Source organism: Streptomyces sp. NPDC048389 (assembly GCF_040706335.1).
Lineage (GTDB): Bacteria > Actinomycetota > Actinomycetes > Streptomycetales > Streptomycetaceae > Streptomyces.
Window position 1 is genome coordinate 1 of the sequence record NZ_JBEZKP010000014.1, and the last position, 56,078, is coordinate 56,078.

Annotated in this window: 52 protein-coding genes and 1 pseudogene; 28 read left to right on the top strand and 25 right to left on the bottom strand. The window is 72.5% G+C overall.

Translation table 11 applies throughout. The features are described 5' to 3' along the window. Positions 1–200: 200 nt before the first annotated feature. The 6 genes from AB0903_RS13005 (at position 201) to AB0903_RS13030 (ending at position 2,875) form a co-directional block, all read left to right on the top strand. The gene (locus AB0903_RS13005; protein WP_366702007.1) at positions 201–329 is read left to right on the top strand and encodes a hypothetical protein; all 129 of its coding nucleotides are present in this window, start codon (positions 201–203) and stop codon (positions 327–329) included. 259 nt (positions 330–588) lie between these two features. Next, the gene (locus tag AB0903_RS13010) at positions 589–759 is read left to right on the top strand and encodes a hypothetical protein (RefSeq protein WP_366702008.1); all 171 of its coding nucleotides are present in this window, start codon (positions 589–591) and stop codon (positions 757–759) included. Further along, entirely contained in the window at positions 752–952 is a 201-nt protein-coding gene (locus tag AB0903_RS13015) for a transposase (RefSeq protein WP_366702223.1), read from the top strand. Before AB0903_RS13010 ends, AB0903_RS13015 begins: the two co-directional genes overlap by 8 nt. Positions 953–1,057: 105 nt before the next feature. Beyond that, positions 1,058–1,948, top strand: a complete 891-nt coding sequence (locus AB0903_RS13020) for a hypothetical protein (protein ID WP_366702009.1) — start codon at positions 1,058–1,060, stop codon at positions 1,946–1,948. A gap of 357 nt (positions 1,949–2,305) precedes the next feature. After that, on the top strand, positions 2,306–2,485 hold the full coding sequence (locus AB0903_RS13025; protein ID WP_366702011.1) for a hypothetical protein: 180 nt from the start codon (positions 2,306–2,308) through the stop codon (positions 2,483–2,485). A 45-nt stretch (positions 2,486–2,530) separates the two neighbouring features. After that, positions 2,531–2,875: a hypothetical protein gene (locus tag AB0903_RS13030; RefSeq protein ID WP_366702013.1), complete on the top strand. Its 345-nt coding sequence runs from the start codon at positions 2,531–2,533 to the stop codon at positions 2,873–2,875. A 189-nt stretch (positions 2,876–3,064) separates the two neighbouring features. On the opposite strand, the gene AB0903_RS13035 is transcribed toward AB0903_RS13030, so the two are convergent. Both AB0903_RS13035 and AB0903_RS13040 read right to left on the bottom strand, forming a co-directional pair. Continuing rightward, positions 3,065–3,979: an SDR family oxidoreductase gene (locus AB0903_RS13035; protein WP_366702015.1), complete on the bottom strand. Its 915-nt coding sequence runs from the start codon at positions 3,977–3,979 to the stop codon at positions 3,065–3,067. A gap of 109 nt (positions 3,980–4,088) precedes the next feature. Then, positions 4,089–4,865, bottom strand: coding sequence for an SDR family oxidoreductase (locus tag AB0903_RS13040; protein ID WP_366702017.1), 777 nt, complete (start codon positions 4,863–4,865; stop codon positions 4,089–4,091). A 77-nt stretch (positions 4,866–4,942) separates the two neighbouring features. Between AB0903_RS13040 and AB0903_RS13045 the strand changes: the two genes are divergently transcribed. The 4 genes from AB0903_RS13045 to AB0903_RS13060 are packed head-to-tail and all read left to right on the top strand — an operon-like array spanning position 4,943 to position 8,392. Continuing rightward, the gene (locus AB0903_RS13045) at positions 4,943–5,698 is read left to right on the top strand and encodes an enoyl-CoA hydratase family protein (protein WP_366702019.1); all 756 of its coding nucleotides are present in this window, start codon (positions 4,943–4,945) and stop codon (positions 5,696–5,698) included. Further along, positions 5,695–6,558 (top strand): CoA-transferase, encoded by an 864-nt coding sequence (locus tag AB0903_RS13050; protein ID WP_366702021.1) that lies wholly within the window; start codon positions 5,695–5,697, stop codon positions 6,556–6,558. The genes AB0903_RS13045 and AB0903_RS13050 overlap by 4 nt, the downstream gene beginning before the upstream one ends. Then, entirely contained in the window at positions 6,555–7,331 is a 777-nt protein-coding gene (locus AB0903_RS13055; RefSeq protein WP_366702023.1) for a CoA-transferase, read from the top strand. The genes AB0903_RS13050 and AB0903_RS13055 overlap by 4 nt, the downstream gene beginning before the upstream one ends. An 11-nt stretch (positions 7,332–7,342) precedes the next feature. Further along, positions 7,343–8,392 carry a nitronate monooxygenase gene (locus AB0903_RS13060; protein WP_366702225.1) on the top strand — a complete coding sequence of 350 codons (1,050 nt, stop codon included), beginning with the start codon at positions 7,343–7,345 and terminating at the stop codon, positions 8,390–8,392. 320 nt (positions 8,393–8,712) lie between these two features. Here AB0903_RS13060 and AB0903_RS13065 read toward each other — a convergent pair whose 3' ends face one another. The 3 genes from AB0903_RS13065 to AB0903_RS13075 all read right to left on the bottom strand — a co-directional run bounded on the left by AB0903_RS13065 (position 8,713) and on the right by AB0903_RS13075 (position 12,307). Then, a complete protein-coding gene (locus AB0903_RS13065) occupies positions 8,713–9,870 on the bottom strand; it encodes an acetyl-CoA C-acetyltransferase (RefSeq protein ID WP_366702025.1) in 1,158 nt (385 codons plus the stop codon). A gap of 458 nt (positions 9,871–10,328) precedes the next feature. After that, complete coding sequence (locus AB0903_RS13070; RefSeq protein ID WP_366702027.1) at positions 10,329–11,117, bottom strand: SDR family oxidoreductase; 789 nt, start codon at positions 11,115–11,117, stop codon at positions 10,329–10,331. Then, entirely contained in the window at positions 11,114–12,307 is a 1,194-nt protein-coding gene (locus AB0903_RS13075) for an acyl-CoA dehydrogenase family protein (protein WP_366702029.1), read from the bottom strand. Before AB0903_RS13075 ends, AB0903_RS13070 begins: the two co-directional genes overlap by 4 nt. A gap of 99 nt (positions 12,308–12,406) precedes the next feature. Between AB0903_RS13075 and AB0903_RS13080 the strand changes: the two genes are divergently transcribed. From AB0903_RS13080 to AB0903_RS13100, 5 genes are all read left to right on the top strand, one after another. Continuing rightward, positions 12,407–13,264, top strand: coding sequence for an enoyl-CoA hydratase (locus AB0903_RS13080; RefSeq protein WP_366702031.1), 858 nt, complete (start codon positions 12,407–12,409; stop codon positions 13,262–13,264). After that, positions 13,264–14,442, top strand: a complete 1,179-nt coding sequence (locus AB0903_RS13085) for an acyl-CoA dehydrogenase family protein (RefSeq protein WP_366702033.1) — start codon at positions 13,264–13,266, stop codon at positions 14,440–14,442. The genes AB0903_RS13080 and AB0903_RS13085 overlap by 1 nt, the downstream gene beginning before the upstream one ends. Further along, positions 14,442–15,482 carry an acyl-CoA dehydrogenase family protein gene (locus AB0903_RS13090; RefSeq protein ID WP_366702035.1) on the top strand — a complete coding sequence of 347 codons (1,041 nt, stop codon included), beginning with the start codon at positions 14,442–14,444 and terminating at the stop codon, positions 15,480–15,482. Before AB0903_RS13085 ends, AB0903_RS13090 begins: the two co-directional genes overlap by 1 nt. Positions 15,483–15,774: 292 nt before the next feature. Then, positions 15,775–16,884 carry an acyl-CoA dehydrogenase family protein gene (locus AB0903_RS13095; RefSeq protein WP_366702037.1) on the top strand — a complete coding sequence of 370 codons (1,110 nt, stop codon included), beginning with the start codon at positions 15,775–15,777 and terminating at the stop codon, positions 16,882–16,884. A gap of 88 nt (positions 16,885–16,972) precedes the next feature. Next, entirely contained in the window at positions 16,973–17,194 is a 222-nt protein-coding gene (locus tag AB0903_RS13100; protein WP_366702039.1) for a hypothetical protein, read from the top strand. Here the strand turns inward: AB0903_RS13100 and AB0903_RS13105 are convergent. The 6 genes from AB0903_RS13105 to AB0903_RS13130 all read right to left on the bottom strand — a co-directional run bounded on the left by AB0903_RS13105 (position 17,169) and on the right by AB0903_RS13130 (position 22,769). Continuing rightward, on the bottom strand, positions 17,169–17,555 hold the full coding sequence (locus AB0903_RS13105; RefSeq protein WP_366702041.1) for a VOC family protein: 387 nt from the start codon (positions 17,553–17,555) through the stop codon (positions 17,169–17,171). The genes AB0903_RS13100 and AB0903_RS13105 overlap by 26 nt on opposite strands. Beyond that, positions 17,552–17,845, bottom strand: a complete 294-nt coding sequence (locus AB0903_RS13110) for a metalloregulator ArsR/SmtB family transcription factor (RefSeq protein ID WP_366702043.1) — start codon at positions 17,843–17,845, stop codon at positions 17,552–17,554. The genes AB0903_RS13105 and AB0903_RS13110 overlap by 4 nt, the downstream gene beginning before the upstream one ends. 76 nt (positions 17,846–17,921) lie before the next feature. Further along, on the bottom strand, positions 17,922–19,322 hold the full coding sequence (gene lpdA, locus AB0903_RS13115; RefSeq protein ID WP_366702045.1) for a dihydrolipoyl dehydrogenase: 1,401 nt from the start codon (positions 19,320–19,322) through the stop codon (positions 17,922–17,924). 123 nt (positions 19,323–19,445) lie between these two features. Continuing rightward, positions 19,446–21,050, bottom strand: a complete 1,605-nt coding sequence (locus AB0903_RS13120; protein WP_366702046.1) for a cellulase family glycosylhydrolase — start codon at positions 21,048–21,050, stop codon at positions 19,446–19,448. A 401-nt stretch (positions 21,051–21,451) separates the two neighbouring features. Continuing rightward, on the bottom strand, positions 21,452–21,664 hold the full coding sequence (locus tag AB0903_RS13125; RefSeq protein ID WP_366702048.1) for a hypothetical protein: 213 nt from the start codon (positions 21,662–21,664) through the stop codon (positions 21,452–21,454). Then, positions 21,633–22,769: an MFS transporter gene (locus AB0903_RS13130; RefSeq protein ID WP_366702050.1), complete on the bottom strand. Its 1,137-nt coding sequence runs from the start codon at positions 22,767–22,769 to the stop codon at positions 21,633–21,635. Before AB0903_RS13130 ends, AB0903_RS13125 begins: the two co-directional genes overlap by 32 nt. 425 nt (positions 22,770–23,194) lie before the next feature. On the opposite strand from AB0903_RS13130, the gene AB0903_RS13135 reads away from it, so the two are divergent. The 8 genes from AB0903_RS13135 (at position 23,195) to AB0903_RS13170 (ending at position 37,560) form a co-directional block, all read left to right on the top strand. Beyond that, positions 23,195–23,383 (top strand): hypothetical protein, encoded by a 189-nt coding sequence (locus tag AB0903_RS13135; protein ID WP_366702052.1) that lies wholly within the window; start codon positions 23,195–23,197, stop codon positions 23,381–23,383. Positions 23,384–23,667: 284 nt separating this feature from the next. Beyond that, a complete protein-coding gene (locus AB0903_RS13140) occupies positions 23,668–24,078 on the top strand; it encodes a VOC family protein (RefSeq protein ID WP_366702054.1) in 411 nt (136 codons plus the stop codon). A 202-nt stretch (positions 24,079–24,280) separates the two neighbouring features. Then, positions 24,281–24,694, top strand: a complete 414-nt coding sequence (locus AB0903_RS13145; protein WP_366702056.1) for a helix-turn-helix transcriptional regulator — start codon at positions 24,281–24,283, stop codon at positions 24,692–24,694. 331 nt (positions 24,695–25,025) lie between these two features. Then, entirely contained in the window at positions 25,026–25,880 is an 855-nt protein-coding gene (locus AB0903_RS13150; protein WP_366702058.1) for a DUF4132 domain-containing protein, read from the top strand. Beyond that, positions 25,877–30,949, top strand: coding sequence for a hypothetical protein (locus AB0903_RS13155; RefSeq protein ID WP_366702060.1), 5,073 nt, complete (start codon positions 25,877–25,879; stop codon positions 30,947–30,949). The genes AB0903_RS13150 and AB0903_RS13155 overlap by 4 nt, the downstream gene beginning before the upstream one ends. A 35-nt stretch (positions 30,950–30,984) precedes the next feature. Next, positions 30,985–32,166, top strand: coding sequence for an AAA family ATPase (locus AB0903_RS13160; protein ID WP_366702062.1), 1,182 nt, complete (start codon positions 30,985–30,987; stop codon positions 32,164–32,166). A gap of 4 nt (positions 32,167–32,170) precedes the next feature. Further along, positions 32,171–35,824, top strand: coding sequence for a DUF5682 family protein (locus AB0903_RS13165; protein ID WP_366702064.1), 3,654 nt, complete (start codon positions 32,171–32,173; stop codon positions 35,822–35,824). After that, positions 35,821–37,560 (top strand): hypothetical protein, encoded by a 1,740-nt coding sequence (locus tag AB0903_RS13170; RefSeq protein ID WP_366702066.1) that lies wholly within the window; start codon positions 35,821–35,823, stop codon positions 37,558–37,560. The genes AB0903_RS13165 and AB0903_RS13170 overlap by 4 nt, the downstream gene beginning before the upstream one ends. Positions 37,561–37,657: 97 nt before the next feature. On the opposite strand, the gene AB0903_RS13175 is transcribed toward AB0903_RS13170, so the two are convergent. The 3 genes from AB0903_RS13175 to AB0903_RS13185 form a co-directional block, all read right to left on the bottom strand. Next, positions 37,658–38,995 (bottom strand): SPFH domain-containing protein, encoded by a 1,338-nt coding sequence (locus AB0903_RS13175; protein WP_366702068.1) that lies wholly within the window; start codon positions 38,993–38,995, stop codon positions 37,658–37,660. Further along, positions 38,992–40,728 (bottom strand): SPFH domain-containing protein, encoded by a 1,737-nt coding sequence (locus AB0903_RS13180; RefSeq protein WP_366702070.1) that lies wholly within the window; start codon positions 40,726–40,728, stop codon positions 38,992–38,994. The genes AB0903_RS13175 and AB0903_RS13180 overlap by 4 nt, the downstream gene beginning before the upstream one ends. A gap of 355 nt (positions 40,729–41,083) precedes the next feature. After that, positions 41,084–41,620 carry a GNAT family protein gene (locus AB0903_RS13185; protein ID WP_366702072.1) on the bottom strand — a complete coding sequence of 179 codons (537 nt, stop codon included), beginning with the start codon at positions 41,618–41,620 and terminating at the stop codon, positions 41,084–41,086. A gap of 50 nt (positions 41,621–41,670) precedes the next feature. On the opposite strand from AB0903_RS13185, the gene AB0903_RS13190 reads away from it, so the two are divergent. Further along, complete coding sequence (locus AB0903_RS13190) at positions 41,671–42,333, top strand: TetR/AcrR family transcriptional regulator (RefSeq protein ID WP_366702074.1); 663 nt, start codon at positions 41,671–41,673, stop codon at positions 42,331–42,333. A gap of 316 nt (positions 42,334–42,649) precedes the next feature. Here the strand turns inward: AB0903_RS13190 and AB0903_RS13195 are convergent, their stop codons facing one another. Both AB0903_RS13195 and AB0903_RS13200 read right to left on the bottom strand, forming a co-directional pair. Next, complete coding sequence (locus AB0903_RS13195; RefSeq protein WP_366702076.1) at positions 42,650–42,979, bottom strand: STAS domain-containing protein; 330 nt, start codon at positions 42,977–42,979, stop codon at positions 42,650–42,652. Between the two features lie 160 nt (positions 42,980–43,139). After that, positions 43,140–43,491, bottom strand: a pseudogene (locus AB0903_RS13200) (hypothetical protein); the annotation flags it as partial. On the opposite strand from AB0903_RS13200, the gene AB0903_RS13205 reads away from it, so the two are divergent. Beyond that, positions 43,426–43,731, top strand: coding sequence for a WYL domain-containing protein (locus AB0903_RS13205; protein WP_366702227.1), 306 nt, complete (start codon positions 43,426–43,428; stop codon positions 43,729–43,731). The pseudogene AB0903_RS13200 and the gene AB0903_RS13205 overlap by 66 nt on opposite strands. 202 nt (positions 43,732–43,933) lie before the next feature. Continuing rightward, positions 43,934–45,346 (top strand): DEAD/DEAH box helicase, encoded by a 1,413-nt coding sequence (locus tag AB0903_RS13210; protein WP_366702078.1) that lies wholly within the window; start codon positions 43,934–43,936, stop codon positions 45,344–45,346. A gap of 151 nt (positions 45,347–45,497) precedes the next feature. Here AB0903_RS13210 and AB0903_RS13215 read toward each other — a convergent pair whose 3' ends face one another. Then, positions 45,498–46,550, bottom strand: a complete 1,053-nt coding sequence (locus AB0903_RS13215) for an alcohol dehydrogenase catalytic domain-containing protein (RefSeq protein WP_366702080.1) — start codon at positions 46,548–46,550, stop codon at positions 45,498–45,500. Between the two features lie 180 nt (positions 46,551–46,730). Between AB0903_RS13215 and AB0903_RS13220 the strand changes: the two genes are divergently transcribed. Next, positions 46,731–47,441 (top strand): hypothetical protein, encoded by a 711-nt coding sequence (locus tag AB0903_RS13220; protein ID WP_366702082.1) that lies wholly within the window; start codon positions 46,731–46,733, stop codon positions 47,439–47,441. 374 nt (positions 47,442–47,815) lie between these two features. Here the strand turns inward: AB0903_RS13220 and AB0903_RS13225 are convergent, their stop codons facing one another. From AB0903_RS13225 to AB0903_RS13235, 3 genes are all read right to left on the bottom strand, one after another. After that, the gene (locus AB0903_RS13225; RefSeq protein ID WP_366702084.1) at positions 47,816–48,847 is read right to left on the bottom strand and encodes an NAD(P)/FAD-dependent oxidoreductase; all 1,032 of its coding nucleotides are present in this window, start codon (positions 48,845–48,847) and stop codon (positions 47,816–47,818) included. Between the two features lie 75 nt (positions 48,848–48,922). Next, positions 48,923–49,438, bottom strand: coding sequence for an isoprenylcysteine carboxylmethyltransferase family protein (locus AB0903_RS13230; protein WP_366702086.1), 516 nt, complete (start codon positions 49,436–49,438; stop codon positions 48,923–48,925). 9 nt (positions 49,439–49,447) lie between these two features. Continuing rightward, on the bottom strand, positions 49,448–50,581 hold the full coding sequence (locus AB0903_RS13235) for a 3-oxoacyl-[acyl-carrier-protein] synthase III C-terminal domain-containing protein (protein ID WP_366702088.1): 1,134 nt from the start codon (positions 50,579–50,581) through the stop codon (positions 49,448–49,450). A gap of 46 nt (positions 50,582–50,627) precedes the next feature. Between AB0903_RS13235 and AB0903_RS13240 the strand changes: the two genes are divergently transcribed. Next, positions 50,628–51,488, top strand: a complete 861-nt coding sequence (locus tag AB0903_RS13240; RefSeq protein WP_366702090.1) for a UbiA family prenyltransferase — start codon at positions 50,628–50,630, stop codon at positions 51,486–51,488. A gap of 300 nt (positions 51,489–51,788) precedes the next feature. Here the strand turns inward: AB0903_RS13240 and AB0903_RS13245 are convergent, their stop codons facing one another. The 5 genes from AB0903_RS13245 to AB0903_RS13265 form a co-directional block, all read right to left on the bottom strand. Beyond that, on the bottom strand, positions 51,789–52,172 hold the full coding sequence (locus AB0903_RS13245) for a DUF3618 domain-containing protein (RefSeq protein ID WP_366702092.1): 384 nt from the start codon (positions 52,170–52,172) through the stop codon (positions 51,789–51,791). Beyond that, on the bottom strand, positions 52,169–52,585 hold the full coding sequence (locus AB0903_RS13250) for a phage holin family protein (RefSeq protein WP_366702094.1): 417 nt from the start codon (positions 52,583–52,585) through the stop codon (positions 52,169–52,171). The genes AB0903_RS13245 and AB0903_RS13250 overlap by 4 nt, the downstream gene beginning before the upstream one ends. A gap of 61 nt (positions 52,586–52,646) precedes the next feature. Continuing rightward, positions 52,647–53,606: a YihY/virulence factor BrkB family protein gene (locus AB0903_RS13255; RefSeq protein WP_366702096.1), complete on the bottom strand. Its 960-nt coding sequence runs from the start codon at positions 53,604–53,606 to the stop codon at positions 52,647–52,649. Positions 53,607–54,073: 467 nt separating this feature from the next. Then, complete coding sequence (locus tag AB0903_RS13260; protein ID WP_366702098.1) at positions 54,074–54,868, bottom strand: SDR family NAD(P)-dependent oxidoreductase; 795 nt, start codon at positions 54,866–54,868, stop codon at positions 54,074–54,076. Then, positions 54,865–55,872 carry an NADP-dependent oxidoreductase gene (locus AB0903_RS13265; RefSeq protein ID WP_366702100.1) on the bottom strand — a complete coding sequence of 336 codons (1,008 nt, stop codon included), beginning with the start codon at positions 55,870–55,872 and terminating at the stop codon, positions 54,865–54,867. The genes AB0903_RS13260 and AB0903_RS13265 overlap by 4 nt, the downstream gene beginning before the upstream one ends. Positions 55,873–56,078 lie beyond the last annotated feature (206 nt).

A 56,078-nucleotide genomic window follows, 5' to 3' on the forward strand; every position in this document is an offset into this window, starting at 1 on the left:
CTTCAGTACCGGCCGGACACCCTCGACGGCTTCATAGCCGGAACCGGCCTGGCCCTCGACGATCCAGCGTCACCCTAACGAGCCGAAGTCAGTAAACGCCCTCTGACAGCGGCTGGAGAGCGGCTCCGGCAGCGTCGGCTCAAGCGTCTGGGGATTTGGGCCGGTTCTTGAGAGGTCGAGGATCGAATCTCTGGGCCGCAGTGCTGGACGCGCCCATCTACGGCGGGCCCCGCGCCCAGACCACCCTGGAACGCTGGCACCAGGTGCACGGCCTGCTCGAAAGGGTGTGGGCCTGCTCGAATGCGCCCGCCGCCTGCAACTCGCCCTGAACACCGTCAAACGCTATGCCCGAGCCGACCGGCCCGAGCGCATGCTCCGCGTCCCCAATACCGCGCGAGCCTCGTCGACCCCTACCGCGAGCACCTGCGCAGACGTCGGGCCGATGACCCCGCCGTCCCCGTCCAGCACCTCTTCGAGGAGATCAAGGCTCTCGGCTTCACCGGCTGCCTCAACCTCCTGCACAAGTACATCAATCAAGGCCGAGCGGACGCCGACCGCAGCCACATCTCCCCGCGCAGACTCGCCCGGATGTTGCTGACCAAGCCCGACAGCCTCAAGGCCGAGAATCACGAACTCCTGGACAAACTCGCCGGCGCCTGCACCGAGATGGCCCAACTAGCCTCAGGCATCCGCGACTTCGCCCCGCTTCTCTCACCTCACGCCGACAACGCCGACGCGCTGGGCCACCCGGATCCGTAACGCCGACCTGTCCCACCTGCATGCCTTCGCCCGAAGCCTGGAACGAGACCGCGAGGCCGTGGACGCAGCTCTCACGCTTCCGTACAGCAACGGCCCCACGGAGGGTGTCAACACCAAAACCAAGCGCATCGCGCGCCTGATGCATGGACGCGCAGGCTTCACCCTCCTTCGCCACCGCATCCTCCTCGGATAAACAACACGCTCCGTCACCACCGAATGCGAGACAGGGCCGTTCGCTACACAGCCCCCGCCGGACCCCACACCGGATGCCCCAGCCCCGCTCCCCTATGCTCGGCGTGTGGACCCCATTGGCCTCGCCGGCGTCGTGCTGCCCATCACAGCGGTGCTGTATGGGCTGTTCGGCCTGCGCCGCCGACGCCACCGGGCCGCGGCCGAGCGCTACGCCGCGCTCGATGTCGATCCCTACCACGCCGCCGCCAGCCGCCCATGGCCCGAGGACGACGCCCAGGCCGCCGCTGCCCGGCTGCTGCTCGACGGACTGATCACCGTCAACCATCGCGGCAACCTGAGCCTGACCGCGGCCGGCGCAGATCCCACGCGCACCGCAGGGCACCCGCTGCCGGATGCCCTGCTCACCGCGGTGCGCCGTCGCACCGCGCCCGCCCTTTGGGGCCGCATCGCGCTCTTCGACACCGCCTTCGGCGCCGCCCGGGAGGACTTCCACGCGGACTGCCGGACCCGACTGCCGTCCCCGTCGTGGGCCCCCTCGGACGGCCTGGTCGTCGCCGGAGTGTTGCTGCTCATGGGGGAGATGCTGTTCTCCTGGGCCGCGCTGGTGGACGCCCGCCCCCGGGGGCCGGCCCAGTGGGCGACGGCCGCCGCCACCGGCCTGGCGCTGCTCGCACAGATCGCCTGGCTCAGCCGGTACGGCCGGTCGCGCGACACGGCACGGCGCGACCCCCTTGCCGATCGGCTGGCCCGGACGGACCTGCACCCGGCGCTCGCCGAACTGGCCGCGCGGGACCCGGAGAGCGCGGCCCGGCTGCGGGCCGGCCGGAGGCGCACCCGCCACCAACGCAACCGGGGGCGCCGGGGCCGACCGTACCACCGCACCGCTCCCACCGGGCCGGAAGCCTGTGAACGACAGACCGCAGCAACCATTCCCGACCACGGACCCCAGCAACCGAACCCGCACCCGGCCCCCGTAACCCCCGGAACAGAGACCTGACAGCTGCCACGGTCCGGACCCGGCACAGCCGACTACACCGGGCCACCGGCCGGCACGACGAGTCCTGAGAGGGCGTTCATGCACGGAAGTCGTCCCGGCCGGCCTCGCCCGGCTGGGATCCCGACGATGCGGCTGAGATCGGGCGGCTCAGGCCAGGGAGCGTCACCTCGCGGCCACACACGGCTCCTGGGGCACCCTCGCGGCTGCGGACGTTCCCGCGGCCCGGGACGCGCTCAAGCACCACCACGAGCAGCCGCCCGGCAGCGCCGGCTGACCGCGAGTGACGCTGGCGGTGGGGGCGTGCTGTTCGACGGTCTCGGGTCGCGGGAGGGTGTGGATGGCCGTAGACCGGAACGTATGAGTGACACCGGTGAGCAGGTCTATCATCCCGGCGAGGTCGTGCCCGAGTCGGGGATCTACGAGTGCGACTGCGGGCAGAAGCACCAGTGCAGCACCGACGTGAAGGGGCACCGCTTCCCCCCGCTGCAGGACGGTTGCAGCGGCAGCGGCTGGACACTGAAAATCCCCGCCCACTGAGCCTGCGGGGCGAGCGCGGTGGTGCTGCGCCCGCCGATGGAGCCGATGCCGGCCCAGGCCCGCACCAGCCTGCCGCCGCCCAGCGCGCTCCCCGGCCACCTGCTCTTCCAGCCGAAATGGGACGGCTACGGGGTGCTGCTGTTCACTCCCTGCCCCAGGCCGGGCCCGGTGCTGATCCAGTCGCGGCGCGGGGCGCTGATCCAGGGCCGGTTCCCCGACCTGGTCCGGGCCGCCGCCGGTCTGCCCGACGGCCTGGTACTGGACGGCGAGTTGATCGTGTGGTCGGGGATCAGCTGTCGTTCGAGGCGCTGCAGCGACGTGCGGCCTCCAGCAGCATCCCGAGGGCGTGGTCGTCGACAACCTCCGACGGATCGAACCGGTAGGGGCTGAAGCGCCCGGCAAGCAGTGGGTGTATACCGCTGGGCGGCTCCTGAGGATGGTGCATGTTCCGCTGCAACCGGCCACCGCGAGAGCGTATTCCCGCCGGTGCGAGCACAGGCACCACCCACGCCGGACGATCTACCAAACGAAGATCAACGAGAGGGAAGCCCGCCGATTGATCACGACTCGATACGCGCCCTAGCGGGCCCCGTACACCGGCTGGGGGGTCTCGGCGCCGGCCAGCAGCTTGAGGGCCGCCTCGCCCGCCTCAACCGGGGTCCAGCGGGCGCCCTTGTCCGCGGTGGGACCCGGCCGCCAGCCCTCCATGACGGTGATCCTTCCGGCCTCCGTCTCGAAGACCCGACCCGTCACGCCGGCGCAGGCGCCGGAGCCCAGCCAGACGACGAGAGGGGACACGTTCTCCGGGGCCATGGCGTCGAACGCGCCGTCCTCGGGGGCGGCCATGGTGTCGGCGAAGGTCTGCTCGGTCATCCGGGTACGGGCGGCCGGGGCGATCGCGTTGACCTGGATGCCGTAGCGCGCCATCTCCGCCGAGGCGACGAGCGTCAGGCCGACGATCCCGGCCTTGGCCGCGGCGTAGTTGCCCTGGCCGACGCTGCCGAGCAGGCCGGCCCCGGAGCTGGTGTTGATCACACGGGCCTGGGGCGTACGGCCTGCCTTCGCCTCGGCTCGCCAGTGCGCGGCGGCGTGCCTGAGCGGCAGGAAGTGCCCTTTGAGGTGGACGCGCATGACGGCGTCCCAGTCGTCCTCTTCGAGATTGACGAGCATGCGGTCGCGCAGGAATCCGGCGTTGTTGACCAGGGTGTCGAGGCGGCCGAAGATGTCCACCGCGGTGGAGATGAGCGAGGCCGCGCCGTCGGCGGTGGTGATGTCCCCGCCATGGGAGACCGCCTCCCCGCCGAGCCTGCGGATCTCGTCGGCGACCTCCTCGGCGGGGCCGGAGGTGCGTCCCGTGCCGTCGAGGCCGACGCCGAGGTCGTTGACGACGACCTTCGCTCCCTCGGCCGCGAAAGCGAGGGCGTGCGCGCGGCCCAGCCCGCGACCGGCCCCGGTGACGACGACGACGCGTCCGGTGCAGATTTTCGTGGTCATGGCTGTTTCCTTTCGGTGAGCGGATGCCGGCCGGCGGCCGCCCGGGACGGCTGCCGAGGGCTCGACGACGGTTGCGGGCGCGGGCGCGCGCCGCTCCCCTGCCGGGCGGTCAGTCGTTGACGTTTGCGGCGTCGAGGAAGGCGGGGCGCTCCCCTCCGCCGTGGACGTGCAGGGCGGCACCGCTGATGTACGCGGCGCGGGCGGAGGCGAGGAAGACGCAGGCGTCGCCGATGTCGGCAGGGTCGGCGAGCCGGCCGAGCGGCACGGTCCGGCCGACGGCGGCGATGCCGTCCTCGTCTCCGTAGTGCAGGTGGGACAGTTCGGTACGGACCATGCCGAGGACGAGCGTGTTGACCCGTACCCGGGGCGCCCATTCCACGGCCATGGTGCGGGCGAGGTTCTCCAGGCCCGCCTTGGCGGCTCCGTACGCCGCGGTCCCCGGGGACGGGCGGGTTCCGCTGACGCTGCCGACCATCACGATCGATCCGCCTCGGCTCTGATGGCGCATCACCTCGTACGCGGCGAGTGAGGCGGTCAGCGGCGCGACGAGGTTCAGCTCGACGACCCGGGCGTGGCGTTCGGCCCCGCACTCGTCGAGCATCCGGAAGGGCGTCCCGCCGGCGTTGTTGACCAGGGTGTCGAGCCGCCCGTGGTCGCTCCGCACCCGTTGGAACAGTCCACCGACCGCTGCCGGGTCGCGGAGGTCGGCCGGAAGGAAGCGGGCCGTGCGCCCGGCCGCCTCGACGGGTTGCTCCGGAGCCCGTCGCGCGCAGATGACGACCTGTGCACCGGCTTCGAGCAGGGCGCGGGCGATCCCCGCGCCGATGCCTCTGGTTCCGCCGGTGACGACGGCGACGGAACCGGAGAGATCGGTGATCGCTGCCAACTGACACCTCCCGCAGCGGGGGATCCACTGCTACCTTCACCTAACAAACGTTTGGTGGAAAGGTAGCTGATCCGCTGATGGGTGTCTCCACCTCCGCCCCGCAAGAGGGCCTCGCCGTCGTCACCGTGGACTTCCCGCCGGTCAACGCCCTGCCCGTACAGGGGTGGTACGACCTGGCCGCCGCGGTACGCGCCGCCGGGGCCGACCCGAACGTGCGCTGCGTGGTGCTCACCGCCGCGGGCCGCGGTTTCAACGCCGGTGTGGACATCAAGGAAATACAGCGCACGACCGGGCACCACGCCCTGATCGGTGCCAACCGCGGCTGCTACGAGGCGTTCGCCGCGGTCTACGACTGCGAGGTGCCGGTCGTCGCCGCCGTCCACGGCTTCTGCCTGGGCGGAGGCATCGGCCTCGTCGGCAACGCCGACGCCATCGTCGCCGCCGACGACGCGACCTTCGGACTGCCCGAGCTGGACCGGGGGGCGCTCGGCGCGGCAACCCACCTCGCCCGACTGGTTCCCCAACATCTGATGCGGGCCCTGTACTACACCTCGCGCACCGCCACGGCCCGGGAGCTGCACCGGCACGGCTCGGTGTGGCGGGTCGTCCCCCGCGAGCACCTCCACGACGCCGCGCTGGAGCTGGCGCGGGAGATCGCCGCCAAGGACGGCTGTCTGATCCGCCTCGCCAAGGCCGCGATCAACGGTATCGACCCGGTGGACGTCCGCCGCAGCTACCGCTTCGAGCAGGGCTTCACCTTCGAGGCCGGCCTCAGCGGCGTCGCCGACAAGCACCGCGACGCGTTCGTGTCGTCCAAGGAGGAGCGGCGGTGAGCAACAAGACGATGACCGCCGCGGCGGTGGTCGACCGCCTCGAGAGCGGGATGACGATCGGCATCGGTGGCTGGGGCTCGCGGCGCAAGCCGATGGCGCTGGTACGCGCACTGCTGCGCTCGGACCTCACCGATCTGACGGTCGTCTCGTACGGCGGCCCCGATGTCGGCCTGCTCGCCGCCGCCGGGAGGATCCGCAAGCTGGTCGCGGCGTTCGCCACACTCGACTCCGTCCCCCTCGAGCCGAACTTCGGGGCGGCCCGGCAGCGCGCCGCGTTCGAGATGGTGGAGCTGGACGAGGCCATGGTCATGTGGGGCCTGACGGCCGCCGCCCAACGGCTGCCGTTCATGCCGGTCCGGGCCGGTCTGGGCTCGGACGTGATGAGCGTCAACCCGTCGCTGCGCACGGTCACTTCCCCGTACGAGGACGCCGAGGAGCTGGTCGCGGTCCCCGCCCTGCGCCTGGACGCCGCGCTCGTCCACCTCAACCGGGCCGACGCGCAGGGCAACGCCCAGTACCTGGGCCCGGACCCGTACTTCGACGACCTGTTCTGCGAGGCCGCCGACGCGGCGTACGTCTCGTGCGAGCGGATCGTGGAGACGGCCGACCTGCTGAAGGACTGCGGACCGCAGTCCCTGCTGGTCAAGCGCGCGTTCGTGAACGGCGTCGTCGAGGCACCGAACGGCGCGCACTTCACGTCCTGCGTCCCCGACCACGACCGCGACGAGGCGTTCCAGCGCGCCTACGCCCGGGCGGCTCGCGATCCGGATGCCTGGCGGGCCTTCGGGGAGCGGTTCCTGTCGGGCGACGAGGACGCCTACCAGGCCGCGGTGGCGGCGTTCCACGAGGAGGAGACATGAGCGGCGGTACGAGGGAGGCCACGGCGACGCGGGCCGAGTACTGCGTGGTGGCGTGCTCCGAGGCATGGCGTGGCGCGGGCGAGGTGCTGGCCAGTCCGATGGGCACCGTCCCCATGATCGGCGCCCGGCTGGCGAAGCTCACCTTCTCCCCCGACCTGTTGCTGACTGACGGCGAAGCGCTGCTCATCGGCGACGTGCCGGCGGTGGGCGCCAGTGCGCGGGTGGTGGAGGGCTGGCTGCCGTACCGGCAGCACCTTGCCCTGGTCGCCACCGGGCGGCGCCACGTGATGATGGGCGCGAGCCAGCTCGACCGGCACGGCAACCAGAACATCTCCTGCATCGGCGGGTGGGCCCGGCCCGAGCGGCAGTTGCTGGGCGTGCGCGGTGCCCCCGCCAACACCCTCAACAACCCCACGAGTTACTGGGTTCCCAAGCACTCGCCGCGGGTCTTCGTCGAACGGGTCGACATGGTGTCCGGGGTCGGCTACGACCGTGCCGCCGCGGCCGGGCCCTCCGCCACCCGCTACCACCACATCCCGGACGTCATCACCGACCTGGGCGTGTTCGACTTCCAGACCCCGGACGGGACGATGCGGCTGCGCTCGCTGCATCCCGGCGTCACGGTCGAGCAGGTCCTGGGCGCCACCGGCTTCGCTCTCACCGTCCCCGACGACGTCCCGCACACCCGCGTGCCCGAAATCGAGGAGCTGAGACTGATCCGGGAGGTCATCGACCCGAAGGCGCTGCGCGACCGCGAGGTGCCGGCCGTATGAGCGGAGGCACGATCAACACCGCGCTCACCGAGCTGGTCGGTGTCCGGCACCCCATCGTGCAGACCGGCATGGGCTGGGTGGCCGGCCCGCGCCTGGTCTCGGCGGCCGCCCGTGCCGGTGCGCTCGGGATACTCGCCTCCGCCACCATGACCACGGACCAGCTCCACTCGGCCGTGCGTGAGGTCAGGTCCCGTACGGACGCGCCGTTCGGGGTCAATCTGCGGGCGGACGCCGGGGACGCGGCCGAGCGTGTACGGATCATCGTCGACGAGGGCGTGAAGGTCGCCTCGTTCGCGCTCGCACCCTCCCGGGAGCTGGTCGCCCGCCTGAAGGACGCCGGGGTCGTCGTCATCCCGTCCATCGGTGCCAGGCGGCACGCGGAGAAGGTCGCCGCGTGGGGCGCCGACGCGGTGGTGGTGCAGGGGGGCGAGGGCGGGGGGCACACCGGCGACGTCGCCACCACCGTTCTGCTCTCCCAGGTCGTGGACGCCGTCGACATCCCGGTCATCGCGGCGGGCGGCTTCCACGACGGGCGCGGTCTGGTCGCCGCGCTCGCCTACGGCGCCGCCGGAATCGCCATGGGCACCCGCTTTCTTCTCACCTCCGACAGCACCGTCCCCGACGCGGTCAAGGCCGCATACCTGTCTGCGGCGGTCAAGGACGTCACCGTCACCACCAGGGTGGACGGTCTGCCTCACCGGATGCTCCGCACCGAGCTGGTCGACGCGCTGGAACGCTCGGGCCGGGCCGCCCAACTGCTCCGGGCGGTCCGCCACGCCGCCGCCCTCCGTCGCGAGAGCGGCATGAGCTGGGCCGGGATGGTCCGGGACGGGCTGGCGATGAAGCACGGCAAGGAACTGACCTGGAGCCAGGTACTGCTGGCCGCAAACACTCCGATGCTGCTGAAGGCCGCGATGGTCGAGGGCCGCACCGACCTCGGTGTGATGGCCGCCGGCCAGGTCGCGGGACTGATCGACGATCTGCCGTCCTGCGCCGAACTCGTCGACCGGGTGATGGCCGAGGCGCACGCCACCCTTCGCTCGCTGGCCCTCGCGGGCTGAAGGGCTGCGTTCCGCTCCACTGCGGGGAAGGTCCGCACGTGGTCGGCGTCGATCCCCTGCGTGCCGTTCACGTCTGCCGTGCGACGGGAAGGGCGCCTTCCGCCGTCGTCCTCGGCCGGTCTCCCCTCCCCTGTGTGCCGCGGCCTACGCCACGGTGCAGGCCGCCGCCCGCCGCCACGGCCTCGTCGATGGAGACGAGACCGGCGGGATGCACGGCCACCGAGCGCACGGGGACGCACGGCCGCCGTGCGCAGGGTGACGTACCGCCACCGCGCGCACGGAGACGTACGGCCACCGCGCGCATGGCGGTGTCCGTCCGGCTACAGCCGCTCGATGATCGTGACGTTCGCCTGGCCGCCGCCCTCGCACATCGTCTGGAGTCCGTAGCGGCCGCCCGTGCGCTCCAGTTCGTGCAGCAGGGTCGTCATCAGCTTGGTGCCGGTGGCACCGAGCGGGTGGCCCAGGGCGATGGCTCCGCCGTTGACGTTGACCCTCGAAGGGTCCGCCCCGGTCTCCTTCAGCCACGCCAGCACCACGGATGCGAACGCCTCGTTGATCTCGACCAGGTCGATGTCGTCGAGCGTCATCCCGGCCCTCTTCAGTGCGTACGCCGTGGCCGGGATCGGCGCGGACAGCATACGGATCGGGTCCTCGCCGCGCACCGAGAGGTGGTGGATGCGGGCACGCGGCGTCAGCCCGTGCTCCCGTACGGCACGCTCGCTCGCGAGCAGCATCGCGGAGGCACCGTCGGACACCTGCGAGGAGACTGCGGCGGTCAGCCGGCCGCCGTCGACCAGCGGTTTCAGGCCCGCCATCTTCTCCAGGGTGGTGTCGCGGCGCGGGCCCTCGTCGAGGGTGACATCGCCGTAGGCGACCAGCTCGCGGGCGAAACGGCCCTCGTCGGCGGCGCGGATCGCCCGCTGGTGCGAGCGCAGCGCGAACTCCTCCATCTCCCGGCGGGAGATGTCCCACTTCCGCGCGATCAGCTCGGCGCCGTGGAACTGGTCGACCGGCCGGCCGCCGTAGCGGGCCCGCCAGCCCTCCGAGCCGGCGTACGGGCCCTCTGTCAGGCCGAGCGGCTCGGCGGCCCGGCGGCTCGCGAAGGCGATCGGCACCTGCGACATGTTCTGGGTGCCGCCCGCGACCACGAGGTCGCCGGTGCCGGACAGCACCGCCTGCGCGGCGAAGTGCACGGCCTGCTGGGAGGAGCCGCACTGTCGGTCCACTGTCACACCGGGTACTTCCTCCGGCAGTCCGGCGGCCAGCCAGCAGGTGCGGGCTATGTCACCGGCCTGGGGGCCGACGGTGTCCAGGCAGCCGAAGACGACGTCCTCGACGGCCGCCGGGTCGGCGCCCGAGCGCGCCATCAGCTCCTTGAGCACGTGTGCCCCGAGGTCGGCCGGGTGGACGCCGGAGAGCGCGCCGTTCCGCCTCCCTGCGGGGGTACGGACCGCTTCCACGATGTATGCCTCAGCCATGGCCACTCCTTCTCCGATGTCAGTGTCACGCGCGCAGGGCGATCCCTTCCAGCGCCGACGGGTACTGGCGAGTGACCCCCTGCGAGCCGGGCCGCTCCTTCGGCCGGTACCAGGACGCGGCACCCCGTGCGGCGTCGCGCACGCAGCGGTGGGTGAGCCGGTGTCGGGGCCGGCGCGGAAGGCCCCGGCGGCCACTTGCCCGTCCGAGGCCCCGAGCCACGCCGTCTCGCCCCTCTGCTGTGAGCCGGCGAGATGGCCTGCCCGCGCGGCCGGGTCCGGACGTGTTCTGGCTCCTTCTGCGCGCGTCCCCGCCGCATCCGCGATCGCGCGGACGGTGGTGCGCGTCGTACCCGTGGCGTCGAACACCTCGGCCGCTGTGGCGACGAGTCCCGGCGCCGCTCGGGCGACGCCCTTGTCGCGGTCGTCCTGCTGCTGCTCACCGCACTGCCGTTCTCGCCTCACGCGTGCTGGCTGCTGACGGACAGGATCTCCCCGGTCAGGTACGAGGAGTAGCCACTGGCCAGAAACACGATGACATTGGCGACCTCCCACGGCTCGGCGTAGCGGCCGAACGCCTCGCGGGAGGTCAGCTCCTCCAACAGCGCGGGGGTGGTGACCTTCACCAGGTGCGGATGCATGGCGAGGCTGGGCGAGACGGCGTTGACGCGGACGCCGTACGCGGCGGCCTCCAGCGCGGCGCAGCGCGTGAGCGCCATGACACCGGCCTTGGCGGCGGCGTAGTGCGACTGGCCCTTCTGCGCCCGCCAGCCGATCACCGAGGCGTTGTTCACGATGACGCCTCCGCCGCCGGCGGCCTTCATGCGGCGCAGAGCGGCGCGGGTGCAGCGGAAGGTGCCGGTCAAGGTGACGTCGAGGACCTTGTCCCACTGCTCGTCGGGCATGTCGACGACATCGGCCGTCCCGCCGAGTCCGGCGTTGTTGACCACGATGTCGAGGTGTCCGTGCCGCTGCTCCGCCAGGTCGAAGAGTGCCGTGACCTGGGTCTCGTCGGTCACGTCGCAGGGCAGCGACGTCACGCGGTCCGCACCGAACTCGGCGGCGAGTTCCGCCTCTGACTGCTTCAGTCTGCGGGCGTGCGCGTCGGAGACGACGACGCTCGCCCCCTCCTCCAGGAGTCGCCTGCTGGTCGCGCCGCCGATCCCCGCACCCGCTGCGGCGGTGACGACGGCGGTACGGCCGGCGAGCAGGCGGTGGCCGGGCACGTACGGCGGCGGGACCGAGGTCATGGGCGAACCTCTCTGGGCAGGCCGAGTACGCGCTCGGCGATGATGTTGCGCTGGATCTCGTTCGATCCGGCGTAGATGGTGTCGGAGCGGGAGAAGAGGAACAGCCGCTGGAAGTCGTCGAGGTCGTAGGGCTCGCCGGACGCGAGCATTCCGTCGGCGCCGCAGACGTCCATGGCCAGCTCGCCCAGCTCCCGGTGCCAGGTGGCCCAGAAGATCTTGCCGATGGACGCCTCGGGGCCCGGTGCGCCGGCCGCGACGCCGTCGAGCATCCGCAGCGCGTTGCCCCGGATGATCTCGAGGCCGATCCACGCCTGGGAGATCCGGTCGCGGATCAGCGGGTCCCCGGCCGCGCCGTTGCGCTTGGCCAGCTCGATGACGGCCTCCAGCTCGCGCCGGAAGCCGACCTGCTGGCCGAGGGTGGACACACCACGCTCGAATCCGAGCGTGGCCATGGCGACCCTCCAGCCCTCGCCCGGCGCTCCGACGAGGTTCGCCGCCGGGGTGCGGGCGCCGTCGAAGAAGACCTCGTTGAACTCGCAGGTGCCGGTCAGCTGCGTGATCGGCCGCACTTCCACACCGGGCTGGTCCAGCGGCACCAGCAGACAGGACAGGCTCTGGTGGCGGGCGGCGCCTCCCCCTCGCTCGCCTGGAGGGACGCCCGGCCCGGTGCGGGCGACGACGAAACACCAGTCGGACTCGTGCGCGAGTGACGTCCAGGTCTTCTGGCCGGTGACCACCCACTCATCGCCGTCGAGTTCGGCCCGTGTCCGTACGCCTGCCAGGTCCGACCCGGCGTCCGGCTCGCTGTACCCCTGGCACCACAGCTCCCGGACCGCGATGATCCGCGGGAGGAAGCGCTCGCACTGTCCGGGTGTACCGAAGGCGATCAGGGTCGGGCCGAGCAGCTGCTCCCCGATGTGGTTGACGCGGGCGGGGGCGTTCGCGAGGGCGTACTCCTCGTGGAAGGCCACCTGCTGATCGATGGTGGCGCCGCGGCCGCCGTACTCCTTCGGCCAGCCGACGCACGTCCAGCACGCGGCGGCCATGTGCCGCTCCCAGGCGAGGCGTTCGGCGAACGCCTCGTGCTCCCGGCCCGGTCCGCCGCGACCGCGCAGGGTGGCGAACTCCCCCGTGAGGTTGGCTCGCAGCCAGCCGCGGGCCTCGGCGCGGAACTCCTCGACGCTGCTCATGGGCGGCTCCGGACGGCTCGGCGAACGGGCGACTCGGCTTCTCGACGGCGCAGGACCCGTACGTTAACCTACCAAACACTTGTTAGGGAAGGAGCGCGGATGCCCGCCGGCCACGCCGCAGCCGCCGGGCCGGTCCGATACGAGCGCCACGGCACCGTCGCCGTGGTCACCATGGACCGGCCCGACTACCGAAACGCCCAGAACTCCGCGATGACCTACGCCCTGGACCGCGCCCTCTACCGCGCGGCCGACGACAACGACGTGAAGGTCGTGGTCCTCGCCGGAGCGGGGAAGCACTTCTCGGCCGGCCACGACATCGGCACGCCGGAGCGCGACGCCCATCTGCCGTTCGACCGCAAGGCGGGCCTGTGGTGGGACCACTCGGACAAGCGGGGAGCGGAGAGCCGCTACGCCCGCGAGTCGGAGGTCTACCTGGGCATGTGCCGCCGCTGGCGCGAACTGCCCAAACCGGTGATCGCCTCCGTGCAGGGCGCCTGCATCGCGGGCGGGCTGATGCTGGCCTGGATCTGCGACCTGATCGTCGCCTCAGAGGACGCCTTCTTCGCCGACCCGGTGGTACGTATGGGCATCCCCGGCGTGGAGTACTTCGCCCACCCGTGGGTGATGCCGCCGCGCATCGCCAAGGAGTTCCTCTACACCGGTGACCGGATGAGCGCGCGGCGCGCGTACGAGGTCGGGATGGTCAACCGGGTCGTGCCCCGCGCCGAACTGTCCCAGCGGACGATGGAGTTGGCGGCCCGGATCGCCGACATGCCGCGCCTGGGACTGGCACTGACCAAGCGGGCCGTCAACCAGGCCGAGGACCTTCAGGGAATGCACGCCGGAATGGACTCGGTCTTCGGGCTGCACCACCTGGCGCACGCGCACAACGCCGAGACCGCGCAGGACCCGCTCGGCGGCATGGACGTCCGCGCCATGAAGGAGGACTCCGCCTGATGGACCTCGACTTCACCGCCGAGGAGGAGGCGTTCCGCGCCGAGGCCCGGACCTGGCTCGCCGACCGTGTCCCGGCCGCGCCCCTGCCCTCCCTGGAAACCGCAGAGGGCTTCGCAGCCCACCGTGAGTGGGAGCGCACACTCTCCGCGGACCGGTGGTCGGTGGTCTCCTGGCCCGAGGAGTACGGCGGGCGGGGCGCCTCGATCATCCAGTGGCTGATCTTCGAGGAGGAGTACTACGCCGCCGGCGCACCCGGCCGTGTCGGCCAGAACGGCATCAACCTCCTGGCCCCCACCCTCTTGGAGCACGGCACGGCCGGGCAACTGGCCCGGGTCCTCCCGCCGATGGCGAGCGGCGAAGTGATCTGGGCCCAGGCATGGTCCGAGCCGGAATCCGGCTCGGACCTCGCAAGCCTGCGCTCCACGGCCGTACGGACGGACGGCGGCTGGCTCTTGAGCGGGCAGAAGACCTGGTCGTCCCGGGCGGCCTTCGCCGACCGCGCGTTCGGCCTCTTCCGGAGTGACCGCGCCGACACCAACGCGGCCAAGCCCCACCGCGGCCTGACGTACCTCATGTTCCCGCTGGACGCGGACGGGGTGACCGTGCGGCCCGTCGGCCGGCTCGACGGCAAGCCCGCCTTCGCCGAACTCTTCCTCGACAACGTCTTCGTCCCCGACCAGGACGTGATCGGCGAGCCGGGACAAGGCTGGCGGATCGCGATGAGCACGGCGGGCAACGAGCGCGGGCTGACCCTGCGCAGCCCCGGACGGTTCACCGCGGCGGCCGACCGTCTGACGGTTCTGTGGCGCTCCGGCGCCGACCCCGGTGACACCGCTCTGCGCGACAGGGTCGCCGATGCGGTCATCGGCGCCCGCGCTTACCGGCTCTACACCTACGCGGTCGCCTCCCGGATCGCCGCCGGAGGGGCGATCGGCGCCGAGTCGAGCCTCAACAAGGTCTTCTGGTCCGAGCTGGACATCGCCCTGCACGAAACCGCACTGGACCTGCTGGGCCCGTACGGCGAACTGTCGGACACGGCCGCAGAGGCGCCCGCACACGGCAGCTGGGCCGAGGGGTACACCTTCTCCCTCGCCGGCCCTCTCTACGCCGGCACCAACGAGATCCAGCGCGACATCATCGCCGAGCGGCTGCTCGGCCTGCCGAAGGGGCGCCGGTGATGCGGTTCCTCCCGGACGACGAGCAGCAGGCGTTCGCCCGCTCCCTGGACGGCATGCTCGCGGTGGCCGGTACCCCTGCCGTCGTACGGGCCTGGGCTGCCGGGGACACCGCGCCCGGCCGCGGCGTGTGGGCGAAGCTGGCCGAGGCCGGCGTCTTCGCCCTCGCCGTACCGCAGCGGTACGACGGTGTCGGCCCGCTTCCCGTCGAACTCGTCGTCGCCTTCACGGAAATGGGCCGCCACGCGGTGCCGGGCCCGCTGGTGGAGACAGTGGCCGTGGCGGCATTCCTCGACCGCCTGGGAGACGACACGGCGGCCGCCGCGTGGCTGCCGGGCATCGCGTCCGGCAAGACGGCCGCCTCACTCTGCCTGCTCTCCGGCGACAGCCCCTACGCCTTGGACGCCCACGCCGCCGACGCGGTCTTCGTCGTGGAAGGCACCGCCGTACGCCTGGCAGGGGCGGCCGGGCCCGTCCAGTCGTCCGCCGACCCGGCGCGCCGGCTGGCCCGGCCGCTCGGCGGCACCGTCCTGGCCCGGGGGCCGGAGGTGGCCGCCGCAGCCGTGCACGCCGCCGACGTCGCGGCGCTGGTGACGGCGGCCCAGGCCCTCGGTCTGGGCCGCGCCCTGCTCGCCCGGACCGTCGAATACGCCCGGCGGCGCACCCAGTTCGGGGTGGCGATCGGCTCGTTCCAGGCGGTGAAGCACCGGCTGGCCGACACGTTGATCGCCCTGGAGTTCGCCCAGCCCCTGGTCCAGGCCGCGGGCGTGGCCCTGGCCGCGCAGGATCCGGCGTCCGGCCGCGACATCGCGGCGGCGAAGGTCACGGCGTGCGAGGCGGCCTGTGCCGCTGCCCGGACCGCCCTGCAGGTCCACGGCGCCCTCGGCTACACCGATGAGCTCGACCTCTCCCTGTGGATCCGCAAGGCCCGCGCGCTGCGCTCCGCCTGGGGCACACCGGCCGCCTGCCGCACCCGCGTGCTGGCATCACGGCGCCGCCCCTGCCGGCGAACCGGGCCCGGTGCAAAGGAAGCAGCCTGGTGACGGTGTCGCCGCTGATGGGCGGCCGCCTGCGCTCCGCCGCGGACGGCTTCTCGAGCACCGCGCTCGTGACGGTCGCTGTTCTCGGTGGGCCGGTGATCCGGCGGACGACCGACACCCGCCGCCACGACCCGGCGGACGACCGATACCCGCGGCCGCGATCCGGCGGACAGCCGATACCCGCGGCCGCGATCCGGCGGACGACCCGGCGGACGACTGCGCCCCCGGGAAGAAGGCCGGATGCTCGCGAGAGCACGGCAGCCCGGACGAACGGTACAGAAGGGAGCCGGAGCAGGTGAAACCGACGCAAGAACAGAAGGAACTGCGCTCCGCCGTGCGGGCATCGCTCGCACGGCACGAAGGCGCGGCGGCCTGGCTGCCGTTGACCGACCGGATCGGCGTCGCCGGACTCTCCGTCCCCGAGGAGTACGGCGGCGCGGGCTGTGGTGCGCGCGAAGTCCACGTCGTCATGGAGGAGTTGGGCCGGAGCCTGAGCCCCGTGCCCTATCTCGGCTCCGCGGTGCTCGCGGTGCAGGCCCTGCTCTCCTCCGGGGACGCGGGGGCATGCGCGCGACTGCTGCCGGAACTCGCCGAGGGCCGTACGGTGGGGGCCCTTGCGTGGGCCGAACGCGGTTCCTGGGACCCGGCGGCTATCCGGGCGGGCGCCGCCCGTGGCCCGGGTGGCACCTGGCGGCTCACCGGGGCCAAGGAGTTCGTGCTGCACGGAGCAGCGGCCGATGTGCTGCTCGTGGCGGCCCGAGCACCGGTCGGTGTCTCCCTGTTCCAGGTGCCCGTCGACGGCGCCGGCGTGCGCCGCGTCGCGGCGGTCACCATGGACCAGACCCGGGCGCAGGCCCGCATCGTGCTCGACGGGGCCGAGGGCCGCCTCATCGGCTCGGAGGGCGACGGGGACCGTGTTCTGCGGCGCGTACTGGACCTGGCCTGCACGGCGCTCGCCGCCGAGCAGGCCGGGGCGGCCGAGCGCTGCCTTGAGCTCACGGTTGCCTACGCCAAGGAGCGCATCCAGTTCGGCCGGCCGATCGGCTCCTTCCAGGCGCTCAAGCACCGGATGGCGGACGCATACGTGCGGGTGGAGGCGGCGCGGTCGGCCGCGCTCGGCGCGGCTTTCGCAGCCGCCGCCGGCTCACCGGAGTTGACGCGATGCGCGGCAGTCGCCAAATCCGCCTGCTCGGAGGCGTTTTCGGCGGTGGCGGGCGAAACCATCCAACTGCACGGCGGCATCGGCTTCACCTGGGAGCACGATGCCCAGCGCTACTTCAAACGCGCACACGGCTCGGCCCAGCTGTTCGGCTCACCGGCGTGGCACAGGAGCCGGCTCGGCGAGGACCTCGGGCTGACCGGACCGGATCCCGGCCGTTCATCAGCACCATCACGGCGGGCGTGATGGACCGTTCACCACGTTCCCGGGAAGGACGAGCTCATCGACGCCGAAACCCCGCCGGGAAACCGGCCGCGGCCGAGAGGAGAGCGCCATGTCCGCCACGTCGCATGTCGCCATGGCGCGTACCGGCACCACCGCGCGTACCGGCACCACCGCGCGTACCGGCACCACCGCGCGTACCGGCGCCACCGCGGGTTCCGGCGCCGAGGGCGCACGCGCCGTGGTGCAGGAGTCCCTTGCCGACCGGATCCGGTGGGGCGACAGATACAACCGCAGGCCCGGAGCCGTCAGTTGGTGTGGGCGATCTGGATGAGGTTGCCGCAGGTGTCGTCCAGGACCGCGGTGGTGACCGGGCCCATGTCCACCGGCTCCTGGGTGAACCGCACGCCCAGCCCACGCGGGCGGTCGAACTCCGCGTGCACATCGTCCACGGCGAAGGACGTCACGGGGATGCCGTCCTCGGCAAGTCCTGTCTTGTACGGCCTGACGGCCGGGTGATCGTCCGGTTCGAGCACCAGCTCCGTGCCGTCGGGGTTCTCGGGCGAGGTCACGGTCAGCCAGCGGTGCTCGCCGAGCGGGACCTCTGCCTTCTTCACGAAGCCCAGTACGTCCGTGTAGAAGCGTAGGGCCTTGTCCTGGTCGTCGACGTGAATGCTGGTCAGATGGATTCTCATGGGGTGCTCTCCGGCGTGTCCGGCCTGAGCCACCGGGTGACGATGCGCTCGAGCGGTTCCGTGTTCAGGTCGTGGAACTTGTAGCGGCCCTCGCGCCGCGTCCGCACCAGACCTGCGGATTCCAGTACGGCGAGATGCTGGCTGACCGCCTGCCGCGACAGCCCCAGACCGTGTTTGCTCAGCAGCCTGGCGCAGAGTTCGAACAGGGACTGCTCGTCCCGCTCGCAGAGCTCGTCGAGGATACGTCTGCGGGTGGGATCGGCCAGCGCCTTGAAGACATCATCAGCCACAACCACACGATAGGCAAGTAGCGACTTGCCTATCAAGTCGGGGCGCCGGCGCGCCCCCGCCGGGTCACGGACACCGCTACATGTTGATCATGTGACCGGCGAGCCCGTGGATCGCTTCCTTCACCGCCTCGCCGAGTGTCGGGTGCGCGTGCACGTTGCGGGCGACCTCGTGCACCGTCAGGTCCCACTGCTGCGCCAGCGTCAGCTCCGGCAGCAGTTCGGTGACCTCCGGACCGATGAGATGGGCCCCCAGCAGCTCTCCGTGCCGGCCGTCGCTGAGGATCTTCACGAAGCCGGTGGGATCACCGAGTCCGTGGGCCTTCCCGTTGGCGGTGAAGGGGAACTTCTGCACCTGTACGTCGAAACCGCGCTCACGCGCCTGCGCCTCGGTCCAGCCGAAGCTGGCGATCTGGGGCTGGCAGTAGGTGGCGCGGGGAATCATGGTGTAGTCGAGTTCCATCGTCTCCGCGTCCGCGATGGTCTCGGCGGCGACGACACCCATGGCCTCGGCCGCGTGCGCCAGCATGAGCCGTGCGGTGACGTCGCCGATCGCGAAGATGTGAGGAACGTTGGTCCGGCAGCGCGCATCGACGTCGACCGCTCCGCGGTCGGTCAGCCGTACACCGGTGGCCTCCAAACCGTAGCCGGTCACCCGCGGCTGGAAGCCGATGGCCTGCAGCACCTTGTCGGCTTCGAGGACCTGGCGCTGCCCGCCCGTCGTCACATGGACACTCACCTGCGGGCCCGAGTCGTTGATCGCCTCGACCCGCGTGGACGTCAGCACGTTGATGCCCAGTTTGCGGTAGCGGCGGGCCAGTTCGGCGGAGACGTCCTCGTCCTCCAGCGGAACGACCCGGTCCATGAACTCGACCAGAGTCACCTGCACGCCGTAGTTGTGCAGCACGTACGCGAACTCGACGCCGATGGCGCCCGCACCGGCGATGACGATGCTCTCCGGCAGCCGGTCGCTGAGGATCTGCTCCTCGTACGTCACGACCCGCTCGCTCAGGCTCGTGCCCGGCAGCAGCCGCGTGGTGGCTCCGGTGGCCAGGATGCAGTGGTCGAAATCGATGCTCTGCTCCGAGCCGTCGGAGGCCCGGACCCGCATGGTGTGGGCATCGGTGAAGACACCCGTTCCTTCGATCTCGGTGATGCCGTTCTTCTTCATGAGGTAGTGCACGCCACGGACGCGCCCGTCGGCCACCTTCCGGCTGCGCAGGAACGCTTCCCCGTAGTCGAAAGAGACCTGGCCCTCCACGCGGATCCCGAAGGTCTTCGCCTCATGGGTGAACAGATCGGCCAACTCGGCGTTGCGCAGCAGCGCCTTCGAGGGAATGCACCCCACATTGAGGCACACCCCGCCCCAGTACCGCTCCTCCACCACCGCGACGGACATGCCGAGTTGGGCGCAGCGGACCGCCGCCGTGTAGCCACCAGGTCCCGCCCCGAGAACCACCACATCGAAGTGTGCACTCATACCAACAGAGTAGAGGGGCCAGCCTCGCGAGCGGCGGAGGCTGAGCGACCCGGCCCGGTCGGAACGGGTCGTTCAGCTCTGCAGCCGAGGGCGTGCGGGCCCTGCGGTGGGCGTACCGCCAGGTCACGCGGTGGGGCAAGCGGTCCCGTCGAGCGTGAAGGCGGTCGGCGCGGAGTTGGCGCCGCCCTTGGTGGCGGTGAAGCCGAGGGTCACCGAACCGCCCGCGGCGATGACGGAGGTGTACGAGGCGGGGGTGACGCTCACCGCGCCGCCGTCCTGCGCCGGGGTTCCGCCCCACATGTTGGCGATGCTCTGGCCGTCGGCGAAGCGGAAGACCAGTGTCCAGTCGTTGATGGCGGCAGCGCCGGTGTTGCGCACGGCGATCTCGCCCTGGAAGCCGCCCGGCCAATCGTTGACGACGCGGTACCCGATGGAGCAGCCCGCGCCGGGGGTGCCGTCCTCGTCGGTGGTGACGCTCACCGTTGCCGAACGGACCGAGCGGTTCCCGGCCGCGTCGCGGGCGTAGACGGCGAAGGTGTACGCGGTGCCGGCGGTGAGGCCGGTCACCGTGGCCGTGGTGGAGGAGGACACGGCGACCTTGGTCTCCAAGCCGCCGCTGACGCTGACGACGTCGTATCCGGTGACGCCGACGTCGTCGGTGGCGGCGGGCCATGCCAGGGTGGCCGCGTCGGCGGTCACGGCGGAGGCGGTCGGGGCGCCCGGCGCGGTCGGCGCCCGGGTGTCGCCCGGATCGCCGCCGTAGACGGTGGCCTCACGGGAGGTCTCGGAGATTCCATTCGCACCGTGGAAGATGCGCTCGCCCCAGGAGCTGAGGCGGCTCGGATCGAAACCGATCGCCAGGTCCAGGACCGGGTCGGTGTTGCCACTCCAGGACCAGGCGAGGTAGCCGAGGCGGAGCTGCTCGGCGGCGGCCATCACGGTGTCCTCGTCCGGGTCGCCCCACTGGTCGGCGGGTCCGCCGAACTCACCGATGAGGATGGGCAGTCGGGCGTCGACGAACGCGGTCAGGTAGTCGGTGATCTCCTGGGCCGTGTCGAACACGCTGTACATGTGGATCGAGAAGATCAGATTCCCGGTGGGGTCGGCGTCGTACACGGTCCTGGCGTTGGCACGCATGACCCCTTGCCAGTCCTGACCCCAGTTCGGTGCGTCCACCATGATCGTGTGCTGGAAGCCTGCGTCGCGGAGCTTCTTGACCGCGGCGGTCGTGGGCTCGGTCCAGCCCGCCGGATCGGTGTTGCCCCAGGGCTCGTTGCCGATGTTGACGACGACGTAGTCCTCTTCGCCGGCGAGCACCTCGCGCAGACCGATCCAGTAGTCGGCCGCGTGGTCGAGCGTGCCGGCCGCAGGCTCTTCGCCGTAGCCGGTGGTGTCGTGCACCTCGAGTACGCAGATCAGCCGGTTGGCCTTGCAGTCCGCGACGACGGCCGCCACGTCCGCGGGGCTGTTCTCGGTCCAGCGGTGCCCGTCGGAGAGGACGACCCGTACGGTGTTGGCGCCCAGCGCCTTGATGTCGGCGAGTGATTGCGTTTCGCCCCGGTACCAGGTGTGGGCGTGGTTGACGCCGCGCATGACGAAGTCGTTGCCGTTGCCTTCGAGCAGTCGGCCGTCGCTGACGTGGAGTCCGGGGGCGGCATGGACATCGGACGGCTGCGCCTGCGCGGCGGTCGCGCCGAGGGGGCCGGGCAGGAACAGCCCGAGGACCACGGCGAGTCCGGCCAGCAGGGCGACAACGGAGGTGCTCGGTGCGGGGAGTCGTTCTGTGGTGCCTCGCGCGGTGCTTCTCGTCGTGGTTCTCGTTCCTCTCGTGCTTCTCGTTCCTGCCGTGCTTCTCGTTCCTCTCGTGCTTCTTGCTGGTCTCACTATGTCTCCAGGAGTGGGGGTGGGGAAACATGGACATCGGGCCTGGACATCGGGCTATGGGAGCGCTCCCATGAAGCCATGGCGTCAGGGGCACGTCAAGGCATCGCACACGTGGACAGACCCGATCACGGGCTCCGATCAACTGGGGAACCCGGCTTTGGGGCACGCGGGCGCGCGATGCCGCGTGGCATGGCCCGCTCGCCGCGGCGGCCGGCCCTCCTCGGACGTCCGGCCGCCGTGACCTGTCAGGCGCGGCTCGCGGTGCAGTTCGCGGGTGTGGGCCGGCCCGTCGGCCGGGCGAGGCCCACGAAGCGGATGCGGCCGGGTGCGTCCGGGACGAACTCCACCACGGACGCGCCCTTGTTGTAGGGGGTGCCGTAGCTGTCCAGGCAGATCCAGTGTCCGGCGTCGTCATGTCCGGCATCGTCATGTCCGGCCGCGGGGACCGAGCTCGGCAACGACCATCACGGCCGCCAGGGCCACGAGGCCCGCGACGGCCGCGTAGCCGTGGGCATCGGCAAGCGGGCCGCCGAGGACCGGTGCGAGCAGATAGCCCAGGATCCCGATCTGTGACCACAGGACCATCGCGGTGACGATCCGCTCGGCCGGTACCGCCTCGAGCAGCACGCCGATCGACCCGGTGTTTGCCATGCCGATACCGGCTCCCACCAGGACCAGCGCCCCGATCCACACCGGCACCGCCGAGCCGGCTCCGGCCGCGGTGAAACCGACGACCATCAGGACCGTGGACCCCAGCAGCGCCCTCCGAGGACGCAGCCGGGCGGCAAGAACAGCGACCGTGGCGACGACGACCGAGGTCGCCGCGTACAGCAGTGCGATCTGGGACTGGCCGAGCTTCGTGCCGAAGTGCAACGGGAGGACCCCCTCGACCATGCCGAGGCCCAGCACGGCGAAGGCGATGCCGGCGGCCGCCGCTCGGAAGTCGCGTGAGCGCAGCGCACTGCGGTCGGTGGTGAACGCCCCGGTGCGGGCGGGCAGTCGCAGCACCAGCAGCGGAATCACGGCGGCCGCGGTAAGCAGCAGGTAGGCGGCGAAGGGACCGCGGACCCCGTGGATCGCTCCCAGCAGTGGGCCGAGCAGGCCACCCACGGAGTAGGCGGCGAAGACCCGGCTCATGCACACGTATTCCCGACCAGGCCAGGCTGCGAGGGTGGCGAAGGTGATACCGAGCCACAGGCATCCGGAGCCCAGCCCCATGACGAGCCGGGCCAGGCAGAGGTCGACCAGGCCGGTACGGAAGACGAATCCGAGGCAGCCTGCGCAGATCAGCAGCAGTCCGGCCAGAATGACCTTTGCCGGAGTAGTGCGCTGAACCGCCGCACCGCCCACGGCAAACCCGGCGACCATCCCCAGCGGGAATGTGGCCACCAACATCCCCATCGCGGTCGCGCCGCCACCGGTCAGTGAGGCAAGCGTCGGCAGGACGGGCGCGATCAAGCTGTACCCGGCCGCGTCCAGCGCACCCAGCGCCAGCAGCAGGACGTATACCGCCCCGGACCGGGCCCCGGACAGCCGGCCCTCGGATGCGGGCCGCGAGCTCATCGGCCTCTGACCGGCAGCGTCACGATTCGCCCTCCTCATCGCTTCCGCACCCACCGACGCTCCGGACCGGCGGGGGCCCTCGCTCCCGGTCGCGAAGGCCGTCAACGCTCCACCGATGCTGTGGAGCCTCCGGCCGGCCGCCGATCACCGACCACCGACCACCGGGTGTCTGCTCATCATCATGTGGCGGGAAAGGCCATCGCACATCGCTTCGGCACGCCAGGCTCCCTTCCGTCGCCGTCGCACTGCTCCGGCGAGACCTCTTGAGGCCCGCCGCCAGGCTCGGCGCTCATCGGCAGCCTGAAGCGGATCGGCCACGTCATGTCACCAGGCCGGAACCCGGTCGCCGGGGCGGGTGGGGCGACAAGCTGCCCCGCCGCGATCGCGGCGAGTGAGAGTGCGAACCCCGCGTGCTGGATCGGCTCGTGGGTCAGACCGAGCACGAGGGCGCCGAGCACCGCGGTGACCGAGGTCGCCCCAGCCGGAGGCCGGTCCGCGGACGACTCGCCGTGGGCCTGGTCCCCGGCGTCGCCGCGGTCGACATCCCGAGCACTCTGCGTGACCTCCACCAGCAGTACCCGCACGCGCGCCTCGGCCCGCGTGGGCGCCGGTGAAGAGCTCGCCGGGCAGGTCAGGCAGGGAGCGATCGAAGTTGCCCTGCCTCCGCCTACGTGCCCCGGCCCACCGGTGTCGCCACCGTCGAGGTCACCGACGCGCCGGCCCGCGCCGAACACGTCGTCCGGAGCCTTCCGGAGCCGTGCGGACCGCACGCCGGCGGCGACCGTCACGGCCGACGTCCTGGGCATCCCGGCCACGCCCGGTGCGGAATGACACCGGTGGCCGGACCGGTCAGGAATCGAGAAGCGCCGCTCACTCGGCCGCACCTAGCATGATCGCCATGGACATCACCATTCACACGAGCTTCCTTCCGCATGACGACCCGGACGCGTCCCTGGCCTTCTATCGCGACATCCTCGGCTTCGAGGTCCGCAGCGACGTCGGACAGGGCAAGATGCGCTGGATCACGGTCGGCCCCGTCGGACAGCCCGGCACCTCCATCCTCCTGGCGCCGCCGGCGGCCGACCCGGGGATCACCGAGGACGAGCGCCGCACCATCATCGAGATGATGGCCAAGGGCACGTACGGCTGGATCCTGCTGGCCACCCGGGACCTCGACGGCACGTTCGAGAAGGTGCAGGCAGGCGACGCCGAGGTCGTCCAGGAACCGACCGAGCAGCCGTACGGCATCCGCGACTGCGCCTTCCGCGATCCCGCGGGCAACCTTGTCCGCATCCAGGAGCTTCGCTGAGCCGTAGCCGGTCATCGATCCGGCCGTGACGGCAGACGCCGCGGCAGCCTGCGGGAGCTGCGTCGCGACGACCGTGAGAAACACGGCCGCGTCGGTGACTCCGGAGGCAGGCCGTCACGGCCGAGTACCGTGCCGCCCGCCCCGGCATGCCCGGATGCTCGCCGATCGCCGGAACGGACACCGAAGGACAGGGAGTTCGATCATGTGTCACCCCTCATGGGGCCGTGCACGCGCCGCTGCCGCGCAGCGCATGGGCGACCTCGCACGACTGCGACGCGTCCGCGACCGTATCGACCGGGAGTACGCGCAGCCGCTGAACGTCGAGACACTCGCCCGCGGCGAGCACATGTCCGCCGGGCACCTCAGCCGCCAGTTCCGGCTCGCCTACGGGGCATCGCCCTACACCTACCTGATGTCGCGTCGCATGGAACACGCGACGACGCTGCTGCGCCGTGGCGACCTCGGCGTCACCGAGGTCTGCTTCGCGGTCGGCTGCTCGTCGCTGGGCACCTTCAGCACGCGCTTCACCGAGCTGGTCGGGATGCCGCCCAGTGCCTACCGGCGCCGCACAGCGGGCGCCGCGGCGCGGATGCCGCCCCGTGTGGCGAGCAGGTGACAAGACCGATGCAGCCGGCCCTGCGCAGGCGCCGTGCCCTGGCGGGGGACGCCGGCATCTCTCCCGGCCGTGCTGATCGCACCCCATCGCACCCCATCGCACCGGCTCACGATCGGTGGAGCGGCCGGGCCACTCACCGACCCGGACGGTTTCGCACAAAGGCCGCGGCGCCAAAACCCACGCCCTGACGTGTCGCGGCAGCCTGCCGGGCGCCGGACCCGGTGTGGTGCGGCGTGCCGGGCCGATGGCCCGTGGCCGGCTCCCGGCGGCAATGTCAGTGCCCTGCCTTAGAGTCCACAGCAGTTGATCACTGCGGGTACAGGAGGCACACATGGGGTGGGTGTCGGCCGGCGGCTACGAAGTCGCTCTCGACGACGGCAAGATGGTGTGCCGCAATGCGGCGGGGCGGCGGTTGAAGTCCGTGCCCCCCAAGATCGCCGATGATCCGGCCGTTGTGGGCCTGCGTCAGCTCGTCGAGTGGCTGGAGCGGCACGAGCGCCGGTGTCTGGCGGACGTGGAACGGTGGATGGTTCGTTCGCTGCCGGTGCCGTTCGCCGTCCTCACGGGTGTGTGGTCCGATCCGGCCTGGCAGTCCGCGCTGCGCGACCTTGTCGTCACCGGGGCCGACGGCGAGGTGGCCGGCTTTCTTCGGGACGCCGACCCGGAGCGCGGTCTGGGTCTGGTCGACCTGGACGGCGACACCGTCCGCATCGCCCCCGCTCTTGTGCGCCTGCCGCACCCGGTGCTCCTCGACGACCTGGAGGAGCTGCGGGAGTTCGCCGTCGAGCTCGGTGTGGAGCAGAGCGCTCAGCAGTTGTTCCGTGAGGTGTGGCGGCGGCCCGCCGCGGTCGACGCCGAGGCCACGTCCGTAGAGGAGTACGCGGGCGGTGCGTTCAAGGAGCTGCGGTTCCTGCACGGCCGGGCGGCCCAGCTCGGTTACCGCGTGCGCGCGGGCCACGCCGTGTGCTCCGTGCTGGAGGAGGGCCGCGGTGTCGAGGCCCGGGTGTGGATCGGCGACTACGACGGTTACGAGGCGACGGAGACCGGTCCTCTGATGTTCACCGATCCTGCCGGCCGGGTGCTGACGTCGGGTCAGGTCGGGCCGGTGGCTTGGTCGGAGGGCATGCGCATGGCGGCCGCGCTGTACGCCGGGCGCGACATCGAGGACGAGGAGCAGGCGGCATGACGACGTACGACGAGACCCTTTCCGCTGCGCTGCTCGACGCGGGTGCCGTGCTGCCCCCGGCGACCACGGACCGGGAGGACGCCGATGTCCTGACCGTGCGCACGTACACCCATCCCGCGCTGGACGAGCGGAAGGTCGTCCGGCTGGTGCCGGGCATGCTGGGTGAGGCCGAGGACCTGGCCCTGGACTTCCTCGGACTGGTGCGGGAGCCGCAGACGCCCGAGGCCGGGCAGGTGCGTCGGGAGACGCTCGGCTTCCCCGCGTGGGCGCTGGTCAACGACCCGGCGAACGGACACCACGCGCTGGCACTGGTCAAGGACGTCGAGCGGCTCGCGCGGCAGGCCAAGTCCCGCCCCGGCACGGCAAAAGAGGGCTTCGAGGCGCTGGGCGACCGGCTGGGCCGCGCCGTGCCGCACTTTCTGCCCACGTTCTACGAGCAGGCCGCCCGCGTCTTCCTCCAGCATGAGAACACCACCTACGCGGCCGCCTTCTTCGGCAAGGCGCGCGAGGCCGAGCGGGTGCACGGACTGGCCGTGGACGAGGAGCGCCAGCGAGCGGTGTTCCTGGAGTTCGCCTTTGCGGGAGCGCTGACCGTCAAGGCACTCAAGGAGTACGTGAAGGCTCTCGCGACGCGGCTGAGTCCCGCCGCGGCATGGGCCCAGTTCCGGCAGCTCACCGTGGAGCGCTGCGCGGCCGGCATGCCGCCGTACGCCTCGCTGCCGCAGGACGCCCGCGGGCTGATCAAGGCGGCAGGGCTGGACCGGGTCACCGAGGAGTGCGCTCTGGTCGCCGACCTGCTCGCCTCCCCCGCGGCGGTCCGGGCCCCCGCGTCGTTCTGGAACGCGTACCGGGCGACGCTGTCCGTCCTGGCCGAGCAGCAGCCCGCCGTGCGGGTCCGGCTGCTGGAGATCATGCCGGCGGGGCTGGGCCGCTCCGCCGAAGGCGACGAGTTCTGGCTGGCGCTGCTGGCGGAGACGGGGGCCGAATCGCTGCTGACCGGCGAGGCCGGGGCGGCGGCGGAGGAGGTCGAGGCGGCGGACTGGCTCGGCCGTTGGGCCATGTACCGCAAGCACGGCAGCGCGGTGAGCGGGCGTTCGCCGGCCACGCTCGCGCTCGTCGAGCGGATGGCGCCGCGCCTGCGTTCCCAGGGCCGTCCGGTGGACCTCTTCACAGGTCGCTGGCAGCCCGGCGCCGATCTGGATCTGCTGGACCTCTGTGTCGCGAACGGCGTGCCGCTGACACTGCCCGGAGCTGACCGGGATGTCTTCCTGCCCTTGGACCAGTGGCTGCGGGAAAGGCTGCCGGGCCGGCGCGATCTGACCGCCACCGCCGCGGACGCGCGCTGCCGGCGCCTGCTGTACGGCGCCGTCGGTGCTCTCGGCGGCCATCGTCCCGACGCCGGGCTGCTGAAGAGCCTGGCCGGCCATCCCGTGCTCGCCGGCGTGTTGCGCGAGTGGCTGGACGACGCCGCGGCCGAACTGGTCTCCGCGGCCGGCCTGCCCGCGGCACGCACCGCGCTGGAGCGGATGCAGCCGTTCCGTACGGTCGCCGACGAAGTCGGTCCGGCCGCCGTCGCCCGGGTCGCCGCGCACGACGTCACGCCGCTGCTCGGCCGTACCCTGCGCGCCGGCCTCTTGGACGAACTGGGCTGGCCCGCCCTGGAAGAGGCACTGCGGCGGCTCGACGCCGAGACCCGGCACGACCGCGACGACACTCTGGCCGTCCACGAGGCGTGGCCCGCGCTGATCCTCTCCCGCAGGCACAAGGCGATCGTCGTCGGCCCGCGGGAGATCCTGCTGGAGCACGAGCTGCGCCTGCCCGTGGAGCTGAACCGGTGGCAGCGTCCGTCGTTCCGTTACACGGACGGTGAGCTGCTGGTGATGTGGCATCAGGACAGCAAGCAGGTCGGATACTGGTCGGCCCGTCCTGCCGAGGTGTTCCCACTCACCGGTGAACGACTCCCCGGTTGGTACGACTCCCGGGACGCCGGCACACCCTCCGTCCCGATGCCCGGTGGCGGCCGCGCCACCGGTGGCCGCGCGCTGCACGCGGGTGACACCGTCCTGCCGCCCGGCCGCCGCGTCCTCGGCGACGGCACCTCGTACTGGCGCGAGGGCAGGCAGGGCCGGCACCAGGTGTGGCTCGAGTACGACCCGGCCACCGGTACGCACGGGCGCGCTTCACTGCCCGCGTTCTTGCAGACCGGCATCCGGGAGGGCGCGACCCTGCTGCAGCAGCAGTGCTCGGTGCTGCCGTTGCAGCCCGGTCTCGAGGACAGCCCCCTCGGCACGGACGGTGTGGTTCTGGGCCACTGGGTGCGCACGGAGGGCGTCGGTGCGGAGGCCCGGACGACTGCCGGCACACCGGACGGGCGGACCGTCTGCCTGCGGGCCGACCGGGACCGGGTGCCGGGTGTTCCACTCGGCGCGCTGCGGCTGCCCGGTGGCGCCGAGCCCGTCGTCGTCTCCCTGTACCGGCAGGTCGCCCTGTACGCGGGGAGCGAGAACCCGGGCACCGCGGGGGCGTCCCCCGGAGCCGCCGCCGGGGCCGCCCGGGGCGCGGCGGTGGAGCTGGGCCGGGTGACGCCGCTCGAGCGGGGCGGCGAGTTCGCGGCCGGTACGCGGCTGGTCCCGCCGGTCGCCTTCTGGCATGCGCTGCGGCCGCGGGACGAGGCGGCGTCGGCGCTCCTGCGCACGTTGAGCGACGAGCGGGCGGGCGAGTTGCTGCGTGCGGGGGCCGAGGCGCTGGCGGAGCGCGCGGCGATGGTGGCTGCTGCCGGCGGCCCGTCGGCCGCCGGGAGCGGAGCCACCGCGACCGCCGACTCCGGCAAGCCCGTTGTGCCGACCGCCGACGCGTGCCTCCGCGAGGCCGTGTCCCGCTGCCTGCCTGACCTGACCGAGCCGCATCTGCTCACCGGTGTGGCCGCTCTGGTGCGTGCGGCACTGCGGCTCACCGAGTCGGCCGCCGTCTTCGTCGCACCTCCGGTGGAGCGGCCTCACGCAAACCGGCGGCACCTCGAGGGCATGTACGCGGACCTCAGCCCCGAACACGGCGACGACCGAACGCTGCAGGAGGCCGTCGCCGGCCTCACCAACCAACACGGCTGGTGGAGCGGGCAGCACTGGAGAACGCTGCGACAGATCCGCTCCGTGAACCACGTGCTGTCGGGCAGGCCCGCCGACGGCAGAGCGCTGCCCGAGCGCTGTCGCCTCACCGCGGGCGGATGGCAGAGCGACGACCGCACGATCCCGGGCATCGGCATGGTGTGGCCGTCCCTGCTGGACGTGCTGCGCCCGCTCGCCTACCGCGCGGCCTCCCCCCTCGTGTCAGAGGCGCACCGGGAGGCGCTGCTCCTACTGCTCGAGGCGATCGCGGACGGGCCGCTGGCCGCGCCGGGCGGCGCGCTGCGCGAGATCGTCCTGAGCGAGCCCCACGACAAGCAGGAGCGCGTCGGTCAGGTGCTGCGGAACAGCGGCCGTACCGTCGTCGTCCTCGACAGCCGGAACGTCGACCGGCAGAGCGGACGCGTGCACTGGCTGGCGCTGGACCACGATCCGGCCGGACGGTTCGGCGCGGTCGCCCACTTCACGCTGGAGCAGGAGACCGCGCACCCCCCGGTGTTCCCCGCCGACGCGCTCACCGCCGTGACGCGGCTGATCCGCGACAAGGGCGCCGCGCCCTGGCAGCCCGAGGCGTCCGACACCCTCGCCCAGGCGACCGACGGCGGGCTGGGCCCCCTTCAGGCTGCCCTGCTGCTCGCCGGCGTCCCTGCGGAGATCTCCACCGAGACGCTCGCGACGATCGGCCTGAAACCGCGTCAGAGGGATCTGGGCAACGGCCTGCTGGCCTCCCTGCGCTCCGGGGACCGTACGGCACTGATCGGCGCCCTGCTGCCCGAGACGCCCGGCGATCTGTGGACGTCCGGCCCGGACACGGCTGCGGCAGGCCGCGTGTGGGCCGAGCGGCTCGGCGGGTTCGTCCGGCTGCCCGAGGACATCGCGGCCGACCTCGACGTCGCGGGCGTGCCCGCCGGCTCTGCCGAGGCGGTGCTCAACCCGCGGCGTACACCCTGGCTCAGCCGCACCACGGTCCAACGCCCCGACCAGGACGGCGAACTCGTCCCGGCGGACCCGGCGGCACTGCCGGGGCACTACGGCCTGACGCGTGCCGTGAACACACTGGCCGCACTGGCCTACGGCCTGCCCTACGGCCACCCGCTGCGCGCCGTCCTCCCCGAGGGTCTCGCCGCGCTGCGCCGCCGCATCGCCGACCCCGGCCTGCTGCTCGATCTCGGCATCAGCTGGGCGGAGAAGGGACAGGCCGCACCCCCACTCCGCAAGGCGTACGGCTTGCCCGCCACCGGGGGCGCCGACGCGGACGGCCTGACCCGGCTGGGCGAGGCGCTGGTCCTGCGCCCCCGGTACGGCGACCAGGAAGCCGTTCTGGTGCGCCCGGCCGGGCTCGACGGTCCTGATGACGCAGTGTTCGGTCTGGTGGAAGGGCTCGTGGGGGCCGGGCGCGGGGCGGGGCTGCGGGTCCTGCGGACAATCCTCGGAGAGGACCTTGTCCGCGCGGTCACGGCCGGAACCGATCCCGAAGAGCCGTCCGTCGGTTACGCGCAGGACCCCATGGCCGGCGTGCCCGAGCTGGTCGGCGAGGTCGCCGGAGCCCACGGCCTGAGCGAGGACGCGGCGGCCCTCTACCTCCAGTTGCTGGCCCTGCCCGACCCCACGGACCGCAACTGCGCCCGCTGGACCGGGTGGAGGCCCGCACGGATGAAGAAGGCCCGTGCCGAGCTCGCGGCCACCGATCTGGTCGTCGAGGCCAGGCGGCCGCGTGCCGGGCGCACCCTCTTCCTGCGCGGCGGCTGGCTCGACCTCAAGGCCCCCGCACTGCCGGTGGAGATCTGGAAGGAGGGCCTCTACCCCGTGACGCCCCGTTCCCGCGCGGTGCCGCTGGTGCCGGTGCCGGAGCTGTTCCACCGTGCGGCGGCCCGCGTCCGTGCCGGTGACCCCCCGGCCTACGAGGAGCTCACCACCCGCGCGACGCGGGGGGGCCGCCGCCGATGACCACCGCCCCACTTCGACCGGAAGAACACGCGACGATGACCGCCACCCTGTCCACCGCTCCTCCCGCCGATTTCACCCGCCAGATCGTTCCGCCCGAGGACCGGCACGCCGTCGAACTGGCCTTCCTCGCCGCCTACGACGACGGGCCGCGTCCGCCCGCGTGGCGGCTCACTCCTCGCGCGGTCGTCACGTTCGTCATGGGCAGCGACGGCCGGGCCCTGAAGCTGCCCGACGGTGCCGCCGTGCCCGACGGGGTGCCGCGCCGCCTTGCGGTCGAAGGCAAGTTCGTCGGCGACCGGGCCCTGGTCGAGCGGTGTGTGGTGACTCTCGCCGGCGAACGCGGTCTACTCCTCGTCGGCGAGCCCGGCACCGCCAAGTCCATGCTGTCGGAGCTGCTGTCGGCCGCGGTGTGCGGCACCAGCGGCCTGGTCGTGCAGGGCACGGCGGGCACGACGGAGGACCAGCTGAAGTACGGCTGGAACTACGCCCTGCTGCTGGCCCAGGGGCCCAGTCGGCAGGCGCTGGTGCCCTCGCCGGTGCTGACCGCGATGCGCCGGGGCGCCGTCGCCCGGGTCGAGGAGGTCACCCGCTGTCTGCCCGAAGTTCAGGACTCGCTGGTGTCGTTGCTCTCAGAGCGGCGCATCGCCGTGCCCGAGCTGGCAGGAACCGAGGACGCCCTGGCGCACGCGGCGCCGGGCTTCAGCCTCATCGCCACCGCCAACCTGCGGGACAAGGGCGTCTCCGAGATGTCCGCGGCCCTCAAGCGCCGCTTCAACTTCGAGACCGTCGGCCCCATCGCGGACCTGGACGCCGAGACCGCTCTGGTGCGCAGTCAGGCCCGGGCGTCCGTCGAACGGACCGGGGCGCCCTTCCAGGTCGACGACGCCGTGCTCGAGGCCCTTGTCACCGCCTTCCGGGACCTGCGTGAGGGCCGGTCTGCGGAGGGCTGGGAGGTGGAGCGGCCGTCGACGGTGATGAGCACCGCGGAGGCCGTGTCCGTCGCGGGCGCGCTGGCTCTCGCGGCGGCGTACTTCCCCGGGGACCGTGACGTCCTGGGCCTCCTGCCGGGGCATCTGCTGGGTGTCGTTCGCAAGGACGACCCCGCCGACGCTGCCCGGCTGCGCGGGTACTGGGACGGCCCCGTCCGGCGCCGCGCCGAGCAGGGCTCTGCCACCTGGCGCACCCTGTGGGACCTGCGTACGGTCCTGGAGGGCTGACACCGTGTCCTTCTCTCCCGCCGCCCGGACCGGCGCTCCGGACGAGGCGCTCGCGGCGCTCACCGATCCGGCGGCGCCCTACCTCATCGGTGTACGGCATCACGCGCCCTCGCTGGCCGCCGCCGTGCCCGTGCTGCTGGACGAGGCGAAACCGGATGTGCTGCTGGTCGAGCTTCCGGCCGAGATGCAGCAGTGGCTGCCGTGGCTCGGGCACGAGGAGACGCGTGCCCCGGTCGCCCTGGCCGCCGCTCCCGGTCACGGCGGCGGGCAGAGCCCCGCCTTCTATCCGTTCGCCGATTTCTCGCCCGAGCTGGCCGCCGTACGCTGGGCCGCCCGGCGTGACGTCCCCGTGATCGCCTGCGATCTGCCGCTCGCCGACCGGGCGTGGGACGAGGGACGGCGTGGCACGGCGCCGGGCTCGGGCGGTCATGGACTCACCACGGCCCTGCGCGCCAGGCTCTCCGGCCGCGTCGGCGACGACCTCTGGGATCGGCTCGTCGAAGCGACCGCCCCGGGCTCGCCACCCGAGGCCCTGCGCCGGGCGGCCCTGCTCACCGGCTGGGCCCTGCGCGAGGAAGCGGCCTCCTCGGACGGGGTGCCGGAGCTGGATCTGCGGCGCGAGCAGTGGATGCGGTCCCACCTGGCCCTGGCCACGGCAAGGGGGCAGCGGGCCGCCGCGGTGGTCGGCGCCTTCCACGCTCCGGCACTGCTCCACCCTGGGTCCGGGGACGCGTCGGAAGCGGCCGAGCACCCGGCGGCGGTCGACGAGACCGCACCACAGACCGCGCCTGCCGAGTCCGGCGCAGCCCGCCCGGCCTGGACGACCTCCCTCATTCCTTACACCTACGCCCTCCTGGACGAGCGGTCCGGCTACCCGGCGGGCATCCGGGATCCCGAGTGGCAGGACATGGTGCTGCGGGCGGCGGGTGATCCGGCCGCGCTGGAGGAGGCGTTGACGCGGGCAGCCGTGCGGGTGTGCGCGCAACTGCGTGACCTCGGTCATCCGTCGGGGCCTGCCGACGCACGCGAGATCATCCGGCTCGCCTCCGACCTCGCCCGCCTGCGCCGACTGCCCGCCGCGGGCCGCGGTGAGCTGGTCGAAGCCGTGCAGACGGTCCTCGCGCAGGGCGAACCGTACGGGCGGGGGCGGGCCGTGGCCCAGGCCATGGAACGGGTCCTCGTCGGCACTCGCACCGGCCGCCCCGCCCCGGGTGCGCCGCGCAGCGGTCTCGCCCCCGCGGTCGAGGCCGAGGTGGCAGCCCTGGGCCTGCCCGGCCCCGAGGCGGCGGGTCCCGGTGCGGCCCGGGACCTGCGTCTGGACCCGCTCCGGTCCGACCTCGACCGGCGCCGGCAACTGCTGCTGCAGCGGCTGACGGTGTGCGCAGTACCCTACGGCGAGGCCAAGGAGGTCCTCGCCGCGGGCGGCGCCGAGGCTCTCACCTCGCGCTGGGAGGTGCGCTGGACGCCCGCGACGGCGGCCATGCTGACGGCAGCCGGCGTGCGCGGTGTCACGCCCGCCCAGGCGGCCGAGGGGGTGCTGCGCGAGCGGCGGCGCGCCGAGCTGGACGCGGGCGGGACGACGTCGGCGCAGACCCTGGACGGCCTCGCGAAGGCGGCGGCGTGCGGCCTGCCCGCTCTCGCGGACGAGCGCATCGAGGACATCGCCGAAGTGCTTCCGCTGTCCGCCGCCCTGTCCGAGCTGCTCGCCGGACTGGCGCTTCTGGACCGGCTACGGGCCGGTCACGTTCCGGGGCTCGACGCCGACGCCGCCCGTAGTGCCCGGGCCGCCGCCGTGGCCGAACAGCTCACGACGGCCGCAGTGCGGCAGGTCGACGGCCTCACGGGGTCGGAGGACCCCACGGACGCCGGCGCCCTGCTCGAACTCGCCCACCGTGCGGACCTGCTGGGCGGTATCCGGCTCACCGACGCCCTGGCCCGCCTGGCCGCCGACGGCTCTCCGCTGATGCGTGGCGCCGCCGGAGCGGTACGCGTGCTGCTCGGACAAGAGGACCCGCGCGGCTTCGGCGACCGGGTGGCATCCTGGGTCGACGGGGCCACCGACCCCGACGCGCGCTCCGCGCTCACCGCCCGGCTCAGCGGGCTGCTGGCCGCCGCCGGCCCCCTGCTGGAGGCTGCGGCACCCGCCCTGGAGCCCCTGCTCGACCGCGTCTGCGAGCTGTCCGACCGGGAGTTCCTCGAGCGGCTTCCCGCGCTGCGCGGCGGGTTCGACACACTGAGCCCAGCCGCCCGCGACCGCCTCCTGGCGGTCGTCGAGGAGCGCCTCGACGCCCCGGGCCTCGCCGACACCAACGGTGTCGACCCGGCCGCCCTCGCCGTCTGGACCCGGGCGGACCTGACGGCCCGGGACAGCCTGCGGTCACTGGGTCTGCTGCCCCCGCCGGGTGGCACCGCAGCCGGTGCACCGGCCCTGCATGCCGCCACGGCCTCCGACACCGCACCGGCTTCCGCGTCCGCAGACACCGCACCGGCCGCCCGTGCCCCCGCGGCCTCCGACACCGCACCGGCTTCCTCGGCCTCCCCCGAGGGCCAGGAGCGCTTCCTGGGCCCGGCCGACCGCTGGCGGCTGGTCCTCGGCCGTCGCACGGACCGGCTTCCCCCGTCCGCCGCCCCCTTGGCGACCGCTCTCGACGAGTTGTACGGCACCGGGCGCGGGGAAGGCAGCAGAGGAGACCTCGGCGGGGCGGGCGGCGGCCGGGAGGTGCCCTATCCCGGGGTACGGGAGTGGTCGCAGGAACTGGCGGCGCTGTTCGGACCGGGCATCCGCGAAGAAGTTCTGGCGGCCGCCGCAGCGTCGGGACGGCAGGACGTCCTCGGCGAGTTGGACGCGGACGGCGTGCGGCCCTCGGTCGACCTGCTGCGTACCGTACTGCGGCACGCGGGCGGACTTCCCGAGGCCCGGCTCGCCGCACTGCGCCCGCTCGTGCGGCGACTGGTCGACGCGCTGACCCGCCAACTCGCCACGCGGCTGCGCCCCGCCCTGCACGGCACCGCCCTGCCGCGGCCCGGCCGCCGGCCCGGTGGCGGCCTGGACCTGCCCCGCACCCTGCGCGCCAACCTGGCGACCGCACAGCGCGGCCCCGACGGCACGGTCCGGGTCGTCCCCGAGCGGCCCGTCTTCCGTACGCGTGCCAGGCGGGCCGCCGACTGGCGGCTGGTCCTGGTCACCGACGTGTCGGGGTCCATGGAGGCGTCCACCGTCTGGGCCGCGCTGACCGCCTCGGTGCTTGCCGGGGTACCGACGCTGTCCACGCACTTCCTCGCCTTCTCCACCGAGGTCCTCGACCTGACGGGGCACATCGACGACCCGCTGTCCCTGCTCCTGGAGGTCAGTGTCGGCGGCGGCACCCACATCGCGGCCGGACTGCGGCACGCACGCGAACTGGTCACCGTGCCGTCGCGCACCTTGGTCGTGGTCGTCAGCGACTTCGAGGAGGGCTACCCGCTGGGCGGGCTCCTCGCCGAGGTGCGCGCGCTGGTCGGGGCGGGGTGCCATGTCCTGGGCTGCGCAAGCCTCGACGACACCGGCCGGCCCCGGTACTCCACGGGAGTCGCGGGACAGCTCGTGGCCGCCGGTATGCCCGTCGCCGCCCTCAGTCCGCTCGAACTCGCCCGCTGGGTAGGGGAGAAGACCGCATGAGCCCGGAACTGCCTCCGGTCGCCCCGTCCGTCACCGCCGAACTCGTCGGGGCCCTGTCACCCCGGCTGCGCAAGCGGCTCGACGCGGGCGTCGCCAAACTCGCGGCGCGCCCGGCCGTCCGGGACGGCGACACCGTACGCATCGCCGTCGACGACGGCACCGACCTCGAAATCCACGCCCCCGGCGGGGTGGTGACCGGCACGGACGCGATCCGCTGCGGATGCCTGCTGGCCCCCGACTGCCTGCACCGCGCCGCCGCGGCCTCGGCGGCACCGGTCGCGGACGGGACTCCCACCGCGGACGGGGCCCCGGCCCCGGACGCCGTGGAGGAAACCGCCTCGCCCGACGGGGACGCCCCTGAGGGAGCGACGCCGGAAACCGCCACCGCCGAACAGCGCACCGCCGCACGGGTGCTGTACGACGCCGCGGCCACCGTGCTCGAGGCGGGTACGGACGGAGCCGGCGCCGTGCTCCAGGCGGAGCTGCTGCGGGCCGCGCACTCCGCGCGGCTCGCGGGCCTCCCCCGGGCCTTTGCCGCGGCGGTCTCCGTGGTCACCGCGGTGCGCGCGGCCCGCTCCGCCGACCCCGCCCACCGCCTCACCGACCTGGCCGGCGCCCACCGGGACGTCCTCACCGTCACCCACCGGCTGCCGCAGACCACGGGAGGGGACCTGACCCGACTGCGCGGCACGGCGCGGCAGCCGTACCGCCCGGACGGCTCACTGCGCCTGTACGGGCTCTTCTCCGAACCGGTGCTCACAGCGACCGGATACGCGGGTGCGGTGACCTGGACCGCCGACTCCGAGGGCCGCCTCCACACGGTCGCCGACGTGGCACCGGGCGGCCCCGGACGGGCGTCCGGGGCCGCCGACCGGGCCGTACGGATCGGCGACACCGCCCTGACGCATCGTGAACTGTCCCGTGCGGGCCTCGCCGTCTCCGGCGCCACCGTCTCGCCCACCGGCCGACTCGGCGCGGGGGCCGGGGTACGGGCGGTGCGCGCCTCCGGCGTCGCGTGGCACGCGGACCCGCTGGACCGGCTGTGGGCGGTTCCTGTCGCCCAGCAGGTCGCCCGGGCCCTCGACGGCGGCCACGACCTGCTGTTCCTCGATGTGACACTCTCTGGCACGGCCCGGGAGACGACGGGCGACTGCCTTCTGGCCGACAGCGACGGCCTGACCCTCCGGCTCGTCACGGCGCACGACAGCCCCGCCCTCCCCTATCGCGACAACCTCCGCCTCCTGGCCGCGGCCCCGGGCAGCCGGCTGCGGATCATCGCCCGTCTGACGCCGGGACCGCTCCCGCGCGCCCTGCTGCTCGCCGCCGAGCATCCCAGCGACCCCACCGCCCGGGTGGACCTCGGTCTGGACCGCCTCCAGCACGCGGACCTGCCCGCGCGGAGGATGCCACCCGTCACTGCCGCCGTGCCCGCCGTGGACGAAGCCCCGCTGCACCTGCTGCGGCGCCGCGTGCACCAGGCGGTCTCCGGAGGCCGCCGCGTCCTGGCCCTGCCCCGGAATGGTTCCGGTGACAGTGCCCGCCTCCGCCGGGTCGGCCTCACCACGGCGGGCGACCTGCTCGACGACCTCCACGCCGCCGCCGCGGACCGCTCCCGCGACGTCTTCGGTCGGCTGCTCCCGACGGACCCGGGCCGCTTCGCACGCGCGTGGCTGGCCGCCGCCGTCTACACCGACGAGGTGGAGCGGTCGTTGTGCGCAGCCGCGTGGAGCGCGTAGCGGTGACGTGCCGCCCCCTGCCGGCGATCGGACGGCCCGTCGACCGGCAGGGGCGCTGAACGGCTCGGCGCCGCTCTGTCCTTCGTCGTCCGCCGCTCTATCCTTCGTCGTCCGGCGCGTATCGCACGGCGGGAACGCCGTCCCCGGTCGGCAGTGCCTGTGACAGCCGCGGCAGCAGCTGCGCCGTGAGCAGGGTCGACAGGGCGGAGGTGTCACCGCTGCCCGGGCCGTCCGTACGGATCACCACCGGCTGCGGGGCGTGGGTGGCCAGCTCCGCGCCGACCTCCAGCCGGCGACGCGCCAGTTCGTACTGGAGCACCGCGGCGTTGTCCCGGTACGCCTGGGCGAGGGCGCGCTGCGCGCGGGCCTCGTTCTCGGCGGAGATGAGTCCGCTGCGTCCGCGCGTCTCGATCTCGAAACGCACGCGCTGCGCGTTGGTCTCCTGCTCCTCCAGCAGCTGCGCCACCGCCTCGCGCGCCCGGTTCAGCGCGGCCTTCACCTCGACGATGCGGGCGTCGCGGACCTTCTTGGCCCGCTCGATGTCCATGCCGAGACTGTCGATACGGCGCTTGCGGGTCAGACCCCACTCCTGCTCGTACGCGTGGCGTTCCTTCGCGACGCGCTCCCGTGTGGCGAGATGCTGCTGGTACTGGGTCGGCAGCTGCACGTCCGGGATGTTGCAGCCGGTGATGCGGACCCCGTAGCGGGACAGCTGGCGGTTGAGCAGCTCCTGCATGTCGGCGACGTCCGAACCGCGCAGGTCGTAGGCCCTCTCCGTACGCATCTGGCGCGCCCGCTGCCGGATCGCGTCCTGGACTGCGCTGGAGAGCACGAGGTCGAAGTTGCCCGCGCCGATGGTCCTCACGAACAGCACCGCGTCGGTGATACGGAACTTCAGGAAGAACTCGATCGACCGCAGCGGCACGTTCTCCCGGGTCGGGCAGGCCATGACGGGGGCGGAGTACGGGATCTCGGTGGCGGTGTCCACCACGAAGTCGACCCGTGACCACGGGTGCCACAGGTAGTGGCGGCCGGCCTGCAGGGTGTTGGTGACCGCGCCGTAGCGGGTCAGCACACCATTCGTGCCCTGCTCGATCTCCACGATCGAGGAGCGCCACCACCACAGGGCGCCCGCGAGCAGAAGCACGCAGCCGCCGGCGTAACCGAGGGTGGCGAGGGCACCGTAGGCGAGGTCGGCGACGTCGCTGCCCTCCGATTCCGCCTCCGCCTCCCGCAGGGTGAGCATCACGCCGGACAGAACGGCGAAGGCGCCGAGCCAGAGCGGGAGCATCCACCAGAGCCGGCGGCGGTGACGGGGAATGATGACCGGGATCAAGGTGCCGGCCTCGCCGCCGCGCAGCAGTTGCGCGATCTCGCTCCAGGGGGCGACCGCTTCGGAGATGACCGACCTGCGGTTCATACGTGCGGTGCTCACAGGGCGCCCTCCTCAGGCTCGGACGGGGTCGGGGACTCGGCAGGGGACCCGGCCGGGGACTCGGAGCCGGACTCGTGCTCGGCGCCGGGGCCGGAAGGCTCCGGCGTTCCGGGTTCGTCGCCCCGGACGGGCGATACCACCGGCCGGTCGGCCTCCAGCAGAGCGCTGATCTCCGTCTCGCGCTCCGCGATGCGAGCGGCGACCTCGGTCAGCCGGGCTCGCATGGTGGCCATGTCCGCGTCCGTGAACAGCTCCGTCCCGTGCTCGCCGATCAGCTCCTTGGCGAGTTGCAGGAAGTCGACTCCCGCGGACTCCCCGTGCTCCCCTGGGCCACCGATCCGCACCAGCCGCGGAAGGTGGTCCGCGACCTGCTCCAGGGTGTCCAGCACCTGCTGCTGGTAGCGGTACTCCAGGATCTCCGGTGCCTCGGCGGCCGTCACCGCGCGGATGTCGAGGGCCTGCGCCTCCAGGAGCGCCGCGTTGGCCTTCGCCTCCGACTCGGCCTGCACGTACCGCTGGCGGGCCAGCGCCTCGGCCCGGTTGGTCTCCCGCTCCACCGCGGTGTCCATCTGCGCCTGGTACTGCGCGATGTCCGCCTGGATCGCCGAGAGCGTCTCCTGGCGGGTCGCCAGCTCCTTGGTCAGGTCGCCCTCGTCCTGCTCCTTGCGGAGCTGGAGGGCGTACTCGTGGGTGTACGCCTCTTTCGCCACACGCACCATCTCGGGTGATGCCAGGTCCATGCGGTAGGCGCGGTCGGACGGCTCGGCGTGTGTGATGTTGGCGTTCGTCAGCTCCACGGCCGGCCGGAACTGCTGGTTCAGTTGCTCGATCAGGCGCCCGGTGTCCTCGCCGACCATGTCGTAGATGGCGGCGGCCTCCTGCTCGTAGATGAGGCTGCGGATGGTCTCGCTCACCGCGTTGCTCAGCTTCTCCTCGAAGCCCCGCACTGCGCCCAGCGTGTAGACGAACTCGGTGGGGTCGCTGATCCGGAACTGGATGAACAGGTCGATCGACGCCTTCACCCCGCCCTTGGTCGGCGCCTCGCGAACCGGTGCGTTGAACGGGTACTCGCGGGTGGTGTTGACGATGTACGAGACGCGCTTCCACGGGCTCAGCAGGATCACCCGGCCGGGGCCCACCACCTTTTCCAGCTTGCCGAAGCGGGTGATCAGCGCCTGGCAGCCGTCCGGGACCATCACCATGCCCTGGCGCGCCCAGACGAAGGCGACGGCCAGCACGGAGATCACCCAGTAGTGGATACCGAAGAGGGGGTGGGTGAGCAGGCCGTCTCCGGCCGCCGCGACGACGGCCGAGGCGACGGCGCCGAGCACGAGCAGCGACACGACCGGCAGCATGCTCAGGAAGGAGCGGCCGCGCGGCATCACCATCGGGCAGATGGCGTGCACCTGCTCGCCGTCCTCCTTTCGCTGTTCGCTGCGGTTGAGGGCCTCGCCCGCCTCGTCCAGCGGGACGGTCTTCTGCGCCATGACGGTGGCGATACTGCCGCCCTGTTCCCGGGCGGCGGGGAAGTCACCGGGGTCCATGCCCTCGTCCTGCGTCCCCTGACCGGTCTGGGCACCGGCCGCACCGGACTGCCGCCGGCCTCCGTCGTCACCGCTGCCACCGCTCGCACCGCCGGCGCGGCGGCGCAGCGTCTGCTCGGCGATCTCTTGCGGGCTCGCGCCTCCCGCGTACGCCCGTGCGGCTTCCCGCAGGTTCTGGGTCCGTGCCACGTTTCCCCCTTCGCTCTTGCTATCTACGGCCATCCCACACCATGGCCCCCGGCCGGGTACAGGGCAGGGTAGTCGTTTGCCGCGCGTTCCCGGCCCGGGGCAGGCACGGGACGCCGACGCGTACAGGCAGCGGGACGCAGCGAACGATGCGTCAACCGGCGCCACCGATAGGGCGTTTGGCCATGCGAACGGACACGCTCACCATCGCCTGGCAGGCCGCACTCACACCCCCGCGGCCATCCTCCTGCGGGTCCGCGCCCGGTCAGGGACCGGTCCGGCGACAGCGCGCGGGTCGGTCGAGTCGGAGTGTCACACAGGCAGTGCAGCCGGACGGCAGACCACCTTCCTCAACTGCTCACCATTCGCGGGCCAGGACAGCCCAGAGCTGACTGTCATGGCGGACGCCGTCGAAGGGCCAGGATGCGCGCCGCACGCCCTCGAGTGTCATGCCGAGCCTCCTTGCCACCGCGGAACTCCGGTCGTTGTCGGCGCGGCAGTGCCACTCGGCGCGGTGGATCCCACGGGTGAGGAACGCCCAGTCCAGGAGGGCGCGGCACGCCGCGGTGACCAGCCCGTGGCCCTCAGCGGACGGCTCGAGCCAGCAGCCGACCTCGCACGAGCCCGAGGCGGTGCTGAAGTCCGTGAACATCACGCCGCCGGCCAGGGTGCCGTCGAGCCGGATGCCGTAGAGACGGGCCCCGTCCGCGGCCTGGCGTTCGGCGTACCGGCGCAGTGTGGCGCGGGCTCCTTCGATGCCGTCGGTGACGAAGTCCGGCCCCACCCACGGCCGGATGTGCTCGCGGGCCCGGTCCATGTGGGCGGCGAACTCCTCTGCGTGCCAGACCTCCAGCGGGCAGAGGTGCGCGGTGTCCCGCAACGGGAGGGAGAACATGGGAACCTCGCATTGACACAACAAGCGTTATGGTTATGTACCGTTGCAGCATGCCACGCACCAAGGGGGATCACGAAGCCCGGCGACGCGACGTGTCGGAGGCGGTCTGGCGCGTGCTTGCCACGCACGGCTTCAGCGGGCTGACCCTGCGGGCCGTCGCCCGCGAACTCGGCGCGACCACCGGTCTGCTCACCCACTACTTCCCCACCAAGAACGACCTCGTCGCACACGCCCTCGACCTGCTCGAACACCGCAGTGCCGCTCGTCCCCGGCGTGCCGCCCGGCGGGGTCTGCCGGCGGTCAGGGCCGCCCTGCTCGACATTCTGCCGCTGACCGCCGAGGACACCGCCGGCAACCGGATCCGGGTGTCCTCGTGGGACACCGCGCTCGCCGACGCCGCGCTGAGCGACGACTACGGCCGCAAGTACGCCCGGAGCCGCGAGAAGCTGCGCGACTTGGTCGCAGACGCCCAGCAGTCGGGTGAACTGCCCGCCGGAGATCCGGGGCGCATCGCGGCCGGCGCCCAGTCCTTCGTACTCGGTCTGGTCGTCCAGGCGCTGTTCGACCCGGTCGCGTTCACGCCCGACCGCCAGACGCAGTTGCTCGACGACTACCTGTCCGCGCTGGCCTCCCGGCCCCCGGCGGCCACGGCGCCGACGGCCACTGCGACCGGCTCGCCCGCCACGGGCCCACCGGCGAGTTCAGGCTCGTGACCGGCGCGGGCTGCCGGGTGAGGGACGCGGGCCGGGTCGTCCAGTGACCGGTTCACGGCAGAGCACCGCGTGGCGGCACCCGGGGGAAGTGAACACGGCCCGCAGCGTCGTCCGTGCACGCACCGGGTCGAATTTCGCGGTGCCGGTCCTCTTGCTGCCCTGCGGCGGCTACGCACTGGCCCGGACCGGGTCCCAGACGGCACTACGAACGCGGGTGCCCGAAGTGAACATCGGGTGCCCGCTCGGAGGCGGTGCGTGTCCGGGCGCCGGTGCCACCTGCGCGGCGGCGCCACGCCCGTACACGCATCGCGCGGCGTCAGACGTCGAACGTGGCGACGGCGTGCAGCCCCGCGTGGTGGAGTGTGCGCTGTACGCGACGGTTCGGGTGGGAGACGACGACGCTCGGGGCGTTCACGCCACTGGCGGCGCGGAGCAGGGCATAGGCGCACACCAGGTCGATCCGCTCCAGAGCACGCATGTCGAACACCCACAGCCGGGCGCCACGCAGGCGCGGGTCCTGCAACTGCTCTTCCAGGGCGCGCGCCATCGAGGAGTACAGAGCGCCACGGAAGATCACGTCGACGCGTTCACCGTGGGAGGTGACGGTCACAGGGTGCTGCTGTCCACGCGGGGTCGAGGCGATCATGGTTCTCCTCCGATGCACGGGCGACGCCGACGCACCCTCACGGAGGGCTGCGCCCTATGTCCGGGATACACCCTTCAAGTGAACATCCGGCTGCTCGTGGGTCACGAGTCCGGTCACCGGCCGCTCCGTCGCGGCCCCCGAGGACTTCACGGTCAGTCGTTCACGGGCGGTCTCCTGTGGTTCCGCCGGGAAGCGAGTCGGCGAGGTACGCGGCAAGGTCGGGGCAGTCGGGAGCGAGCAGGTGCCGTACCCGTGCGTCGCGTTCGTGGAGGATCGGCGGCAGTTCCCGGACGCAGCCGATCAGCGACCGGTCCAGTCGGACGAAGTGCGTCGGGTCGCGGTCGGGGCAGCCCAGCACCGGCTGGCCCGCCGCCCCGCCGAAGTGCAGGACGTTCGCCCCACACCCAGCTGTACACGTTGAGCTACGTCCCGTCGTCCCCTCCCCTGTGGCGGACGACGAAGGCCGTGGGCGGCGTGCCGCCCGGCTCGGGCAACAGCTCGGGAAGGATCGCGCCCTCGCGCCGCGAGCCGCCGCCCGGCTCACCGGGGCGGCGGCCCGGGCCCTGGCCGAGACCGGTACCGCGGAACCGGACGGCTGGATCAGGGCGGTGCTGCCCATCGAGTCGCTCGATCACGCCCACAACGGATTCCTCGCTCTCGGCGCCGACGTCGAGGTGCTCGAACCGGCGGAACTGCGGTCCCGCCTCGCGGCCACGTCGCGTGTCCTGGCCGCCCGGCACGCATCGGCCTGACGCGGACCGCGCCGCCTGATCTCCACGGCCCGGACCTGATGGCGTCCGGCCTCCCCCGACGGGCGCTTCGGCGAGGCCGCCGGTGCGGATGGCCGAGTTCGGTGCGCTGGTAGCCTGGGAGGACGCTTCGACGTTGCCGGGGCCCGCACCAGAGCGTGCGGGCCCCGCCTCGTTCCGGGCGCCAGACCAGGGAAGGGTCCCCATGAACACCAAGCCGTCAGCCCCGGGGCACGCGGGTGCCGGCACGCCACGGGCCGTGGCACCGCGAGGTGAGCTCTCGGCGAAGACACTGACCCCTGGCTCCCCGCCCGCCACGTCCTTCGCCGAGCTGGGCCTCCCGGCGGAAGTGGTGCGGGTGATGACCGGCCTCGCGGTGACGGAGCCGTTCCCGATCCAGGCGGCCACCCTGCCGGACGCGCTGCGCGGCCGGGACGTCCTCGGCCGTGCGCGGACCGGCTCGGGCAAGACCCTCGCCTTCGGGCTGGCGCTGCTCGTCCGTACGGCAGGCAGGCGCGCCGAGCCGAAGCGGCCGAGGGGGCTGGTGCTGGTACCCACCCGGGAACTCGCGCAGCAGGTCGGCGACGCCCTGGAACCGTATGCCCTGGCGCTGAAGCTGCGGCTGGTGACGGCTGTCGGCGGGCTGTCGATCGGGCGCCAGGTGACCGAGCTGCGGGCCGGCGCCGATGTCGTCATCGCCACACCGGGTCGGCTCGCCGACCTCGTGGCACGCCGGGACTGCCACCTCGACCAGGTGCGGATCACGGTGCTGGACGAGGCGGACCAGATGTGTGACATGGGGTTCCTGCCGCAGGTGTCGGAGCTGTTGGAGCACGTGCCCGCCGAGGGACAGCGAATGCTGTTCTCGGCCACGCTCGACCGCAACGTCGACGAACTGGTCCGCCACCACCTCCACGACCCCGTGCTCGCCACCGTCGACCGGGCGGCGGGCGCGGTCACCGCGATGGAGCACCATGTGCTGCACGTCCACCCCGCGGACAAGTACGCGACGGCCACGGAGATCGCGGCCAGGGACGGGCGGGTGCTGATGTTCCTTGACACCAGGCACGGCGTCGATCAGTTCACCCGCCATCTGCGCGGCTGCGGAATCCGGGCCGCGGCGCTGCACAGCGGGAAGTCGCAGCCACAGCGCACGCACACGCTCGCACAGTTCAAGAGCGGTGACATCACCGTGCTGGTGGCCACCAACGTCGCAGCGCGCGGTATCCACGTCGACGGCCTGGACCTCGTCGTCAACGTCGACGCGCCCGCCGACCCCAAGGACTATCTTCATCGGGGCGGCCGCACGGCACGTGCGGGTGAGTCGGGCCGCGTGGTCACCCTCGTCACCCCCGGCCAGCGGCGTGACGTGAACCGGATGATGTCCGATGCCGGTGTCCGGCCGGCGGTCACCCAGGTGCGCTCCGGCGAGGAGAAACTGACCGGCATCACCGGAGCGAAGCGTCCGCCCGTGGTGGCCAAGGACGCCGGCGGCAACGCACCCTTCCGCGGCCTGGGCACCCGGCCGGGCCGCGCCCCGAAGGAATCACGCAAGAGCGCCGAAGCCCGCAAGGTCGCGGAGGCCCGTAAGGCCGCCCGGGTCCGCAGAGGCCGCTGAGCAGCCGCCGGCTACCATGCCCGGTGGGCCGCGCAGGCTCTGTGTGACACCTCGCGATTGCTGCGGCATCACGCTGGGGCTACGGGCGGAGTCGACGGCCCGGCCACGTCAAAGGGCAGGGTCAACGGGCCGGCCACGTCAAAGGGCAGGGTCAACGGGCAGGGTCCAGAAGGACCTTCAGGACACCGTCGGCACGGCTGTTGTACAGCTCGTACGCCGCAGGGCCCTCGGAGAGGCCGAGGCGGTGGGAGACCACGGCCTCCGGTGTGAGCCGTCCGGCCTGGGTGAGTGCGATCAGGGCAGGCAGCTCGTAGTGGACCGAGCACAGCCCGATCGCGAACTCCAGCTCCTTGATCTGGGCCATTCCCATGTTGAAGGGGAATGCCGTGTTCTGGCTGACCCCGACGACGCTGACCCGGCCGGCCTGCCGGACGGTTCCGAGGGCCAGCTCGATGGTGTCGTCAGAACCGACGGCCTCCACCACGGCGTCCGGCCCGCGTCCCGCGGTCATGTCCCGTACGGCGGTCGGCGCGTCCTCGCCCTCCACCGGCTCGACACCCAGGGTGGCGGCGAAGGCGCGGCGGTCCGCGATCGGGTCCACGCCCAGCACCCGGGCAGCGCCCATGGCGAAGGCGGACTGCGCGGCCATGAGGCCGACCGGGCCGAGACCGATGACCAGCACCGTTTCGCCGGGCTGGATACGGGCGCGGCGGCAGCCGTACCAGGCCGTTGGGGCGTTGTCCGTCAGGACAGTGGCGGCTTCGTCGGAGATGCCCTCCGGCACATGCACCAGGTTGACGTCGGCATGGGGCACGGTCACGGACTCGGCCTGGCTGCCCTGGAGTTGCGGGCTCACTCCGTAGCACAGGTCCATCAGGGACTCGGCGTGCTCGCACCTGGCGGTGAAGCCGGCGGCGCACGTGCCGCACCGGGTGCAGCCGGCGGAGGCGGGAACCAGGACCCGGTCGCCGGGTTTGAAGCGGGTGACCTGGCTGCCGGTTTCGGCGACCACGCCGACGCACTCGTGTCCCGGGGTGTATCCGGTCTCCGGGCTGAAGCCGTGACCGTCGTAGATGTGCAGGTCGCTGCCGCAGATGCCGGCCGTGGTGACCTGCACGACCACGTCGGTGGGGCTGGTGACGGCCGGGTCGGGAACCTCTCCGTAGCGGATGTCGTGGCGGCCGTGATAGCTGAGGGCCTTCATGGTTTCCTCCGTCCGGGCGCGGGCGGCGCCGGTGCAGCACGAGGACGCCGGAGGGGCGAGGTACAGAACGCCGGGACCGGTGTCGACGTCCAGGGCATTGACCGCCCTCCTCGCGCCTCAGACGCTAGGATCGATTTTTAATGCGACCGTATCATTTGGGCATGAGGGGAACCACCGCCCGTGACACCCCAGGAAACGCGCGCCAAGGCCGCACCGTCCCGGAGCCGGGAGCTTCGTGACACCCGCGGCAAACTCGTCCGGGCCGCCGAGCAGTTGTTCGCCGCGAAGGGTGTCGTCGGTGTGTCCCTCAGCGAGATCAACAGAGCCGCAGAGCAGCGCAACGCGACGGCCTTGCAGTACCACTTCGGCGACCGGACGGGTCTGCTGCGGGCGGTGCTCGACAAGCACCTGCCGGCGGTGGACGCCCGCCGGGAAGTCCTGCTGCAGCAGTACGAGGACAGCGGGACGGCCGATCTGCGCTCGCTCGCCACCGCACTGGTGCTGCCGGCCGCCGCGAAACTCGCCGATCCCGACGGCGGCCGCGAGTTCCTCCAGATCACGGCCGAACTGCTCAACCGGCCCGAGCCGCGGGTCGAGCTCGTCCTGGCGGAAGGGCCCACCCTCCTCGCGTGGCGACGCCTGCTGGAGCCTCTGCTGACTCCCGATGCGACAGCGGTGCTTCACACCCGCGTCACCGCCATGCGCTTCTGCCACGCCGAACTCGCGGCGCGTGCCGCTGCCCGCCCTCGCGGGGACGACCGGTTGTTCACCAGCAGGCTGGTCGATCTGGTCAGCGCGCTGCTGGCGGCACCGGTGTCCGAGCAGACCGCACGACTGCTGCACGAACGGAACGTGAAGGACCGGACCGGCCGGCCGGCCGCAGCCCGCTGACGGCCCTCGCGCCCGCGTGAGCCCGCAACCCGCACGCCCGCGTGACCGCTTTCCGACCGGCTCGCCGTCTCAGACTGAACACCCCGGTGCACCCGGGGCCCGCTCGCTCGCCTGCGCGGGCCGGGGCCGGGGCTGCGGCACCGCGTCGTGGGGAGAGCGAACACGCGGGATGTCCGTCCGTGAGGGGCCGCTTCACCGAGCCGGCGCACCACTTCGGACGTGGCAGCGGCGGTGGATCCCGGGCGTTGCGCCCGGCACCCGTCGGTTCCGGGTCCGCCTGCCGGTGGTCGGGGCGCGCTGAAGGTCGGGCGAGCGTGGCCGGCCGGCCACGGGAAGTCCGCGGCGTGGCGGCGAAACACGTCGGTCCAAGCGGCTCAGGCCAGCGCGTTCACCGCCGCGGTGAAGACGCGTGGCAGTCGTTCGGCCGCGGGCACGATGAGCGGTGCGAGGGCCGGTTGCTGCCGAGCACGCAACAGGAAGGCCGTCAGCAGGCGGTGACGGCGGGTCACCCGGTTCCAGTCGGTCTCGTAGCGGTCCGGCGTGCCGCGGCGCAGGTTGCCGACCAGGGCTTCGGCGCCCGTGAGGGCCAGGGAGAGCCCCTCTCCGGTCAGGGCGTCGATGTACCCGGCGGCGTCTCCTACGAGGAGCACCCGGCCGTGGAGCCGGGTGCTCGCCTTCTGGCGCAAGGGGCCCGCGCCTCGCACCGTGGTGACGGCTGCGTCGGGCGGCAGGCGGGCCGAAAGCTCGGGGAAGCCGGCGAGTTGGGTTGCGAAGGGGACACGTCGTGAGGTCAGCAGGGCGATGCCGACGAGTTCCGGGCCGAGGGGGGTCACGTACGCCTCGCCGTACGGGCCCCAGTGCACCTCCACGCAGGACGACCACGGGGGCACGGCGTAATGGCGGCGCAGCCCGTACCTGGGCGCCCCTCGGGACGGGACGCCCAGGCCGAGGGAGCGGCGCAGCGGCGAGTGCAGGCCGTCCGCGGCGACCAGCCACCGGGCGCGCAGCCCCGTACCGGGAACGAGCACGCCGGTGGCGTCCTGCCGCACTTCCCCGACCCGCAGCCGCACCACGGGGACGCCGGCCTCGCGGACAGCCCGGTGCAGGGCCCCGTGCAGGCTGGTGCGGCGCACTCCGAGGCCGGGGCCGTGCCGGAAGTGCGCCTGGGCCCGCCGGGGCCCCTGGACGTAGCGGATGCCCTTGATCGGCCGGCCGGGGACGTCGACCCCGAGCGCGGCGAGGATCCGCACGGCGCCCGGCATCAGCCCTTCGCCGCACGCCTTGTCGACGGGCGCGACGCGCGGCTCGGCCACGACGGTGTCGAAACCCGCGCGGGCCGCGTGCAGGGCGGTCGCAAGGCCGGCGGGACCGCCTCCGACGATGACCAGGTCGTGACGGCCGCTCACGCCGGCACCGCCCGGGTGGGGGCGTTGTCGGCGCTCACGCGGGTGCCACCAGGGTGAGCGCCGCGTTCTCCGCGCTCACGCGGGTGCCGCGAGGGTGAGCGCCGCGTTCTCGCAGCGGATACGAACGGTCAGCAGCACCGCGTTGGCCGCCGTGAACAGCGCCGCGGTCAGCCACGCCGAGTGCACCAGGGGCAGTGCGGCGATCTCCACGACGACGGCGACGTAATTGGGGTGCCGCACGAACCGGTAGGGACCGGCGTCGATCAGCCGGGTGCCGGGAACGACGATGACGCGGGTGTTCCAGTACCGCCCGAGGGTCGTGATGCACCACCAGCGCAGTGCCTGGGCGAGGAGGACCAGCGCCAGCATGGGCCATCCCAGCGCGGGAAGGAACGGCCGGTGGGCGAGCACGGGCTCGAGCAGACAGCAGGCCAGCAGGCCGGTGTGGAGGACGACCATCGCCGGGTAGTGACCGCGACCGTGCTCCACGCCGGAGCGGGCGAGTGTCCAGGCGGCGTTGCGCCGGGCGACGACGAGTTCACCGACGCGTTCTGCGGCGACGGCGAGGACGAGAAGCGTGTACCAGGGCATGTGGACCACTCACCAACGCAGCAGGACGAGTTCGGAGCAGAATCCCGGGCCCATCGCGAGCAGCAGGCCCCAGGTGCCGGGCTCGGGACGACGGGTCTCGCACGTGTTCTGGAGGATGTGCAGCACGGAAGCGGACGACATGTTGCCCACCGTCGCGAGCGAGTTCCACGCGGTGTCCAGGGCGCTGTCGGGCAGGCCGAGGACCTCGGTCACGGCGGACAGGACCTTGGGACCTCCGGGATGACACACCCAGGCCCCGATGTCGTCGGTCGTGAGACGGTGGTCGGCCAGGAAGTCCCGCAGGTGGGTACCGAAGTGGCCGCGCACGATGTTGGGGACACCGGCGCCGAGCACGATGCGGAATCCGCTGGCTCCGATGTTCCAGCCCAGGAGCTGTTCGGTGTCCGGATACAGGTGGCTGCGCGTGGCGACCACGGTCGGTCCTCCGTCGAGGCCGGTGGTGCGGCGGCCGCGTGCGACGACGGCTGCCGCGCCGTCTCCGAACAGGGCGCCGGCGACGAGGTTGGCGTGGGAGTCGTCACGCTGCTGGAGCGTCAGTGAGCACAGTTCGACGGTGAGCAGCACAGCGGTGTCGTCCGGGTGGCCGCGGAGGTAGTCGTGCAGCCGGGCGAGCCCCGCGGCACCCGTCACGCACCCGAGGCCGAACACGGGGACCCGTTTGACGTCGGGCCGCAGCCCTACGCGTCCGGCCAGTCGGGCGTCGAGCGACGGGGCGGCGATACCGGTGATGGAGGTGCACACCAGCAGGTCGACGTCGTACGGTTCGAGCCCTGCCTCCTTGAGCGCGCCGGTGAGGGCTTGCTCCGCGAGGTCGAGTCCGGCGGCCATCCATGCGTCGTTCGACTGCCCGAAGTCGCCGAGGCCCGCGTACCGCTCGATCGGCAGGGCGAGATGCCGTGTGCGCACCCCGGCGGACGCGTGGAGGCGGCGCAGGAGAGCGCGCTCGGCACCGGGCGCAAGGCAGAGGTCGCCGATCGGCTCGGTGAGATCGTCCTGGGTGTAGCGGTGTGGCGGCAGGGCGGTGCGGACCGCGAGGATCGTGGTGGCCGCGGCGCTCGCGGCCGTCCCGTCCGGCAGACCGCGAGGGGAAGGGGCATCGTCGACCATCACAGGAACACGCATGCCGGTAATGCCCTTCTTGTTTCGAATACCTGATTACCTTGCCCTCGTGTCTCTACACCCCGTTGTCGCCCTTCCCCGAACGACACACCGTGTTCCCGCGCTGTGGCGCTCCTGCCATCTCGGACCGGCGCTGGCCGTGACGGTCTTCGCGACCGCGCTGGCCGTGACGGCCGGGAGGGGGGCCACGGGCTCCGCCGCGGTGGCCGCGGCCGTGCTGGCCGGCCAGCTGTCGGTGGGCTGGTGCAACGACGCGGCCGACGCGCGCCGCGACACGCTCTGCGGGCGCCGCGACAAGCCCGTGGCGAGCGGGGAGCTGTCGCCGCGGACGGTCGCCGTCGCGGCCGGGGCGGCCCTGGTGATGTGCGTACCGCTCTCGCTGCTCAGCGGCGCCGCGGCGGGAGCGGCGCACCTGGGGATGGTGGCCATCGCCTGGGCCTACAACCTGTGGCTCAAACACACGGTGTTCTCGCCGCTGCCGTACGCGGTCGCCTTCGGCTCGCTGCCGGCCTTCGTCACACTCGGGCTGCCGTCGCCGGCCTGGCCTGCCTGGTGGGCGGTGACGGCAGGGGCGCTGCTCGGTGTGGGGGCACATGCCGTCAATGTGCTTCCCGACATCGACGACGATCTCGCGGCCGGCGTGCGCGGCCTGCCGCAGCGCTTGGGGCGGGCGGCGTGCCGGTGGCTGACTCCGTCGGTGATGCTGGCAGCCATGGGCGTGGTCATGGCGGGACCGCCCGGGCCGATCGGGGCGACGGGCTGGGCACTCGCGACGGCGGCCGGCATCGTGGCCGTTTCGGCCACGGCCGTGCCGTGGCCGGTCCGCAGCCGGTGGCCCTTCCGGGCCGCGATCGCGGTGGCGGGCGCGGCTGTGGCACAACTGCTGCTGCGGGGACCGGACATCGTCTGATCAGGACGCGGCGCCGCACCGCCGCGGTGGTGCGCGCAACAGAGGCCGGGGCCCTGGCCCTGCGGCCAGGGCCCCGGGCACACCATCAGGTCGACGGCGTTGGGTGCCTCCGGGCGGACCCGCCGCGGACCGGGGCGTCGTCGGCCGCTCGAAGATGCTCCGGGATCAACTGGCCAAGGCACTGAAGGACCGGGCCACCGACGCTTGCACCGCCGCCGGCCAGGTCGCACTCACCGTCGCCTTCACGGTCCAGTCACAGAGACCGTCGACACAGTGCGCGTCGCCGTCACAATGGACGGTCTATCGCTCGGACCGCTTCCTGCCGAGGAGCACCGTGACGACGCATACGACCGTGACGGCGGCCAGAGCGGCCAGGACAAGGCCGCGGTGCTCGTTCGCCGCTGCCGCCGCGTGTGTGGCCTTCTCGCGCACCGGTTCGGGCGTCTTGACGCGTGCAGCCTGCAGCGCGTGCGCCGTCGTGTCGTGGACCTGGTGTTTGACCTCCGTCCCCTTCTGCCGGGCCTGCACCTTGGCCTCCCCCGCCTTCTGCCGGGCCTGTGCCTTGACGTCCGCCTTGGCGGCGAGTGCTTCGACCGTGTGCGCGAGTTCTTCGCGGGTGGCCCGGGCCTGCTCGCGCAGTTCGTCGGGGGTGGGGTCCTGTCCGCTGGGGACGTTGTCGGTCATCGGTGTGCGCTCTCCTTGATCTGGGCGATGTCGGCCTTGACGTTGTCGACGGCCTGCTGGGGTGCGGGCGGAGCCCCCTGTTCGATCTGCTTCTTACCGGCGACGGCAAGAACCCCGGCCACCGCGAAGAGCACGACCATGACCACGAGGGCGGACAGCCACAGCGGCCAGACGAGGTCGAGCGCGATGACGACGGTCGCGACGAGAGCCTGCAGCGCGAGGACGGCGACGAGTCCGGCGCCGCCGAACAGCCCACCGCCCAGACCGAACCGCTTGCCCTTCTGCTTCATCTCCGCCTGGGCCAAGCGCATTTCCTGGCGTACCAGCTGGGAGATCTGCTCGGACGCCTGCTTGACCAGCTCCCCCACCGAGTCGTCCCGGTGAGGGTCCGTGGTTCCCGGTGACCTGTCCATGCCGTCCTGTCCTCCTGTGCCGAAGTCTCCTGCTGCCACTGGGCGCGTACCCACCCGTCCGTCAGTCGTCACGGCGGTCGTCGGGACCGGGGCCGGTGCGTCCCATGCCTCTGCGGTCCTCGTCGGTCCACTTGCGGGTGTCACGGGGTTCGACGTACGGCTCCTCCATGTGGGGGTGCCCGCCGATGACGGCCCGCTCCCTGGCCAGCTCCGCGTCGAACTCCAGGCCCAGCAGGATCGCGAGATTGGTGATCCACAGCCAGACGAGGAAGATGATGACGCCTGCCAGGGTGCCGTAGGTCTTGTTGTAGGAACCGAAGTTGGCCACGTAGGCCGCGAAGCCGACGGAAGCCGCCAGCCAGATCAGCAGCGCCAGCAGGCTGCCCAGGGACACGAACTTGAAGCCGCGGCCCTTGGCGTTCGGTGCCGCCCAGTAAAGGATCGCCAGCATGATCGTGACCAGCACCACCAGCACGGGCCACTTGGCGATCGACCACACCGTCAGGGCGGTGTCACCGACGCCCAGGGCGGTGCCGATCTGACGGGCAAGGCCGCCGGTGAGGACGACGATCAACGCGCTCACGCTGGCCAGGACCAACAGCGCCAGGGTCAGGCCGACACGTACCGGCAGCACCTTCGAAACGGGCCTGCCCTCGGGCACGTCGTAGACGGTGTTGGACGCTCGGATGAACGCCGCCACATAGCCGGACGCCGACCACAGGGCGCCCAGCAGGCCGATGATCGCGAACACGGAGCCGACCCCGGCGCTCCCCTGCAGCTGGGTCACCGCGTTGGTGAGCACGTCCCGGACCGCGCCCGGCGCGAGCTCTTGGATGTTGTCCACGACGGCCTGCGTGGCTGAACGGCCGACGATCCCGAGCAGCGAGATCAGCACCAGCAGGGCCGGGAAAAGCGACAGGATGCCGTAGTACGTCAGGGCTGCCGCCCGGTCCGTCAGGTCGTCCCGCTTGAACTGTTCGAGCGTGCGTTTCAGTACCGCCGCCCACGACGCCTTGCCCATTGCCGTCGGGGTGTCAGGCGCCTCGCGTTCCCCCTGCCGGCCTTGACCGGCGTCCCGCCCGCCGCGGCCGGCTCTGCGCGCATCCCCTGCGCGCTCTCTGCTGTTCCCACCACTGCGTTCACCGCTGTACTCACTGGACATAGGATCCGAGTAACCGGCCCGGTCCCGCCTACGCCGGCTTTGCCCGACTTTCATTCCGACGGAGCACCGGCACCCGTCCCGGCCCGCGGCCGTGCCGACGGATCACCGGTGAACACCGCCCGTGACCGCAGTGCGGCCGGGCCGCGGGCGCTGCAGCCCGGCCCGTTCGTCGTCGGAAAGCACCGTCGGCATCTCCGGAACGGACGGCGCCCACCGGCCCCCGGGCGGGATCGCGCGCGTTCACGCGGTCCTGCCCGGATGGCCGGTGGGCGCTTCCCTGCCGCGAGCGGCGGCGGGAGGGGCGGCCGGTCCGGCAGTGGTGGTCCTCAGGCGTACGCCCGCTGCCCCGGCCCCGGCACGTTTCGGAAGCGGAACGGCTCCGGCTCGCGGCCCGCTTGGACGAACCAGCATTCCCCGGCGTCGTCGCCGGTGACGATGCGCAGCACCGTGTCGGCGACCACCTCGGCGGGGATGACCGGCATGCCCTGCTCGGAGAGCATGCCGCGCAGCGGGTCGATGATGCGCGACTCGGCGTAGCCCGGGCAGATCGCATTGAACCGGATGCCCTCGGGGGCCAGCGCCGGTCCCAGTGAACGGGCCAGACCGACCACGGCATGCTTGTTGGCGCCGTACAGGGGGTCGAGCGGTACGGAGGCCAGTCCGGCCAGGGACGCGGTCGCCACGATCGCCCCGCCGCCACGTGCCCGCATGGCCGGCAGGACCGCGTGGGCGCCGAAGACGACGCCGTCGAGGTTGGCGCCCATGGCCCGGCGGTAGAGTGCCAGGTCGAAGTCGTCGCCGACGCCGCAACCCGTCGACACTCCCGCGTTCAGGAAGGCGATGTCGACACCGCCGCAGCGCTCGACGGCGAAGTCCACCAGAGCGCGGTTCGCGTCGAGGTCGGAGACGTCGCAGGGCCGGAAGCTGCCGCCGACGATGTCGGCCACCTCCCGGCCGCCCTCCACGTCGAGGTCGGCGACGACGATCTCGGCGCCCGCCTCGGCCAGCGCCAGCGCCGTGGCCCGGCCCAGTCCGCTCGCACCGCCCGTGACGATCGCGACCTTGCCGTGCAGCGGTGCCGCTCCCCGGCCACCCGGGGCGTTCCGGCCCTCGGCGGTCATGCCAGCTCCAGCACGAGCTTGCCGACGTTCTCGCCCCGGAAGAGCATCTGCAGCGTCTCGGGGAAAGCGTCCACCGAGCCCTTCACCACATGTTCCTTGACCTTGAGCCGGCCCTCGCCGATCCAGCCGGCTATCTCCTGCCCGGCCCGGGCGTAGCGCCTGGCGTAGTCGAAGACCACGAAGCCCTCCATGCGGGCCCGGCGCACCAGCAGGGACAGATAGTTCGACGGGCCGCTGACCGGTGTCGCGTTGTTGTACTGGCTGATCGCGCCGCAGATCACCACGCGGGCGTTCATGGCCAGCCGGGTGAGGGCCGCGTCGAGAATGTCCCCTCCGACGTTGTCGAAGTAGACGTCGATGCCGTCCGGGGTGTGCTCGCGCAGCGCACGCTTCACGTCGCCGGCCCGGTAGTCGATCGCCGTGTCGAAGCCCAGCTCGCCGGTGAGCAGCGCGCACTTCTCGGGCCCTCCGGCGATACCGATGACGCGGCAGCCCTTCACCTTGGCGATCTGGCCGACCATGGTCCCGACGGCACCCGCCGCGCCGGAGACGACGACGGTCTCGCCTTCCTTGAGGGCGCCGACGTCCAGCAGTCCGAAGTACGCGGTCATGCCGGGCATACCGAGGGCGCCGAGGTAGGTGGAGGGCGGCGCGAGCGAGGTGTCGATCTTCAGTGCGCCCTTGCCGTCGGACACGACGTACTCCTGGACACCGAAGGTGCCCACGACGTGATCACCGGGCTGGTAGCCGGGGTGGTTGGAGGCGGTCACCTCGATGACCGAGCCCGCACGCATCACCTCACCGAGTCCGACGGGCGGGAGGTAGGACGGGCGGTCGTCGAGCCAGCCCCGCATCGCGGGGTCCAGCGAGATGACACGCGTCCTGCCCGCGAACTCGCCGGGGCCGGGTGCCTCCACGGGTGCGGAGACGTGTTCCCAGTCCTCTGGTTTCACGTCACCCACGGGGCGGGCTGCCAGGCGGACCTGGCGGTTGGTCGCAGACATGAAGCCTCCTGTTCGTCCATGAACCCCTTGACCATACCGACCAGTAGGTACGTCCGCGACTGTGAGGTGCGTCACATGCCCGCCGACGACGACCGCCCCGGGCCGGAGCACCGCCGGGAACCGGCCGAAGCCTCCCGGCCGGAGCAGGTCGGGCGGCCCGCCCCACCCGGCCACGGGAGCCGGAAAAGGAGTCGGAGCCGGAGCGA

What these genes read in the sequence shown, in the direction of transcription:
- AB0903_RS13010 (WP_366702008.1), top strand. Translation starts at nt 589, where the DNA reads ATGTTGCTGACCAAGCCCGACAGCCTCAAGGCCGAGAATCACGAACTC.
- AB0903_RS13025 (WP_366702011.1), top strand. Translation starts at nt 2,306, where the DNA reads ATGAGTGACACCGGTGAGCAGGTCTATCATCCCGGCGAGGTCGTGCCC.
- AB0903_RS13030 (WP_366702013.1), top strand. Translation starts at nt 2,531, where the DNA reads ATGCCGGCCCAGGCCCGCACCAGCCTGCCGCCGCCCAGCGCGCTCCCC.
- AB0903_RS13035 (WP_366702015.1), bottom strand. Translation starts at nt 3,979, where the DNA reads ATGACCACGAAAATCTGCACCGGACGCGTCGTCGTCGTCACCGGGGCC.
- AB0903_RS13045 (WP_366702019.1), top strand. Translation starts at nt 4,943, where the DNA reads ATGGGTGTCTCCACCTCCGCCCCGCAAGAGGGCCTCGCCGTCGTCACC.
- AB0903_RS13055 (WP_366702023.1), top strand. Translation starts at nt 6,555, where the DNA reads ATGAGCGGCGGTACGAGGGAGGCCACGGCGACGCGGGCCGAGTACTGC.
- AB0903_RS13065 (WP_366702025.1), bottom strand. Translation starts at nt 9,870, where the DNA reads ATGGCTGAGGCATACATCGTGGAAGCGGTCCGTACCCCCGCAGGGAGG.
- AB0903_RS13070 (WP_366702027.1), bottom strand. Translation starts at nt 11,117, where the DNA reads ATGACCTCGGTCCCGCCGCCGTACGTGCCCGGCCACCGCCTGCTCGCC.
- AB0903_RS13075 (WP_366702029.1), bottom strand. Translation starts at nt 12,307, where the DNA reads ATGAGCAGCGTCGAGGAGTTCCGCGCCGAGGCCCGCGGCTGGCTGCGA.
- AB0903_RS13080 (WP_366702031.1), top strand. Translation starts at nt 12,407, where the DNA reads ATGCCCGCCGGCCACGCCGCAGCCGCCGGGCCGGTCCGATACGAGCGC.
- AB0903_RS13085 (WP_366702033.1), top strand. Translation starts at nt 13,264, where the DNA reads ATGGACCTCGACTTCACCGCCGAGGAGGAGGCGTTCCGCGCCGAGGCC.
- AB0903_RS13090 (WP_366702035.1), top strand. Translation starts at nt 14,442, where the DNA reads ATGCGGTTCCTCCCGGACGACGAGCAGCAGGCGTTCGCCCGCTCCCTG.
- AB0903_RS13100 (WP_366702039.1), top strand. Translation starts at nt 16,973, where the DNA reads ATGTCCGCCACGTCGCATGTCGCCATGGCGCGTACCGGCACCACCGCG.
- AB0903_RS13105 (WP_366702041.1), bottom strand. Translation starts at nt 17,555, where the DNA reads ATGAGAATCCATCTGACCAGCATTCACGTCGACGACCAGGACAAGGCC.
- lpdA (WP_366702045.1), bottom strand. Translation starts at nt 19,322, where the DNA reads ATGAGTGCACACTTCGATGTGGTGGTTCTCGGGGCGGGACCTGGTGGC.
- AB0903_RS13130 (WP_366702050.1), bottom strand. Translation starts at nt 22,769, where the DNA reads ATGAGCTCGCGGCCCGCATCCGAGGGCCGGCTGTCCGGGGCCCGGTCC.
- AB0903_RS13140 (WP_366702054.1), top strand. Translation starts at nt 23,668, where the DNA reads ATGGACATCACCATTCACACGAGCTTCCTTCCGCATGACGACCCGGAC.
- AB0903_RS13145 (WP_366702056.1), top strand. Translation starts at nt 24,281, where the DNA reads ATGTGTCACCCCTCATGGGGCCGTGCACGCGCCGCTGCCGCGCAGCGC.
- AB0903_RS13150 (WP_366702058.1), top strand. Translation starts at nt 25,026, where the DNA reads ATGGGGTGGGTGTCGGCCGGCGGCTACGAAGTCGCTCTCGACGACGGC.
- AB0903_RS13155 (WP_366702060.1), top strand. Translation starts at nt 25,877, where the DNA reads ATGACGACGTACGACGAGACCCTTTCCGCTGCGCTGCTCGACGCGGGT.
- AB0903_RS13160 (WP_366702062.1), top strand. Translation starts at nt 30,985, where the DNA reads ATGACCGCCACCCTGTCCACCGCTCCTCCCGCCGATTTCACCCGCCAG.
- AB0903_RS13170 (WP_366702066.1), top strand. Translation starts at nt 35,821, where the DNA reads ATGAGCCCGGAACTGCCTCCGGTCGCCCCGTCCGTCACCGCCGAACTC.
- AB0903_RS13185 (WP_366702072.1), bottom strand. Translation starts at nt 41,620, where the DNA reads ATGTTCTCCCTCCCGTTGCGGGACACCGCGCACCTCTGCCCGCTGGAG.
- AB0903_RS13190 (WP_366702074.1), top strand. Translation starts at nt 41,671, where the DNA reads ATGCCACGCACCAAGGGGGATCACGAAGCCCGGCGACGCGACGTGTCG.
- AB0903_RS13195 (WP_366702076.1), bottom strand. Translation starts at nt 42,979, where the DNA reads ATGATCGCCTCGACCCCGCGTGGACAGCAGCACCCTGTGACCGTCACC.
- AB0903_RS13210 (WP_366702078.1), top strand. Translation starts at nt 43,934, where the DNA reads ATGAACACCAAGCCGTCAGCCCCGGGGCACGCGGGTGCCGGCACGCCA.
- AB0903_RS13215 (WP_366702080.1), bottom strand. Translation starts at nt 46,550, where the DNA reads ATGAAGGCCCTCAGCTATCACGGCCGCCACGACATCCGCTACGGAGAG.
- AB0903_RS13230 (WP_366702086.1), bottom strand. Translation starts at nt 49,438, where the DNA reads ATGCCCTGGTACACGCTTCTCGTCCTCGCCGTCGCCGCAGAACGCGTC.
- AB0903_RS13235 (WP_366702088.1), bottom strand. Translation starts at nt 50,581, where the DNA reads ATGCGTGTTCCTGTGATGGTCGACGATGCCCCTTCCCCTCGCGGTCTG.
- AB0903_RS13245 (WP_366702092.1), bottom strand. Translation starts at nt 52,172, where the DNA reads ATGACCGACAACGTCCCCAGCGGACAGGACCCCACCCCCGACGAACTG.
- AB0903_RS13250 (WP_366702094.1), bottom strand. Translation starts at nt 52,585, where the DNA reads ATGGACAGGTCACCGGGAACCACGGACCCTCACCGGGACGACTCGGTG.
- AB0903_RS13255 (WP_366702096.1), bottom strand. Translation starts at nt 53,606, where the DNA reads ATGGGCAAGGCGTCGTGGGCGGCGGTACTGAAACGCACGCTCGAACAG.
- AB0903_RS13260 (WP_366702098.1), bottom strand. Translation starts at nt 54,868, where the DNA reads ATGACCGCCGAGGGCCGGAACGCCCCGGGTGGCCGGGGAGCGGCACCG.
- AB0903_RS13265 (WP_366702100.1), bottom strand. Translation starts at nt 55,872, where the DNA reads ATGTCTGCGACCAACCGCCAGGTCCGCCTGGCAGCCCGCCCCGTGGGT.